Origin of the sequence: Mycobacterium sp. E2733, assembly GCF_001667585.1 — a bacterium.
Classification (GTDB): domain Bacteria; phylum Actinomycetota; class Actinomycetes; order Mycobacteriales; family Mycobacteriaceae; genus Mycobacterium.
Genome location: NZ_LZJZ01000123.1, coordinates 1 through 56828, shown reverse-complemented (window position 1 = coordinate 56828; position 56828 = coordinate 1). Strand labels below are relative to the sequence as shown.

The following is a 56828-nucleotide window of genomic DNA, read 5'->3' as shown; positions in this document are numbered from 1 at the left end:
GGGTGTCCGAGGAGATCGACGCGGTCGAATGCATGGCGGTGCACTCGGTGTCCTATTTGGTGTCGACCCGGCTGATCGCCGGCCTCATCGCCATCATTCCGCTGTATTCGCTGTCGGTCCTGGCCGCGTTCTTCGCCGCCCGCTTCACCACGGTGTACATCAACGGGCAGTCCAAGGGTCTCTACGACCACTACTTCAATACGTTCCTCATCCCGTCGGACCTGCTGTGGTCGTTCCTGCAGGCGATCGTGATGTCGATCGCGGTGATGCTCGTACATACCTATTACGGCTACAACGCCAGCGGCGGCCCGGTCGGCGTCGGCATCGCGGTCGGCCAGGCCGTGCGTACCTCGCTGATCGTCGTCGTCGTCATCACGCTGTTCATCTCACTCGCGGTTTACGGCGCGTCCGGTAACTTCAACCTCTCCGGGTAAGAGGACCGCTTAAAGGAACATGGCAGACACACGAACGCGACTTACCTCTGTCCGGCTGGCAGCCGCGGTGCTGGCCAGCCTGATAGTGGCATTCGCCGTCGTCACTTACCTTTCCTACACAGCGGCTTTCGCCTCGATTGACAACGTCACGGTCTCGGCTCCGCGGGCCGGGCTGGTGATGGAGAAGGGCGCCAAGGTCAAATACCGGGGCATCCAGATCGGCAAGGTCGAGGCCATCGACTATTCCGGTGACCAGGCGCGACTGACGCTGGGCATCAACAGCAACGACATGCACTTCATCCCCTCCAACGCGACGGTGCATATCGGCGGCAACACCATATTCGGCGCCAAGTCGGTGGAATTCCTTCCGCCGCAGAATCCTTCGCCGACCTCGCTGCGCCCGGACGCGCACGTCACGGCCTCTGCGGTGCAGCTGGAAGTCAACACCTTGTTCCAGTCGCTGATGGACCTGCTGCACAAAGTCGACCCCGTCGAGCTCAACGGGACCCTGAGCGCGCTGTCCGAAGGTTTGCGCGGCCACGGCGACGACCTGGGCGGTATCTTGTCGGGCCTGAACACGTTGACGCGCCAGGCAAACCCGAAGCTGCCTGCGCTGCAGGAGGATTTCCGCAAGGCGGCGGTCGTCACAAACATCTACGCCGACGCTGCTCCGAACCTGAACACCGTCTTCGACAACCTGCCGACGATCAACAAGACGGTCGTCGATCAGCAGAACAACCTCAACGACACGCTGTTGGCGACGATCGGCCTGGCCAACAACGCCTATGAGACGCTGGAGCCGGCCGAGCAGAACTTCATCGATGCCATCAACCGGCTGCGGGCCCCGCTGAAGGTGGCCGCCGACTACTCACCGGAATTCGGCTGCCTGTTCGCCGGCATCGAGCGCGGCATCAAGGAATTCGCGCCGTTGATCGGTGTCCGCAAGGCGGGCCTGTTCACGTCCTCAAGCTTCGTACTGGGCGCGCCGTCGTACACGTACCCCGAGTCCCTGCCGATCGTCAACGCCTCCGGCGGCCCGAACTGCCGCGGCCTGCCCGACATTCCGACCAAGCAGACCGGCGGGTCGTTCTACCGCGCCCCGTTCCTGGTGACCGACAACGCGAACATCCCCTACGAGCCGTTCACGGAACTGCAGTTCGACGCGCCCTCGACGCTGCAGTTCCTGTTCCACGGCGCCTTCGCGGAACGGGACGACTTCTGATGGCCGCGGGGGAAATGCCGACGCACCGGTCGATGATGATCAAGGTCAGCATCTTCGCGGTGGCCATGCTGCTCGTATCCGCGGGACTGGTGGTGATCTTCGGCGACTTCCGATTCGGTCCCGAAAGCACTTACCACGCAACGTTTACCAACGTCTCACGGTTGAAGGCGGGCCAGAAGGTGCGCATCGCCGGTGTGCCGGTCGGTGCGGTGTCCGGCGTGAAGCTCAACCAGGACAACACCATCGACGTGTCGTTCGGACTCGACAAGCGCTACACGCTCTATTCCTCCACCCGCGCGGTAATCCGCTACGAAAACCTGGTCGGTGACCGGTATTTGGAGATCACCTCGGGACCGGGAGAGCTGCGGAAGCTACCGCCGGGCAGCACCATCAACGCCCAACACACCCAGCCCGCACTGGATCTCGACGCGCTGCTGGGCGGCCTTCGTCCGGTGCTCAAGGGTCTGGACGCGGACAAGGTAAACACGATCAGCAGCGCCGTCATCGAGTTGCTGCAGGGCCAGGGCGGCGCGTTGTCCAACGTGCTGGCCGACACCAGCGCGTTCTCATCGGCGTTGGGCCAGCGGGACCAGCTCATCGGCGACGTGATCAACAACCTCAACACCGTGCTCAAGACCGTCGACCAGCGCAGCGCCCAGTTCTCCACCAGCGTCGACCAGTTGCAGCAACTGATCAGCGGGCTGGCCAAGAACAAGGACGACATCGCGGGGGCCATCCCGCCGTTGGCCTCCACGACCACGGATCTGACTGAGCTGCTGCAGAATTCGCGCCGCCCGCTGCAGGGCATACTGGAAAACACCCGCCCGCTGGCGACCGAGCTGGACAACCGGAAGGCCGAGGTCAACAACGACATCGAGCAGCTGGGTGAGGACTACCTGCGGCTGGCGGCGCTCGGCGCCTACGGCTCGTTCTTCAACATTTACTTCTGTTCCGTGACGATCAAGATCAACGGGCCGGCCGGCAGCGACATCCTGCTGCCGCTCGGCGGCCAGGTCGATCCCAGCAAGGGGAGGTGCGCTTTTGTCAAGTAACGCAAAGCGTGAGCGCGACCCGCTGCGCACCGGCGTCTTCGGCGTGGTGCTGGTGGTGTGCGTCGTGCTCATCGCATTCGGTTACGCGGCCTTGCCGTTCTTCCCGCAGGGCAAGATCTACGACGCCTATTTCTCTGACGCCGGCGGCATCAATCCGGGTAACGCCGTCTACGTATCGGGTTTCAAGGTCGGCAAGGTGACCTCAGTCGGGCTGGCCGGAGACAGCGCCAAGATCAGCTTCAGCGTGGACCGCCATGTCGCCGTCGGTGACCAGTCGCTCGCGTCCATCCGCACCGACACCATCCTCGGTGAGCGCTCCATCTCGGTGACGCCGGCCGGCAGCGGCAGATCAACCACGATCCCGCTCAGCCGCACGACCACGCCGTACACGCTCGCCGGCGCGCTGGAGGACCTGGGGCAGAACGCCAACAACCTGAACAAGCCTCAATTCGAGCAGGCGTTGAACGTGTTGACCGACACGCTGCACGACGCGACCCCCGAGCTACGTGGTGCGCTCGACGGTGTCACGTCGCTGTCGCGCACGCTGAACCGCCGTGACGAAGCGCTGCAAAGCCTGCTGGCACATGCGAAGTCAGTGACCGGTGTGTTGTCCCAGCGCGCCGAACAAGTCAATAAGCTGGTCGACGATGGCAACGAGTTGTTCGCCGCGCTCGACGAGCGGCGCGCGGCCCTGGGGCAACTGATCTCCGGGATTCAGGGCCTCTCGGCGCAGATCTCCGGCTTCGTCGCCGACAACCGCAAGGAATTCGGCCCGGCGCTGAGCAAGCTCAACGACGTGCTGAGCAATCTCAACGAGCGCCGCGACTACATCACCGAGGCCCTCAAACGGCTACCGACCTACGCGACCGAGCTGGGCGAGGTCGTGGGGTCCGGACCGGGATTCAACGTCAACGTCTATGGGGTGATCCCGGCGCCGCTGCTCGCGACGATGTTCGACTTCTTCTACCAACCCGGCAAGATGCCGGCCAGCCTCGCCGACTACCTGCGCGGGCTGATCCAGGAGCGCTGGATCATTAGGCCGAAGTCGCCATGATGCAGCGGATCGCCGGCAGCCGGGGGCTGCGCTACACCACCGCCATCGCGCTCATCGCGGTGTTGGTGGGTGGCGTATATGTGCTGTCGTCGACCGGCAACACGCGCAGCATCGTCGGCTACTTCACGTCCGCCGTCGGGCTCTACCCCGGCGACCAGGTCCGCGTCCTCGGCGTTCCGGTGGGTCGGGTCGACACGATCGAGCCGCGGCCCTCCGACGTCAAGATCACCATGTCGGTGTCCAAGGACGTGAAGATCCCGAAGGACGCCAAGGCCATCATCATGTCGCCGAACCTGGTGGCGGCGCGGTTCATTCAGCTAACGCCGGCGTACACCGGTGGGCAGGTGCTGCCCGACGGCGGGAGCATCCCCCTCGGGCGCACTGGCGTCCCGGTGGAGTGGGATGAGGTCAAAGAGTCGCTGACGCAGCTGGCCGTCCAGCTCGGTCCCACCACGGGGTCGATGCAGGGGCCGTTGGGGCGGGCGATCAACCAGGCCGCGGACACGTTCAACGGCAACGGCGATTCGTTCCACAACGCGTTGCGCGAACTCTCCCAAGCCGCTGGGCGGCTGGGGGATTCACGCAGTGACATCTTCGGCACGGTCAAAAATCTCCAGGTTCTGGTCAACGCGCTATCGGCCAGCAACGAACAGATCGTGCAGTTCGCCGGCAACGTCGCCTCGGTCTCCCAGGTGCTCGCCGACAGTTCCCGGCACCTCGACAACACTTTGGGCACGCTGAACAAGGCGCTCTCCGACATCCGGGGTTTCCTGCACGAGAACAACTCGACCATCATCGATACGGTCAACAATCTCAACGACTTCGCCAAAACGCTGAGCGACCAGAGCGACAACATCGAGCAGGTGCTGCACGTGGCGGGCCCCGGCATCGCGAACTTCTACAACATCTATGACCCGGCGCAGGGCACGCTGAACGGCCTGTTGTCGATTCCGGAATTCGCCAACCCCGTGCAGTTCATCTGCGGTGGGTCCTTCGAAACGGCGGGCGGACCGCGCGCGCCCGACTACTTCCGGCGCGCTGAGTTGTGCCGTGAGCGGCTGGGGCCGGTCCTGCGCAGGCTCACGGCGAACTACCCGCCGATCATGTTCCACCCGCTCAACACGATCACCGCCTACAAGGGTCAGATCATCTACGACACCCCGGAAACCCAGGCCAAATCGGCGACGCCGGTTCCCGATCTGACTTGGATCCCGGCCAACGGTGCGAAGACGCCGCCCGCCGCCCAGAACCCGGCGGACCTCCAGGCGTTGCTGGTTCCTCCGGCCCCGCAGACCGGCCCGGCCCCGCAGACCGGCCCAGCCCCGGGCCCGGCGCCGGCCTTGGGTAACGCAGCTCCGGCCCCCGGTCCCGCCTCGGGGAGCGCTTTCGGGCCGCTTCCCGGGCCCGCGCCCGGCCAGGCGCCGCCGCCGGCCGACCAAGGGGGCGGCTAAGTGAACCGAATGTGGTTGCGCGGTGGCGCTTTAGCGGCGGGCAGCGCCCTGCTGGCCGGCTGCCAGTTCAACGGTCTGAACTCGCTGGCGATGCCCGGCACCGCCGGTCATGGCGGCGGCGCCTACTCGATCACCGTCGATCTGCCCGACGTGGCGACCCTGCCGCAGAACTCTCCGGTCATGGTGGACGACGTCACCGTTGGCAGCGTCTCCGGAATTCAAGCCATGCAGCGGTCCGATGGATCGTTTTATGCGGCAGTGAAATTGTCGCTGGACAAGAATGCGGTGCTGCCCGCCAACGCGACGGCGACGGTCGCGCAGACGTCGCTGTTGGGTTCGATGCACATCGACCTGGCCCGGCCCAAGGGCAAGCCGGCCGTCGGCAAACTGACCGACGGGTCCAAAATCTCGGAGTCCAACACCGGACGCTATCCCACCACCGAGGAGGTGCTGTCGGCCCTCGGTGTCGTGGTGAACAAGGGCAACGTCGGTGCCCTGGAAGAGATCACCGACGAGACCTATCAGGCCGTCGCCGGCCGGCAAGACCAGTTCGTCGACCTGGTCCCCCGGCTGGCGGAGCTGACGGCCGGACTCAACCGGCAGGTCAATGACATCATCGATGCGGTCGACGGATTGAACCGATTTTCGGCGAGCCTGGCCCGTGATAAGGACAACCTGGGCCGGGCGCTGGACACGCTGCCCGACGCGATCCGGGTGCTGAACAAGAACCGCGACCACATCGTCGAGGCCTTCAGCGCGCTGCACAAGTTGGCGAATGTCACCTCGCACATCCTGGCGAAGACGAAGGTGGATTTCGCGGCCGACCTCAAGGATCTGTATTCGGTCGTCAAGGCCCTCAACGACAATCGGAAGAACTTCGTCACCTCGCTGCAACTGCTGCTGACATTTCCGTTCCCCAACTTCGGCATCAAGCAGGCGGTGCGGGGCGACTACCTGAACGTGTTCACCACCTTCGACCTCACGTTGCGCCGGCTCGGCGAGACGTTCTTCACCACGTCGTACGCGCTTGATCCGAACATGATGCACATGAGCGAGGTCCTCAACCCTCCGGACTTCCTGACCGGCGAAATGGCCAACCTGTCCGGACAGGCGGCCGATCCGTTCAAGATTCCGCCCGGCACGGCTTCAGGACAGTAGGGGGCGGGCGCAGATGCACGACAGACTGACCAGGATCCAGCTATGGATCTTCGCGGCGATCACCGCCATCACGCTGACCGTGATGGCAATCTTCTACCTGCGGCTGCCCGCGACGTTCGGCCTCGGAACCTACGCCGGGACGGCGGATTTCGTCGCCGGGGGCGGCTTGTACAAGAACGCCAACGTCACCTACCGCGGCGTCGCCGTCGGCCGGGTGGAATCGGTGGGGCTCAATCCCAATGGCGTCACCGCGGGGATGCGGCTCAACAGCGGCACAGCCATCCCGTCGAACGTCACCGCCACCGTCAAGAGCGTGTCGGCCGTCGGTGAGCAATACATCGACCTGGTGCCACCGAGCGCACCGGCGGGGACCAAGCTGCGCAACGGGTTTCGGATCGAGCGGCAGAACACCCGGATCGGTCAGGACGTCGCCGAGCTGTTGAAACGCGCGGAGGCACTGACCAACAGCCTGGGCGACACCCGCTTGCGCGAGGTGCTGCACGAGACGTTCATCGCGACCAACGGGTCGGGACCCGAGCTGGCCCGGCTGTTCGAGTCCGCGCGTTTGCTGGTGGACGAGGCCAACGCCAACTACCCGCAGGTCTCCCAGCTGATCGACCAGGCCGGCCCGTTCCTGGAATCCCAGATCCGCGCCGGCGCCGACATCAAGTCGCTGTCCGATGGGCTGGCGCGGTTCACCTCCGAGGTGCGCCAGGCAGACCCGCAGCTGCGCGACACGCTGGCCACCGCCCCGGGCGCCACCGACGAGGCCAGCACGGCGTTCTCCGGCATCCGCCCGTCCTTCCCGGCGCTGGCGGCCAGCCTGGCCAACCTGGGCCGGGTGGGCGTCATCTACCACAAATCGATCGAGCAGCTGCTGGTGGTGCTGCCGGCGCTGTTCGCCGCGATCACCACGGCCGCCGGCGGCACGCCCCAGGACGAGGGCGCCAAGCTCGACTTCAAGCTCGACCTCAATGACCCGCCGCCGTGCGCCGTCGGCTTCCTCCCTCCGCCGCTGATGCGCACCCCGGCCGACGAGACCGTGCGCGAGCTGCCGAGGGACATGTACTGCAAGGTGGCCCAGAACGATCCGAGCACCGTGCGCGGCGCCCGCAACTATCCGTGCCAGGAGTTCCCGGGCAAACGGGCGCCGACGATTCAGCTCTGCCGCGACCCGAAAGGCTATGTGCCCGTTGGCCGTAACCCGTGGCGAGGCCCGCCGGTGCCCTACGACACCCCGGTCACCAACGGGCTGAACACCCTGCCGCCCAACAAGTTCCCGTACATCCCTCCGGGTGCCGATCCCGATCCGGGTGTTCCGATCGTCGGGCCGCCGCCCCCGGGTGTCGTCCCCGGGCCGGGACCGGCGCCGCACCAGCCGGCGTACGACCCGCCGCCGCCGAACGACAGGCCGCCGCCGCCCGGCAACCCGTCGTGGATGCCGCCGGGCGTGCCTCCGGTGCCGCCCCAGCTTCCGTACCCGAAGTGGCTGCCGCCGCCGGCACCGCCGGAGGGGATCAACCCACCGCCGGCGGGCCCGGGACCGGAGAAGCCGTGGGGACCGCCGCCGGGGGCTTCGCAGCCGCAGGCCAGCGGACCGGCTTACGCCACCTATGACGAGAAGACCGGCGCGTTCAAAGACCCGGCCGGCGGCACTGGTATTTTCGCGGCCGGTGCTAGCGGCGCGTCCAGCGCCGAGAATTGGGTGGACCTGATGCTTGATCCGAGGCCGATGTAGTGGCAGCCGAGCCAACGACCAATCCGCGCGTTCGTCGCCGGGCATCGCGCGCTGCCGGACCGGCCAAAGCCGAGGCCGAGCCGGCGGCGACGGTGCAGGTGGAGATGGAAGGCGCGCAGTCGGCGAAGCCCGTCACCACGCTCAAGTCCGTCAAGCCGCCACCGCGGCGGCGGCCGCACCGCGCCCTGGTGGCCTGGACCTCGTTTGCGGCCGGGCTATTGGCCGTCGGCGCGTTGGCCGGTTGCGTGGCGTTGCTGATCGTGCAGCAGCGGCACGCGAACGCTCAGCAAGCGCGAGACCAGCGCTTCGTCGACACCGCCACGCAAACGGTGGTCAACATGTTCAGCTACAAGCAGGACAACATCGACGAGAGCGTGAACCGGTTCTACAACGGCACCAGCGGACCGCTGCGCGGAATGCTCGGCGCCAACAACAACATCGAAAACCTCAAGGCCCTGTTCCGCACCACCAATGCGACATCGGAAGCCGTCATCAACGGCGCAGCCTTCGAGGGGTTCGACTCGGTCACCGACAATGCCTCCGTGCTGGTTTCGGTGCGCGTCACGGTCGCCGACATCGATGGGGTCAATAAGCCCTCCATGCCCTATCGGCTGCGGGTCATCGTGCACCAGGACGAGCAAGGGAAGATGACGGGCTACGACCTGAAGTATCCCAACGGGGGCAATTGATGCGGTGGCGGCGGTGGCTGCTCGTCGTCGCGGGCTGCGCGCTGGCCGTGGCGTTCGTCGGATTGTCCGCGGCGGCCGGCTGGTTCTACTGGGGGCGGGTGGAGACTCGAGGCGAGCAAGCGGCGCGGGCGGTGCTACCGGGCTTGGCTACCAAGGAGATTCCCGAGGTGTTCGCCTACGACTATCAGACGGTGGAACGCAGCCTGAGCGAGGCGTATCCGCTTCTGACCCCCGACTATCGCCAGGAGTTCCGGAAAAGCGCCAACGCGCAGATCATTCCGGAGGCGAAGAAGCGCGAGGTGGTCGTCCAGGCCAGCGTGGTGGGCGTGGGAGTGATGTCCGCCAAACGTGATTCCGCATCGGTGATGGTCTACATGAACCGCACGGTGACCGATAAGTCACGCCAACCGCTCTACGACGGAAGCCGGCTGCGAGTGGACTTCAAGAAGATCGGCAAGCAGTGGCTGATCAACTACATCACACCGATCTAGCCGAAGCGGGTATCAGAAGCAGATCGCGATCTCGTTGCATCGCAACGGGTAACGCTGCACCGGGCTGGGCGGGGGTCCGTTGAGCGTCAGCGAGAACGGCTGCTTCTTCATGTCGGGCTGCAGCCCGCAGACGGCGCCGTGCAGGATCGTGTGGGTGCCGGTGAGTGTTTCGTCGCTGAATGCGTAGGTCTCGGTGGTCGGCGCGGTGCCGCCGCCGGGACATGACACGCCGTTCGCCTTATCCACCTTGAAGGTCCACAGCATGCTGGACATCCGGGCCCGGCCGCTGAAGTTCTGCAACTTGTCCGCGGCGCTGATCTGTTCGTTCGTAGAGCTCACGATGTTCAGGGCGCAGTTCATCGCCCACACGATCGGGTCTGAGTAGTCGTTCATGTTCCGGGTTCCGTTCGGCTGGTCGCACAGCGCCGAGATGGTCCAAGTCACGCCAGACGCACCAGCCTCGTTCAAGTTGTAGTTGCCGTCCGGCGGCGGTCCGATCGCGTGCGCGGGGTCACCCGAGTCCAGCGCGATTCCGATGGCGACTGCCGAGAAGATGCCTGCGCCGGCGGCTAACGCGCGACGGAGCTTCACCGTGCCCTCCCTTTCCGGACTTCCCCTGCACCGATCCACCGAGTATCACAGCGTTTGGGCCGCAACACCATGGGTTCGGGCGGCCTACTTGGCGTCCTGCGCCTGCGGCTCCGCCAGCGCCTCCAGGAACGACCGCGCCCAGCGGTCGACGTCGTGGGCGAGGACCTGTCGCCGCATCGACCGCATCCGGCGCCGGCCCTCCTCGACGGGCTGGTTCAGCGCCGCTTCGATCGCGTCCTTGACGCCCTCCAGATCGTGCGGGTTGACCAGATATGCCTGCCGGAGTTCGGCGGCAGCGCCGGTGAATTCGGACAGGACCAGCGCACCGCCGAGGTCGCTGCGGCAGGCGACGTACTCCTTGGCGACCAGGTTCATTCCGTCACGCAGTGGGGTGACCAGCATGACGTCGGCGGCCACGAAGAAGGCGATCAACTCGTTGCGCGGGACCGGACGGTGCAAGTAGTGCACCACCGGATGGCCGACCTCCCCGTATTCGCCGTTGATGTGGCCCACTTCGCGCTCGATGTCGTTGCGCAGGATCTGGTAGCTCTCCACGCGTTCGCGGCTCGGCGTTGCGAGCTGCACCAGCACGGTGTCGTCGCGCTTCGCGCGTCCTTCCGCGAGCAGTTCCGAGAAGGCCTTCAGCCGCACATCGATGCCCTTGGTGTAGTCCAGCCGGTCGACGCCGAGCAGCACTTTGCGGGGGTTGCCTAGCTCCGCCCGGATCTCCCGGGCGCGCCGCCTGACGTCGCGGTCGCGGGCGGCATGATCGAGCGAGCCGGAGTCGATCGAGATGGGAAAGGCGCCCACCCGGACGACGCGCGACCCGAGATCGACCTCGCCGTACCGCGTCCGCACTCCGACCGATCCGCGGGATGTGTTGACGCCGATCAATCGCCGGGACAGGAACAGGAAATTCTGGGCGCCCCCGGTCAGGTGGAAGCCCACCAGGTCGGCGCCGAGCAGGCCCTCGATGATCTCGGTGCGCCAGGGCAGCTGCATGAACAGTTCCACCGGCGGGAAGGGGATGTGCAGAAAGAACCCGATGGTCAGGTCGGGACGCAGTTCCCGCAGCATCTTGGGGACCAGCTGAAGCTGGTAGTCCTGCACCCACACGGTCGCGCCCTCGGCGGCGGCGCGGGAGGTGGCCGCGGCGAAGCGCCGATTGACCTCGACGTAGCGGTCCCACCATTGGCGGTGGTAGATCGGTTTGACGATGACGTCGTGGTATAGCGGCCACAGCGTGGCGTTGGAGAACCCCTCGTAGTACTGAGCGATGTCGTCGGCGCTCAGCCGCACCGGGCGCAGCTCCAGGTCTTCCTGGACGATGGGCTCGTCTTCGGAATCGGTTTCCTCCTCGGCGACGCCCGCCCAGCCGACCCATGCGCCCCGCTGGCGGCGCAGCAACGGCTCCAACGCCGTCACCAGGCCGCCGGGGCTGCGCTTCCACGCCGTGGTGCCGTCGGGAAGCCGTTCCTGGTCTACCGGCAGCCGGTTGGCGACCACCACAAAGTCGGAATTCCCGAAGGCCGGTGTCTTCGAGTCGTGCCCGTCCCCGGGTGCCATTTACGCGTCGAGTTTTGCGGGCCCAATACCGAGCATGGACAAGAAGACGCGGCATTCGTCGGCGTCGTTCGCATAGGCCGCGACGACTCGCCTGGCCTGGCTCGCGGTGCTGTCGGCAACCGGTTCGACGTCGCCGATCTCGCCAGGGTCAGATTTCGTAGCCATGACATAACTGTAGGTGATGCAGGATGAGCAGGTGGGTGAGGACTTGATGTTCGAGTTCCTCGACGTGGTCGTAGAGCGGCAAGGAGTGCGGGCGCTGGACGGCCTGACGGCCGCGATCCCGGGTCGGGGCGTGACGGCGGTGTTCGGACCGTCGGGCTCGGGCAAATCCACCCTGCTTCGGCTGTGTAACCGGCTCGAGGTGCCGACGAGCGGCACGGTGTCGTTCTGCGGCGAGGACGTCGCCGGCATCGATCCCCTCTGGTTGCGGCGCCGGGTGGGCATGTGTTTCCAGCGTCCGACGCCGTTTCCCGGGACGGTCGCCGACAACCTGCGGGCAGCCCGCCCTGACGCTTCCGACGAACGGATGCGGGACACCCTGTCCCGCGTCGGTCTGACCGGATCCTGGCTGGACCGCGACGCCACGGCCCTGTCCGGCGGGGAGGCGCAGCGCATGTGCCTGGCCCGCACGCTGATGGCGCAACCGCAGGTGTTGCTCCTCGACGAACCCACCTCTGCCGTCGACGCCGACGCCGCTACGGTGATCGAGCGTGCCGTGCGTGACCTGGCGGCCGACGGGATTCCCGCCCTGTGGGTCACCCACGATTCGGCGCAGGTCGAGCGCGCCGCGGACCGGGTCCTGCACATCGAGCGGGGCCGCAGCCTCGGGCTCGGCCCGGTCGGGTCGGTGGCGTGATGAGCGGCCAGGTTGGCTGGATCGGCCTGGCGGCATCGCTGATTCTGGTGGCCTTTGCGGCGGGGATTTCGCTCTGGCAGCGGTTGGGACTGCAGGGGCAACTGGTGTGGGCGGCGGCCCGCGCCCTGGCGCAGCTACTGCTCGTCGGCGGCGCGCTGACCTTGCTGTTCGAGCCGGGCCGTTCCCTGTGGTGGTCATGGGCGTGGGTGGCCGGCATGGTGGCCTACGCCGGGGATCTCGCCCGGCGCCGGGCGCCTGAGGTGCCGCGACTCGGGCCGCTGACGATCGCGGCGTTCGCCGCCGCGGCCGTCATCACGCTCGGGGTGATTTTCGGGCTGCGGGTGTTTCCCCTGCAGGCGCGGACCTTGGTGCCGGTCGCCGGGATGATGATCGGCAACTCGATGACCGCCACGGTGTTGGTGGCCCGGCGGTTGGTCGATGAGCTGCGCGACAAGCGCGACGAGGTCGAAGCCAGGCTCGCGCTCGGGCAACCCTCTCGTCAGGCCGCCTCCCCATACCTGCGGACCGCGTTGCGGTCGGCGATATCGCCGCAGATCGAAACCACGAAAGCCACCGGACTGGTGTTCCTCCCGGGCGCCATGACGGGGCTCATCCTCGCCGGCGTACACCCGGTGCAGGCCGTGCTGGTCCAGGCCGTCGTGATGTTCTTGATCCTGGGCTCGGTGGCGGCCACCACCGTCGTCGTCGCACTCGGACTCGTCCGCCTGGCGTTCACCCGCGACCACCGCCTGCTGCCGCTCGGCATGCGGCCGGTCGGCTCGCCCACCCACCGGTGACCCACTTACACACTGGCCGTAATGTGTAAAGACGTCGGACCTACAACAAGGGAGGTGGGCCGCATGACACTCTCCGAGCAAGCCGGTGCTCAGACGGGCAACGCCGACGCTGACGAGCTGGTCAGCTACGAGACTCTCGACGAGGGTCGCATTGCGCGGATCTGGCTCAACCGGCCGGACGCCCACAACGCGCAAAGCCGCGGCCTGCTGGTGCAACTCGACGAGGCGTTTCTGCGCGCCGAGGCCGACGACACCGTGCGAGTGGTGATCCTGGCGGCGCGGGGCCGTAACTTCTCCGCCGGCCACGACCTGGGCTCAGAGCTGGCGATCGCCGAGCGCAGCCAGCTTCCGAGCTTCCGCATGAACGGTGGGACCCGCGATCCGATCGCGGAGAAGATCTACCTGCAGGAGTGGCACTACTTCTTCCAAAACACCTGCCGCTGGCGCGATTTGCGGAAAATCACCATCGCCCAGGTGCAGGGCAACGCGATCTCCGCGGGTCTGATGCTGATTTGGGCGTGCGATCTCATCGTGGCCGCCGACAATGCCAAGTTCAGCGACGTGGTCGCCGTCCGCTTGGGGATGCCGGGCGTCGAATATTACGCCCACCCTTGGGAATTCGGTCCCCGCAAGGCCAAAGAGCTGCTGCTGACCGGAGATGCGCTCGACGCCGACGAGGCGTATCGCCTGGGCATGGTGTCGAAGGTGTTCCCGGTCGACGAGCTGGCCGAAAAGACACTGGAATTCGCCCGGCGAATCGCCGACCGGCCCACGATGGCGGCGCTGCTCGTCAAGGACTCGGTCAACGCCGCTTCGGACGCAATGGGATTCACCGAGGCCTTGCGGCACGCGTTCCACATCCACGAGTTGGGGCATGCGCACTGGGCGGCCCACAACGAGAACAGGTACGCGGTCGGATTGCCGCCCGACGTCGAGGACTGGCGCAACGCGAAGCCGACGCAGGTCGCCCGCCGCGACACGCCGTAGCGCTCGCCGGTCGCATGCGGCTACCCGTTGCCGCGGCGAGTTTTATGCGTGGTTCGATATCTAGAACCTGTTTCAGTTTGAGAGGGCGTCGCGTGCAGCTTTCTTTCGAGAACCGGACGTATCTGGTCACCGGCGGTGGCAGCGGGATCGGCAAGGGCGTGGCCGCCGGGCTGGTCGCGGCAGGCGCCTCGGTCATGATCGTGGGCCGCAACCCCGACCGGCTGGCGGGGGCCGTCAGCGAGATCGAAGCGCTTCCGGGCGGCGGGTCCGTTCGCTACGAGCCGACCGACGTCACCAATGAGGAGGAGGCCGCCCGCGCGGTGGACGCCGCCACGGCCTGGCACGGTCAGCTCCACGGGGTGGTGCATTGCGCCGGTGGCTCGGAGACGATCGGGCCGATCACCCAGATCGACTCGGAAGGCTGGCGACGCACCGTCGACCTGAACGTCAACGGCACCATGTACGTGCTCAAGCACGCCGCGCGGGAACTGGTCCGCGGCGGCGGGGGTTCGTTCGTGGGCATCTCGTCGATCGCGGCCAGCAACACCCACCGGTGGTTCGGCGCCTACGGGGTCAGCAAGTCGGCCGTCGACCACATGATGCAGCTGGCCGCCGACGAGCTCGGGCCGTCCTGGGTGCGCGTCAACAGCATCCGGCCGGGCCTGATCCGCACGGATCTGGTCGCCCCGGTCTTCGCTGTGCCGGAGGTCAGCGAAGACTACCGGGAGTGCACGCCGCTGCCTAGGCCCGGCGAGGTCGAGGACGTGGCCAACCTGGCGATGTTCCTACTCAGCGACGCGGCGTCCTACATCACCGGGCAGATCATCAACGTCGACGGTGGGCTCATGCTGCGGCGCGGCCCGGACTACTCCGCGATGCTGGAACCCGCGTTCGGTGCCGACGGGCTACGCGGAGTCGTCTGACACCAGGCCGGCGTCTCGATCGGCGAGTGTGGCGAGCGCCGACCAGTCCAGGTGCCCGCCGCCCGTGGCCACCAGGGTGAGGAAGCGGTCGCGCAGCAGGCTTGCCACCGGCAGTGGCACCTGCAACTGCTCGGCGGCGGCGAGCGCCAGGCGAACGTCTTTGAGGCCCAGCTGGGCGGCGAACCCGGCCGGCTCGAATTCCCGGCGCGCGATCAGTCCTCCATATGTCTGATAGACGGGCGCCGCAAACAACGTCGAGGTGAGGATGTCGACGTACTGCTGCCTGTCCACCCCCGCCTTGGCGACCAGCGCGACGGCCTCACTGACGCTCTCGATCACCGACGCGATGAGGAAGTTGCCGCTCAGCTTGACCAGGTTGGCGGTGTGCGGCTGCTCGGACACCACGAAGGTCCGCTGGCCGATCGCGTCGAACAGTGGGGAGAGTGCCTGCAGCACCGGCGGCTCGCCGGCTGCGACGACGAAAAGCTCTGCGGCAGTTGCCGCTTCGGGTCTGCCGAATACCGGCGCTGCGGCGTACCGCTGACCCGCCTCAGCGTGCGCGCCGGCCAGCCGGTCCGAGAGGGCGACGCTGACGGTGCTCGACGAGACGTGTGTGGCGTCCGGCGCCAGCGCCGCCAGGATCCCGTGTTCGCCGAATGCGACGGCCTCGACGGCGTGGTCGTCGGCCAGCATTGTGAACACCACCTCGCCGGTGCACGCCTCGGCGACGGTTGAGGCGGCGATGGCGCCCCGCTTGACCAGGGCGTCCGCCTTGCCGGGGGAGCGGTTGTAGACGGTGACCCGATGACCCGCCCCGATCAGATTGGCGGCCATTCCCCGGCCCATGTTGCCCAAGCCGATAAATCCGATGTCCATGCATCCACTCTGCCTTGTTGGGGGCCGTCCTTTGCGATGATGAGCGCCTAGTGACGCGACGAGCACGGGAGCAGCAATGAATCGACTCGAGGGCAAGCGAATTCTGGTCACAGGCGCCGCGTCGGGGATCGGGCAGGCGACCGCGCTGCGGCTCCTCGACGAGGGCGCCGACGTGGTCGCCTCGGACGTCGCCGAGGGCGGTCTGGACACCACCAGGGCCCGCGCGGCCGGGGCCGCGACCGCCGGCCGCCTCACCACCGTGCCGATGGACGTGGGCAACGAGGACTCGGTGATCGACGGCGTGTGCCTGGCCGTCGAAAAGCTCGGCGGCCTGGATTCATTGGTCAATGCCGCCGGCATCCTGCGCGCCGCGCACACCCACCAGACCAGCCTGGAAATGTGGAACCAGATCGTCGGGGTCAACCTGACCGGGACGTTTCTCGTTGTGCGCGAAGCGCTCCCGGCGCTACTGGAGAATTCGCGCAGCGCGATCGTCAACTTCAGTTCGACCTCGGCTTCGTTCGCCCACCCATACATGGCGGCGTACGCGGCGAGCAAAGGCGGCATCCAGGCCTTCACCCATTCGCTGGCGCTGGAGTACGCGCGCGACGGCCTGCGCGCAGTCTGTGTGGCACCCGGCAGCATCAAGTCCGGAATCACCGACGCGACCGGGGGATATATCCCGAAAGACGCTGACTGGTCGCTGTTTTCGAGGCTTATGCCTATCCTGCCGACCACCGTGGAGTCCAGCGGCACCGGGATGGCGGACCCGTCGGTGGTTGCCGGGGTGATCGCCATGCTGGTCTCCGATGACGGTGCGTTCATCACCGGGACCGAGATCCGCATCGACGGCGGGACGCACGCTTAGCCCGATGGCGGCGACCCGCCGCGCCCGGCTTCGCCGCGCTTGCGATCGCCGCTAGTTGACGCAGGGCACGCCGCCGCCGTCGATCGGCTTGCCCTGATCCGGCGTCGGGTAGGTCGTGGTGGTGCCGTTGTAGTAGTACGCCTTGGCCTTGGTCGACGTTGTGGTGCTCGTCATTTCGTCCGAAGTGCCGTCGTCAACCATCGACACCGAGAAATTGGTATCCACGGTGACCCTGATATGTCCGGGCTGGACGCTGGGATCGGGCTGACTGGGCGCGTCGAGGCCCAGGAGTTTGGCCACGTTGCTGGCGTCGGTTTCCACCCCTGCACCGTACGCGACCGTGCTCGCCGTGGGCTCACCCGTATTGCGATCCCGGGTCTGCCCTGTGGTGTAGCCGTGGTTCTGCAGCGCGTGCGACACCTCGGTCGCGAGTCCGCTCGTGCTGCCGGCATTGATTACGTCGACGACGGTCGATGGACTCGGTTTGGCAGCCGTGGTGGCGGGCGTCGTACTCGGGGGCGAGCCGCCGATCGCCGTGGCCACCTCCGCCTTGATCGCGGCCGGGTCGATGATGTTGACGTCCTGGCCGTCGATGTTGTCGTAGCGCACCACCGGCAGCGTTCGGAACTCGACGCGGCCGCTGGAGGCCAGCGAACCCAGCCGCTGGATCATTTCCTCATCCCAACCGGACGACAGCACTACATCTTTACGCGCGACCGCCATGAGGCCCTTGAGCTTGTCGAGGTTGGTGAAGGTTCCCGCCGCCTGCAACTCCTGCATGACCGACGAAATGAACGCCTGCTGCCGGTGGGTCCGGTCCAGGTCCCCGTTTTCCAGGCCGTGGCGCTGACGTACGAAGGACAACGCCTGGGAGGCGTCCAGCGTCTGTCGCCCTGCCGGGAAGTCGGCACCGGAGTAGGAGTCGTAGACGGGATGGTTGAGGCAGACCTCGACTCCGCCCAGGGTCTGCGCCAGGTCAAAGAACCCGGCCAGATTGACCTCGGCGAAATAGTCGATCGGAACGCCGGTCAGGTTGCGCACCGCGCGCAGGGTCGCCGCCCGGCCGGCTTCGCGCCCTTTCGTCTCGAGTTCTTTCTGGCTGCTGGCGCCCTGGTTTGCCAGCTTGTTCGCGACGTACTGTTTGGTGAGCCCGTATGCCTCTTTGATCTTGATGTGGTTGTATCCGGGGACCCCGGTGAAGGGCACCCAGTCGTCGCGTGGGATCGAGAAGGCGACAACTTTGTTGTCGGCGCTGACGTGCACCAGGATCAGCGTGTTGGTGTTGTAGCCGCCGTCGTCCGAATCGCCGGCGTGCAGATGCTTCAGGATCGACCAGGGCAGGTCGTTGCCGTCCTGATCTTTCCGCGAGTCCAGCCCGATCAGCAGGATGTTCATGTCGTCGCCGCTGGACCGCGGATCGTCGGGCTGCAGGGCGTTCGAAACGGTGATGCCGCCCAATGCGCCGTGAGCCACGTAGTAACCCGCCCCGGTCAGCCCCACCGCCGCCACCGAGACCAGCGCGCCCAAGGTACGCGTCAGCCCTTTACGGAAACGTGAGGGTTGGCGGACCGCTCGATGACGGCGATGGGCACCGCCCGAGCGGGCCATCACAAACCTCTGCCCACGCCCAGCGCATCACCAGGGACCGCAACGGCGGTTTGCGGCGATGTCGCTTCAAGCATGATGTCAAGTATGCGTTAGCTTGCTGTGAAGCCCCCAATCGAGAACGCTTCCCAAGTCGTCGCCTTCCGGCCGGCCGCGCGCGCGCCAGCGGCTGCGATCTGGGCCTGACCAGCGCGTTCGGACGAGGACGTCGCGCCGTCGTCTCGACTAGGTCACACTGCCGACGAGACCGACGTGAACTCGTTATCGGGCCGAGACGCCGGCTAACGCGGCTTTGACGAGGTCCTCGCCCGAATCGTAGAAAACGGTGATGTTCGAGCCGGTGATGATCTCGGCGAGGTAGACACCGAGCGGCTCGACCTCGTAGTAGTAATGAACGTTGCCCTGCCCACGAGGACGATCGAGCACCACGCCGGTGAAGGCCAGCAAGCAGCCGGTGTCCTGACCGGGGGTCGGAGTTCAAGGCCGCAGGCGTTTCGATCCCCGGGGTCGGCGGGTAGGCAACCCGGAGCCGATCGGAGGGCTAACGATGGACACCAGCGAGCCGCCGGAGCGGGGAACTCCAAGCGAGACGCCCGAGCGGCTGACGCCGACGGAAACACCCGAACGGCCCGCGCCGGCAGATCCGCCGGAGCGTTTGACGCCGTCGGAACCGTCCGAGCGTTAAGCGAACGCAAGCAAGCTGAGCACCGGAGGTCAAGGATGCGCGCTGAAGAAGGCGACGAAACGGTCAAGGACTATGCCGCGGAGGGGAAGCAGACTCTCGGCAGGATCAAGGCCTCGCAACGAGCGGGGTATCGGCTCGGCGACGTGGCCCGGCGGTTCGCCAGGTTATGGCGAGGCGATCACGCGCCGGGGGACAGGCCCGGGTCCCCCGGTTAGTCAGGCGGGCGCCGGATACCGGTGCGCCCAGGGGTGGACTTCTTCGAGCTGGGCTGCAAGCTGGAGGAGATCGCCGTCGGCGCCCAGCCGCCCCACCAACTGCACACCGAGCGGAAGTCCGGCCTCCGTCCAATGCAGGGGCACGCTGATCGCGGGGCGGCCGGTGATGTTGGCGAGTTGCGTGTAAGGCACCCAGCCCAGGCTTTCCTGAATCAGCTGATCGAGAATCCCGCTGTGCGCCATGACTTTTCCCGCGCGCAACTTGCTCGCGACGCGGGCCACCTGTTGTAGCGGACGCGGTGTCGCCGTGGCGCCCACGCGAAGAGGCGGCGTGGCCAGGGTCGGGGTCAGCAGGCAATCGAAGGTCTCGTGGAACGTCGCCAGGGAACGAATGTGATTGTTTCTGCTCTCCAAGGCGAGAATCGGCGCCAACACGCCGGTGGCCCGGGCGAGTTCACTCACGGCCAAGGTGTCGGCCTCGAAATCGCGGTCGCCGGCACCGGTGCGCTCTCTGGCGTCGGCAACGTGTTGATAGAGCTGCGCGAACCAGATGGTGAGAAAGTCGCGCGCCAGGGCGGCGTCGTCGTACGGGGGTGGAACCTCCTCGACCCGGTGACCCAAATCGCTGAGGAGCGTCACCGTCCGTTCCACCGCGGCGACGGCTTCCCGATCGGGATGTGCGTTGATCGCGGAGGACCACGAGTATCCGATTCGCAGCGCGCCCGGGCGACGCTTGATGTGGTCGGCGAAAGTGCCTCGCGGAAGGGCGACTTCGTAGGCGGCGTGCGGATCGCGGCCGATTATCGCGTCGCACAGCGCGGCGCTGTCGCGCACGGTGCGTGACACGACGCCCTGCGTCACCATTCCGAACATCGGCTCGCCCGTCTGCGGGCCATAAGGCGACAGACCACGGCTTAACTTGAGGCCGACCAATCCGTTGCAGGCGGCGGGGATGCGGATCGATCCGCCACCGTCGTTCGCCCCGGCGGCCGCGACGATCCCGGCCGCGACCGCCGCTCCGGATCCACCCGATGAGCCGCCGGGAGTGTGCTCGGTCTTCCACGGGTTGCGAGCCGGGCCCCAGTAATCCGATTCCGTCACGCCCTTGGCCCCGAATTCGGGGGTGTTCGTCATTGCGAAGATCATCAGTCCCGCGTCCAGGAACCGCTGAGTCACCAGGGCGTGCCGATCGGCCACGTCGTTGGCCAGCGAACGGGAACCGCTCGACGTCGGAAAGCCGCGATACTCCTGGGCAAGGTCTTTGATTACGAAGGGCACACCGGCAAACGGTCCGCGCAGGTTCGGGTCGGCGGCCTGCCGGTCCGCCACGTCGCCGAGGCGGCGGACGATCGCGTTCAACCGCGGATTGACTGCGTCCGCTCGCTGCCGAGCCAATGCGAGAAGTTCGGCCGGCGTGACCTGCTTGCGCTCGACCAGTTCGGCCAACGCGGTCGCATCCAAGGACATGTACTCGTCAAGCTGCATCGGTTTCTCCTCTGGACGCCCCGCTGCATCGTAATTGGAGGCGCTTCGACGCCGGGTCGGCGCCGAAGCGGCTTAGTATCACCTGATGCCCATGGCAGTGGAACCGTTTTCGATCCAGGGACCCGGCGGCGTGCGGATCGTCGCTGACCGACTCGGCGATCCTCAGGCGCGGGCCGTGGTGTTCCTGCACGGCGGCGGGCAGACCCGCCGCTCCTGGGGCAAGGCCGCCACAGCCGTCGCCCAGCGTGGCTGGCAAGCCGTCACCGTCGACCTGCGCGGCCACGGCGAATCCGACTGGTCCGACGAAGGCGACTACCGCGTCGCCAGCTTCGCCGGCGATGTCCAGGAGGTGCTGGCCACGCTGCCCCCGCGGCCGGTGCTGGTTGGCGCCTCTCTGGGCGGGTTCACCTCGATGCTGCTCGCGGGTGAGATTTCCCCGGGGATCGCCAGCGCGATCGTGTTGGTCGACATCGTGCCGAACATGGACCAGTCCGGCGCCAATCGGATACACGCCTTCATGTCCGATCGGGTGGAATCGGGTTTCGCCTCACTTGACGAGGTTGCGGACGCGATCGCCGAATACAATCCGCACCGGCCGCGGCCAACCGACTTGGACGGCCTGACCACGAATCTGCGCCGCCGGGGCGACCGCTGGTACTGGCACTGGGATCCCCAGTTCATCAGCGGGACCGCCGCGTTTCCCCCTTTCGAGGTCACCGACCCCGACCGCATGCACGCGGCCGTCGAGGCGATTTTGCGCGGTGGGGTGCCGATGCTTTTGGTTCGGGGCCAGATGAGCGACCTCGTCAGCCAGGAGCGCGCGGACGAATTCCTGGCCCGCTTTCCGCAGGTCGAGTTCACCGATGTACGCGGTGCGGGACACATGGTCGCCGGCGATCGCAACGACATCTTCGCCGACGCCGTGCTGGGGTTCCTTGCACGGCATCTCGGCGATTGATCAGTTCGCAAGCGTCCACGTCGGAAGCTGTTGTCCAGCAGGTCATTCGATAAAAGTTGCGCTCAGCCGGTCGCCATACCTGGCGCCCAAGCAGCCGAAACCCGCTCGCGCTGTTAGCATGCTGCCGACATATGAAGAGAGGCGGCGTGGCCATGCGGTGGTTGCGAGGGTTGGGCTTGGTCGGTGCTTTGGTCGTCGCCGCGACGACGCTGGCCAACCCGGCGCGGGCTGATGCGGGCGTTACGCCGGGGATCAAAGTCGAGGACGAAAAAACCTCGTGCACAGCAGGTTTCGCCGCCCAAGGCAATGACGGCAGCTACTACCTGATGACCAGCGGCCACTGCGACGCCCACGACGGTTCACAGTGGACACACGACAGTGACGTCCCGCTCGGGAAGATCGCCGCCAGCGAGAAGGAGGGCGACGCGAGGGACGCCGCGATCATCCTCCTCGACCCGAGCGTGGGCGCGCCTCTCGGCGCTGTCGGCGGACGGTACATGGTCCGGGATGTGTTGAACGTCAACCAAATTCGGGAAGGCATGCCTTTCTGCAAATTGGGCGCGGTCACCGGTGAGACCTGTGGTCACGTCAGGCACGTAGACGGTGACGTTGTCGAAGCCAGCGTTTTCAGCCTCAATGGCGACAGCGGCAGTCCGGGATTCGTGAAGAACCCTGACGGCACCGTAAGCGCGGTGGGCCTGTTGATGTCCTCACCCGACGGCGACGACTACACGACTTACTTCACGCTCATCGATCCGCTATTGGGCAGGTGGGGATTGCACGTTCTGCCTTGAGCGGCCATGCGTAACACAGAGTTTGCAATTGCCGGGTACCGGGTATCCGCGCCCCGCGGCTTTGGCCAGTGCTCGCTACTTTGACGAGGCCAACGAGTTCGGTAGTGCGACACCAGCGACACGAAGGGGAGCAGTAGTGAAGCGTGGGATCGTCGTCGGCGTGGCGGGCGTGGCCGTAGTGGTCGCGGCGTGCGCCGGCTGTTCGAGCAAAAAGTCAAACACGGGATCGTCGGGTTCGTCGTCGCCGTCAGCGGCCGGCCCGCAGGTCATCGTCGACGGTCAGGCTCAGAACGTCAGCGGCCAGGTCACGTGCACGCCGGCGGGCGACAACACCAACATCGGCATCGGGGACCCGACAGCCGGGGTCGGTGCCGTGGTCAGCAATGCCAACCCGCCCATCGTGCACTCGGTTGGACTCGGCAGCGTCAACGGCATCACGCTCGGCTTTTCTGACGCGGCCCCCAATCAAGGGGGCAACGCGGGGGCTGCGGTCAACGGAAAGGCCTACGCAATCAAGGGCACCGCAACCGGGCTCGACATGAGCAACCCGCAGCAACCGCAGCAGGTGACCAAATCATTCGAGTTGGACGTGACGTGCCCGTAGTGCGGGCGATCGATACCCAAGATGGGACGCAGCTATGTCTATGAAACGTGTCGTCAGCGCGGCGGCCGTCGCGGCGGGTCTGAGCCTCTCCGCGGTCACATTGAACGTGGGCTCGGTCTTCGCGGCTCCGCTCGACCCTACTCCGCCGTGCCCCGGCTGCCATGGCGGTGGCGGGGGCGGGGGCAACCCCGGTGGTGGCGGCGGCCCACAGGGCGGGCCCGGCGGGCAACAAAGCGGGCCCGGCGACGCGCCGGGTGGCCAAAGCAATCCGCCCCAGGGCGGGCACGGGCAGAGCCCACCGCAGGGCGGGCAGAACAACCCGCCGCAGGGCGCCCAGAACGGGCCCGCGCCCAACGACCATGGGCAGTACCCGCAGCAGGGCGGCACGGACAACCAGCCGGGTGACCACGGTCAGAACGGGCCGGGTGGACAACCCAACGCCCCCGCGAACGAGCACACGCCGCCGCCGCAGGGCAGGCAGGCCCTCAACCCGCCGAGTACCCAACCACCACATGAGCCTTACGTTCCGCGTGGCACCTACGCCAGCGGTAACGCGCAAGTCGGCGGGCCCAGTGATGCGCGGGCAGGCTTCAGCGTCGTGGACCACGGGGCACCCCCGCCGCCCCCGCCGCGGGGTCACGGCTGGAACGACGGTCCGGCCCCCGGCCATCCGCCGCCGCATTGGGTGGGTGCGCCGCCTCCCGGGGGTTGGGACGGTCCGCCGCCTCCGGGCGGCTGGAACCGGCCGTGGTCCGGGCCGCCGCGTGACGTCGCCGCCGCGCAGGTCGATTTCGGGCCGTTCCAGTACGACTCCTATACCGCCATCCCGGTTTTCAACTGGCAGTTCGGCGGTTGGGGCTTCTGGTACATGGGAGTCTGGGTCCCTCTGTACTGACGCTCGGGCCCGGAGTCAATCGTCGAACCGAGCCGCCGACGGGCGTCGCCGGCCCAGCCGGTTCGCCCGTTGGCGGGCGGTAATCGAGCCGTCGTGGCAGGCTCCGGGAATGGATGTGCGCGAGAACGTCCGCAGAGCCATCGACGTGATGACCGCTTGGACGTCCGACAGCGGCAACGAATTCGCGTGGAACCGGCTCGTCGAGAACGTGATCGATGAGCCCGATGGGGAAATCATGCTGTTGATGGGCTTCGTCAACCTTGCGGGCGAGCTGGGGATCAAGCTGGAGAGGGCGACCGGCCAAAAGATGTGCGCTCACCTCCAGGACATCGCTCTGAAGTACCTATGAGGGGTGCGTGAACGCGATGGAGAAGCGGTTCGTCCGGGTCGGTGGTGACGGCGGCGTACTCACCATCGAGCTGACCAATTCAAAACGGCTCAACATCGTCGGCACGTGCGCCGTGGAGGAATTGACACAGGCATTCCGCGCCGTCGACGGCGATGGTGACGTCGGGGTGGTCGTGCTGCGCGGGGCGGGAGACGCGGCTTTCATCGGTGGCGCCGACATCAACGAGATGATCAACCTGGACCGATCGAGCGCCGAGGCGTTCATACGTCGGCTCGCAGCTCTGTGCGAGTCGATCCGCGAATGTCCCGTCCCCGTCATCGCCCGGCTGGCCGGGTACTGCCTCGGCGGTGGGCTCGAGGTCGCGATGTGCTGCGATCTGCGGATCGCCGAATCCGGGGCGATATTCGGCATGCCGGAAGTGGCGGTCGGAATCCCCTCGGTGATCCATTCGGCCTTGATGCCCGCGCTGATCGGGGCGTCGCATGCGGCCTGGCTCCTGATGACCGGTGAGACAATCGACGCAGGCACGGCCGTCGCGTGGGGTTTGGCGCACGAGGTGGTTGCCGCCGACGCACTCGACTCTCGTATCGCCGAACTCACTGCGAAGCTCGCCGGATTCGGCCCGCACGCGGTCCGGCAGCAAAAGCGCCTGCTCAACAAGTGGTTCGACATGACGGTGCACGGGGCGATCGAGGACAGCATCGAGCAGTTCGGTCTGGCGTTCTTGACCGGAGAGCCCCAACACCACATGCGAGCGTTTTTAGCCCGCAAGAAGGACCGAGCGTAGGGCGGCCGTACACGCGAATTTTGTGCACGAATCCCTTGCTGCGCTTAAGCATCACCCGTGGGCACGGCGCCTTACTGCGGGTGCGTCGCGAGGTAGTCCCCCACCGGGATCGGTGACGGCGCTGCGTAACCGACGGGGAGCAACACGTCGCCGGCGGTGGTCACGTAATAGACGTCCCACCGGTAGTAGGTGGGGAACGCGGCCGGATCGGCTGCGATCAGTGCGGCGTATTGGTCGACCGCCCGAACGTATTCATGTGCGTGGTTGTAGCCGTAGATGGCGTGCGCGGGGTCGTTGCCGAAGCCGTTCGCGGCGAGGAAGCGGCCCGCCGCCACGATGCTGTCGCGGGGCGAGTTGATATCGCCGCCCTGGCCGTAGGTGGCGAAGGTTGACGGCAAGAATTGCATGGGACCCTGCGCGCCGGCGGTGCTCACGCCGTTGATGCTGCCGAAGCGGGTCTCGACCAGATTGATCGCGGCCAGGTAGTTCCAGCCGACGCCGGTCTCCGCTTCCGCCGCGTGGTAGTCATTCATCAGCTCGTCGGCGGGCACGGGAGGTTCGATCCGCCAGGCGGGCAGCGTGTCTTTGGCGGGTGTCATCGCCTGAAGCTGGCGACGCGCATCGAGGTTGCGGTCGTAGACGTCGACCAGTTCCGGCGGGATCCGTGGGCGGGTGATCGAGTCCCATTCGGGGTGCCGCTCGATCGAGCGGTACGCGGCCTGCTCGCGGTGCGCGGCCGCGGTCAGTGCCGGCTCCGCCGTCGACGGGTCGCGCAGCGCGCGCTCGTCGGCGACCAGGTCGTCGGCCAACTGGGCCGGGTCCGACGCCAGTTGGGGCTGCGCTCCTTGGGGTGGTTGAGGCGCTGCGGCAAGGGTTCTCGACGCGAGCGGTGTGGCGGGCGCCGTCGCTGCGGTTGAAGAGGCCACCGCTGACGCGTTCGGCTTCGCCGCCGTGGCCGAACAGCCGACGACTGAGAAGATGATGGCGCCGAGAAACGCCGGCGCGGTCGCAGCGAATGTACTGTTACGGCTCACTCTGGTCACTTCCGTCGGTTGCCTTGGATAGTCTTTCGTATCCGGCCGCCTGACAGCAATGCCGTGGCCCATATCGGCCGAGGCAAATCCCGCTAGGGCGTCGCCTTGCAGCGGCGGACGTGCGAATCCCTGCACCTGACAGGGTAATTCACGCGGCGTGGCGGGTACCGATAGATGGCGGGCCACCCCTTCGGGTTGCGGGCGGACACGGCTTATTTCAGACTCGGGAATCGGCTTCCCAGCAGAGTGAAAAAGTTACATGCCTGACGCCACGGCTGAACGAATCGCGAGGCCATCCCTCCCTCGCCTCCTTCGTCCCGCGATGCTTGCCGCAATGACCACGGTGCTCATCGCTGCGCCCACCACGCTCCCCCTGCTGCCACCGGGTTGTGCGATCGGTTGGACGATGGTCGGGGGCGTGCTCATTTATGTGCCCGATTGCACGCATCGGTCACCGGCTCCATCGCCCCCGCCGGACGGACCGCCGCCCAGTCCGGCCCCGTCACCGGCTGATTAGGAGGCCGAGAGGGGGCGACGGCGGTGCGAACGGGCTGTAGTGGTCATCGCGGGGTGTCGATGAACATCAAACCAGCTGTGGCAGATGGTGACTCACGAATATAGGGGCATCGCATCCCCGTCATGCCAGCCTACGACGGAGTCGCAGCGGCGGAATCTTTGTCGGGGCGGTCCGAGAAGGTCGGAAGTTGCACCGGTTCGGCATCACGACCGGCAGGTGAAACGACCTCGGGCTCGTAGCGATGCGAAAACAAATCGGACGATGTCATGGAGCGGGTCCTCAAGTTAGTTGGCTTCAACCCAAACGTGCTTGGCTGGGGCGAAGGGCGATCGATTCGTAGATCTGCTCATCTGAACAAATTGGCTAAGGGGCAGTGCAAAAACAAACTGCTGCCACCAATCTACACGCCAGCGTCAGCGAAGACGTCGCGCCGAGCGACTGGCGTTCATCGACGCCCGAAACCGCGCTCCTGGTACGCCCTGGCGGAGGTCGGCCGGGACCCCCTCAACGTGCTGTGGGCTGGTGGGAAGTCACCCACCAGCCCACGCGGTAGAACTCGACCTAGACGGCGGTTACCCCGACTGCCTGCGGGCCCTTGGCCCCCTGCTCGACGTTGAACTCAACTCGCTGATTTTCCTCCAGCGACCTGTAGCCGTTGCCCTGTATTTCCGAGTAGTGGACGAACACATCTGCTGCGCCGCCGTCCGGAGCGATAAAACCGAAGCCTTTTTCGCTGTTAAACCATTTCACAGTTCCCTGTGTCATACCTTCAACTTCTCTCATTCTGAATGGATGCCGACGGCATCCCGGGCCAGCGTAGCATGCGCGGCACCCATGAACTCTAATCGACTGGGGCAGAGAGTTTTTCATGCCAGCCCATGGACGATGGGAGGCCAACGGATCCTAAGTCTCGAACACCGTTGCGGCAGAGCATTGTTCACCGCATTTGCGGCCCGCGCATGCATCCGTGCTCATGCTCGCCCGGGGCGATTCGGATGCGATCCACGATGCTCGGAATGGCGCCCTCACGGCGGGCCCGGCGAGGGGCCCAGCCCGCAGCTGTGGCAGCCGGCGTACAGTCAGGCTTCCGGCGAGCGTCCGGGTTGTTTGCGGCAGCGTCGACGGTGTTGTCGGTCAGCTGGACCGGTCTTGCCCGAGTCCGCAGCCATCGGCCGGTGCGCACCGGGGCTTGTGACGTTGTCCTGACGCGCTCAAACTGGTTGATATGCGCGACCGCGAGACCATCGATGCCGAATTGCGGCGCATCGCTCTCCGGCGCCGAGCGGGCCGAGAGCACGGTGGTCAGACGCCGTCTCGCGAGGTCGACGACCTGCTCGACGAGCTCCTGGCCCAGAGCACGGGCGTGGTGTTCCCGGATACGGCGAGAACCTGCGAAACCGAGGTTGTCGCCGACACCCGTTCGCGGGGCAGAAGCGGCATCACGCCTCGCCGGCGCAAGGGCATGCCGCAGCATGTGGGTTTTCTCGCAGCATTGCCGCTGTCTCTGATGGCGATCGTCGCCGTGGTGCTGGTGATGTTTGCGGTTCACCACCAGGATCCGTCGGCGAAGCCGGAGGAACCACCGCCGTCGGCCGCGCCGGCACCGAAGCGCATGGCGCCGCACGCACCCGCTCCGCGGATTGAGGTTGCCGACGCGGCGTTCATCGCCGCCTTGAAGCACGAAGGCGTACCAGTTCCCAGCCAGGACTACGCGATGGCCCAAGGGCACGCGGTCTGCGACTTCCTGGCGCACCAACCCAATTTCGCGGATGCGGTCGAATTCGTGCAGCGATCGTCGATATGGGACGCGAATCAAAGTGCCGAAGTCACCGCGGGTGCCATCGTCTCGTACTGCCCGCAGTCTCAACCTGCCACCGCGACCGATTTGTCGCCGGCCTATCAGAATGCTCTCTCCGATCTGCAGGCCATCGAGGGAAAGCTGCAAGGTATCGAAGGGGATTTGCATGGCTTGCAGGGCGATCTGGATCGCATCCCGGGGCCGCCGTAATCGGCACAGCAGCTTCGAGGACGTCGTGACGGGTCGGCCGGTTCAGCGGCGTCGTATCCAGACGGTGACGCCGACGACAGCTGCCAGGACCGCCAAGGCGACGGGAACGACACCGCCTGAGAGCAGTGCATCTGTCGCCCGGACGAAGCGGTTCGACTGCTGTGACGAGCTCTCGATGCTGTGAGCCGAGGGCTCGTTCGCTTCTTGTCTCTTCGGCCGTTCAAGAAGGGTGCGGCCTGAACCCGGAACGTCGACCGGCGTCGTGGTCGACCCCGGCCGGCTTGCCTGTCCGCGCACAGCCGGACGTTGGGACGGGGATTCGTGGTCCCCGATTTCCTGTGCGCGCGCCGGTGCCGCCGCGGGTGGTGGCCCTTGGTTCGCCGGCGAGGCCGCGCCCGGGAGTGCAGCCCCCGGCCCGGGGACGGCGCCGGAGGCCCCGGCCCGCGGATCGCGCTCGCGTCCCCGGCGCCGCACCCAAGCCTCGTCTCCCAACTCGTCGGGAATGAGCCACATCAGCAGGGCGAAGTTGACCACCCCGAGTAGACCGTGCAGGACGATGTCAGCTGCGTGGAACCCCAGGGGCGTCGGTACCGTGCGCGCGGTGGCGACACTGCTGAAAAACAACAACAGCAGGTAGGCCACCGCACTCAGCGCGGTGACAGTCACTGCCGCGCGGCGATTGCCGGCGGCGGCGATGGCCAGCACCCCAAGCGCCAGCAGTATCGCGCTGTGTGCAGGAGTCGATGCCAGCCCGAGAATTGGGGTGCCGGTGGGCCCGGCATGGCGGTGCAGGACAGCCGAAACCAGCCCGGCAGTGCCGAAAGCGCTCACCAGCGCGCCCTCGCCGAGCAGCAACCAACGTCCGCTCCGGAAACGCCCAGGGTCCATCGGCGCCCTGCGCAAATCCGAAGTCATCCCGGGAACAGGCCCCGCCGTGACCGGCATCGCGACCTCCAACCTGAAGAGCACGTCCTGCCTGATCGACTACCCATTACGGCCGGTACTACTCCAGTGGTCGTTGCGCCGGCTTTGGGGGACCGACCGGCGCTCACGTAAGGCGGAGCGAGGCTTCTGGGCCCACCGGCTGCGGGAAGGTTGGTCCAATTTCTTGACTTCCACTGGTGGCGCTCGATACTGCCGGCCACCCGCATTCTGGGCGATCACGACTAGCTGAAATTCGAGTAGCCCCTACTCTATGCCGCCGCGTCTGCTCCGCGACAGAATTTTCGTTACCGATCGGTAACACCAGCGGAAACGTCAGGAAAACGACGTCTAACCCGGTCATACGGAAGCTCCTGTAATTAGCGAAGCTGCGGGCATCAGTGGAGGGGATCGTCATGTCTAACCGTGTTGCGCCCATGGAGACGCTTGTCGAGTACCTGGGAATGTGGGAAGCGCGAAGGCCAGACCAGACCCTCTACCAGTTCGTCAATGCTGAGGGCGGGCAACTCGAGCATTACACCTACGGGAGCTTCGCCGAGCGGACTCGGGAGCTGGCCGCCTACTTGTATCTCGAGGCCGGGCTGAGGCGGGGAGATCGGGCGCTACTGGTCTACCCGCCAGGTCTGGCGATGGTCGCAGCGTTCTATGCCTGCGCGCGCATCGGGGTGATCGCTGTACCCGTCAGCCCCCCGCTGCCCATGGCGTTCGAAGCGGGGCTGACCAAGCTCAGCTTCATCGCGCGCGACTGTCAGGCCAAGGCGGTGCTTTCCACACAGGAGTATGAGTACGGCTTCCGCCTGATGCTCAGCCGCGAACAAGGCGCACCCTTGCGGGCTGACGCGCTGTCCCCGGAGCTGCCCTGGTTCACAACGGATGGTCCGCAGGGGTTTGGTGGCGCCTCGGTGGCGGACACGCCTGGCCCGGTGCTCTTCCTGCAATACACATCGGGCTCCACCAGCGATCCCAAGGGCGTGGTCGTAAGCCACGCCAACGTCATCGCCAACCGCTCGGCGTTCACCGACGGCGTGGTGGCGGTCAGTTGGCTCCCGCAGCACCACGACATGGGTTTGATCTCCGCATACTTGTTCGTGCTACTGCTCGGCGGGACCACGCATGGGATGTCCCCGGAGGAATTTCTCAAGCGCCCGTCGGCCTGGCTTCGGCTCGTCAGTGAGACGCACGCCAGCCACACGCCCGCACCGAACTTCGCCCTCGAGTACTGCCTGCGCGAGGACAAGCTCCCCGACTCGGAGCTCGAGAGCATCGATCTGAGCGGCCTCGAGTCAATGCTCATCGGAGCAGAGCCGCTGCGGGCCAAGACCTTCGCACGCTTCCGGCAGCGCTTCGCTCCCTACGGTCTGAAGCCTGAGGCGCTGTGCGGCGCTTACGGCTTGGCAGAAAACACCTTGATCGTGTCCCTTCGGGGGCGCCAGACCCTGGCGCTGAACAAGCGCGCACTGGAGAAGAACCTTGTGCGGGTCGAGAAGGCCCTGCCCGAGAACAGCAACCAGGCACCGGTGGTGAGCTGCGGCAAGCCTCTCCCCGGAAACCTGGTGCGCATCGTGGACCCGGAATCCCTGCAGGCGCTGGGCGAGGGCCGGGTCGGCGAGATTTGGGTCGACGGGGCCTCGAAGGGAGGCGGCTACTGGTGCCGCCCGGAGCTCACCGCCGACGTTTTCGGAGCCCGCATCGCCGGCGACGACGGGCACACCTATCTGCGGACGGGCGATCTCGGCTTCTTGTACGAGGGCGAGCTGTTCGTGTGCGGCCGGACCAAGGACCTGATCATTGTCCGCGGCGTCAACTGCTATCCCTCCGACATCGAGGCCATCGTGGAGCGGTCGGCCGCACAGGTTCGGCACGGCTGCGTCGCCGCCTTCTCGGTCGAGCGCGAAGAGCAGGAAGCGCTCGTTGTGGTCGCCGAGGTACGCGACGAAAGTGCCCTGCCGGACGCCAAGGCGCTGGCGCGATCGGTTCGCAGGAACGCCCACGTCGATCCGTACACCATCGCGTTTGTGCCGCCGCGCAGCATTCCCAAGACCACCTCGGGAAAGATCCGACGCGCTCAAAACCGCCAACTCTGGTTGGACGCCAAGCTGCCCGTGCTGGCGAGCTACGCCCACGAGACGCACGAGGGGCCGGGCGCGGACGCGGGTCCACTGGAACGCTTCCGCCATCTCATGGAGAGCTATGACCTCACGGGAGAGGAGGAGTCCTCCTTCGCGGATCTCGGTATCGACTCCGTCTCGCTGGCCGAGCTCCGCAACGACCTGCAGGCCTTGCTTGAACAACATGGCGCCGGAGAACTCGCCGACGACGTCGACACGCGCCTACTCCAGCGCCTGACCGTCGCCGAATTCTTCCGACTCGTAAGCCAATTCGGCGATCGCAACCGTCAACCGCTCGACGCCGTACGGCAGGCGCTGGCCGAGATCAGCGCCGAGTATCAGGCATACGAGAGCACACAGATGCGCGCCGACGCGCGGCTGCCCCTGCCGGCGTTGCCGCCGGCGCGACCGAGCGTGTCAGGCGACATCCTGCTGACCGGGGCGACCGGTTTTCTGGGACCGTTTTTGGTGCGGAGCCTGCTCGAACAGACTTCCTCCACCCTTCACGCGCTGATGCGCGCCACGGATGCGGAACACGGCCTGGATCGGGTCATCGCATCGCTGCACCGGGCCCATCTGTGGTCCCGGGAGCTGGAAGCCGAGGTAAGGGCCCGGGTGCGCGTGATCTGCGGGGACCTGGCCAAGCCGGACCTGGGAATCGGTGAGCCCGCGTTCCAGCGACTGGCCGACAGCATCGACGCCATCGTCCACAATGGCGCCCTGGTCAATTACGTCCGGACCTACGACGCCCTGCGGCCCGCCAACGTGCTGGGTACGCACGAGCTGTTGCGCCTGGCGATGACCGCGCACCGCAAGCGATTCCACCTCGTCTCCAGCACCTTCATCTACGGCTGGACCCCCAAGGTGGTAGTCCGGGAGTCCGACGCAAACACGGAGATGAGTGGCCTGGACTTCGGCTACTCGCAGACCAAATGGGTCGCCGAGCAGCTGGTGCTGGCGGCGCAGCGGCAAGGACTCGACGTGCACGTCTACCGCCCCGTCCTCATCTCCCCCACCAACGCGGGCTTTGGCAGCCAGGACGACATATTCGTTCGCTTCACTGCGTTCATGATCGAGCACGGCCTGGCCGTTCAGGCGGACAACCAGGTCAGCCTCCTGCCGGCGGACCTGATCGCCGATCACATCGTCGCGCTGATGGACCTCCCGGCCGAGGCGGGCACCGTGTTCAACATGACGGCGGATGACTACTACAACATCGTGGACATCACACGGCTGTTGTCCGAACGCTACGGCTATCGCTTTACGTACCATGACATTCCGTCCTTCGTCGAGCAGGTGAATCGCCGGTGCACGCCACGTGATCCGCTGTATCCGCTGGTCGATTTCCTCACCCGCTCCGCGGACAAGATCGCGATGGAGCAGGACAAGCGCTACGACAACACCCACTACCGGCGGGCGCGCGCAATGGCCAAACGCCGCCTGCGCGAGCCGGCGCTGACCGACACGGTCGACGATCTCGTCCAGTTCCTGCGGAGCGAGCGTCTGATCAGCCAGGCGCAGACCGAGTCCCGATGCAGTGCCTAGCGACTCCGGTTTCACTGCTGCGAGACGCTTCTCCTTGGTTGGCCTCGCCGCCATTTAGGCGCGCGCTGGTGATGTCGCGATGTATATAGCAGTCCTCGTCAATCCGTTCGCACGCAAGAACCGCGCTGGAACGGGTGACCGCATCGCCCACCTCCGTCGCATCGTCGGGCCCGAGCCTCCACCGGATCAACCCATGCCGAGGTCGCTGCGCTGGCCGTGGCGCCGACCGGCCGGGACGACCATCGCCTCACCTGGAACAGGAGGCGCATTCCGGTGGCTGGGTGACTCTGTGGTGCGCTGGCCGCTGGTCATCATCGGAGCATGGATGTTGCTGGCGGCCGCCTTGTTTCTGATTTTCCCGCCGCTGGAGCAGATCGTCCGGGAACATCAGGCGCCAATGGTGCCGGCCAATTCCCCGGCAATGGTCACAGCCCAACAGATGACCAAGGCGTTTCACGAATCGGGGTCAGACAATGTCCTTCTGGCGGTCTTAACCAACGAGAACGGGCTGGGACCCGGCGACGAAGCCGTCTACCGCACGCTCGTCGCCACCCTGCGCCAAGACACTCAAGACGTCGTGATGCTGCAGGATTTCCTAGCCACGCCCGAGTTGCGCGAGGCCATGAGCAGCAAGGATCACCATGCCTGGCTGCTGCCGATCGGGCTGGCCGGCGGGTTGGGCACACCACAGTCCCACGAGGCATACACGCGGGTGGCGGACGTCATCAAACAGACCGCCGCGGGATCCACCCTGACCGCGAATTTGGCCGGACCGGCGGCCACCATCGCCGACCGCGATGAGGCCGCTACCCGGGATATGCATCGAATAGAACTCGCGACGGCGATCATGGTGCTCGCCATCCTGCTCATTATCTACCGAAACCCGTTCACCATGATGCTGCCGTTGGTAATGATTGCCGTATCCCTGGTGACTGCACACGGGATTGTTGCCGGACTGTCGCAACTCGGCCTCGGTGTTTCTGATGAAACCATCATATTCATGACCGTAATAATGGCGGGCGCGGGAACGGATTACGCCGTGTTCCTCATCAGCCGCTACCACGAACACTTAAGGCGCGGTGCGGATTCGGATCACGCGATTATGAGGGCATTGGTGTCGATTGGCAAGGTAATCGCCGCGTCCGCGGCCACCGTCGCCGTCACCTTCTTCGGAATGTCCTTCACCCGATTGAAATTCTTATCGACAATCGGGCCGGCGTTGGCGATTTCCATCGCTGTGGCGTTTCTTGCCGCCATAACTTTCTTGCCGGCCATCCTCGTGCTCGCCGGACGACGTAGTTGGGTCACACCGAGGCGCGATCTCACCTCTCGTTTCTGGCGGCGTTCCGGGATACGCATCGTGCGTCGGCCTACGGCCCATCTATTAATTAGTGTGATTGTGCTGGCTGTGCTGGCTGGCTGCGGATGCTTCGTCCGGTTCAATTGGGACGAGAGCAAGACCCTGCCGGGTTCGGTGGAAAGTAGCCGCGGATATGCCGTCCTGGGCCGCCATTTCCCGTTGAACGAGACCATCCCGCAATATTTGTTGATTCAGTCGCCGCACGACTTGCGAACCCCCAAAGCGCTCGCCGACTTGGAACAGATGGCACGGCGGGTAAGCCAGATACCGAACATTGCAAAGATTCGGGGCATCACCCGACCGACGGGGGAACCCCTGGAGCAGGCCAGGTTGAGCTACCAGGCAGGAGAGGTCGGCGATCGCCTTCGGGCGGCGTCTGACCTGATTACCGGTAAGACTCTTGACCTTGACCGGTTGACCGACGGGGCGCGCGAGTTGGCAAACTACCTCGCCAGCATCCGGGGCGAAGTCAATCAGGCGGCCTCCAGCATCAACGGCGTGGTCGGCGCCTTCTCCGATTCCCGCATCCAAATCGCCCGCAGCCAGTTACAGCGCCTGGCCCACGACGGCACTCTTGACAGGATCGCCACGGCGGCTCGAGAGGTGCTGCCGGCGCAGGACGCAAAGTCCCTTGAGTCCGCGGTGTACGGCTTGCGCGGAGAAATTGAAGGCGCCGCAAGCAACCTGTCGTCGTTGGGCTTAGATCCTGGCGCCGTATCGGCCCGACTGGCCACCTTGCAACACGGCGCCGATGCCCTCGCTGACGGGAGCCGACGAGTGGCCGACGGCGTACAACTGCTCGTCGACCAAGTGAAACAGATGGGCGCAGGGCTCAGCGATGCGTCGACGTTTCTGTTGGCAATGAAACGCGACGCGTCAGGGCCGGCGATGGCAGGGTTTTACATTCCCATGCAGGCGCTTTCCGACAACGAGTTCAAGAAAGCCGCCGAAGTTTTCGTCTCACCGGATGGGCACGCGGTGCGGTATTTAATACAAACCCAACTCAATCCGTTCAGCACCGATGCCATGGATCAGGTCAATTCGATCACCGACACATCACGGGGAGCTCAACTGAACACGACCTTGGCGGACGCCTCAATATCGATGACGGGCTACCCCGCCTCCAACCGAGACCTGCGCGACTATTACAACCACGACCTCAGATTCATGGTTATCACCACGGTATTAGTGGTGCTGCTGATCTTGATCGTCTTGCTGCGCGCACTCGTCGCACCGCTACACCTCATCGGTTCCGTGGTGATCTCGTACCTGTCGGCCCTCGGGGTCGGCGTCATCGCGTTTCAATTCATCCTCGGCCAGCAATTATCTTGGAGTGTTCCGGGAATGGCCTTCATCGTGCTGGTCGCGGTGGGCGCGGACTACAATATGCTGCTCATTTCCCGGGTCCGCGACGAGTCTCCACACGGCGTGCGCTCCGGCGTCATCCGCACCGTCGGCTCGACCGGCGGGGTGATCACCTCGGCCGGTGTCATCTTCGCCGCCTCGATGTTCGGCCTGCTCTTCGGCACCCTCACAGGCATGGTCCAGGTGGGTTTCATCATCGGAGTCGGACTATTGCTGGACACCTTCGTGGTGCGCACCATCACGGTGCCCGCAATGGCCGTGCTGTGCGGCCGAGGGAACTGGTGGCCCACACTATGGGGCCGCCGTCTGAATTGGCCAATCATGCGAACGCAACGCATGCGCACGGCTGAACGTAAATGAAACCGAGGTCACCCCATGTCGAATGCGGATATGTCCGCGTTTCTCGCACTGTGCGCCGCGCTGGCATTCGCGATCGGAAATGTGATCCGTCAGCGGTCCGCGCAGGAGGTCACTGACAAACCGGTCGGCCACTTAACGTTGTTCGGCATGTTGTTGCGCGACACCCGCTGGTGGCTGGGCGGTGCGGCGGACATCGCCAGTTACGGCCTAATTGCCGCGGCCCTCGCCAGGGGCTCGGTGATATTGGTTACGGCGCTGCAGGTGACGGGGCTGCTCTTCGCATTACCCATCTACGCGCGGTTGGCCCGTCATCGGATAACCCGCCGGGAGTGGATGTGGGCGCTAATGCTGGCCGGGGCGTTGGCGGTCGTCGTCACGGTCGGGCATCCGACGGCCGGCCACTCCCGGGGCTCGCTGGAAGCCTGGGTCTTGGTCGCCGCCGTGATGGGTCCGCCGTTGGGGTTGTGTTTGCTAGGCGCCCGGATATGGTCGAATCGTCCAGCCGCAGCGGTGCTGCTGGCGGCGGTGGCCGGTTCGTTGTTGGCGCTGTTCGCAGTCCTGACCAAAAGTATTGTCGACGTGGTCGGACATGGCGCTGGCCACCTGCTGCACACACCCGAGCTGTATGTCTGGCTACCCGCCGGGCTGGCCGGGATGGTCTTCTGTCAATCAGCGTATCGAGCCGGTGCGCTAACCGTCTCAATGCCAATGATTATCGTCGCAAAGCCTGTAATGGGCGCGGTGTTGGGGGTCACGGTACTCAAGGAGACGTTGGAAGCCGGTGGCGCGGAATGGTTTCTGCTGATGGCGGCAGCGGTGATGGTGATCGTCGCGACCGTGGCCCTGGCTCGGGGTGAGGCCGCCACCGTGGCGGCTGGACCCGGCCGCGACGTGAAAATCATTGACCATCCCGGATCGTCCGTCGAGCCCTGTCTACCCGAATGGAGGCAATGAGATGGCCGAACTGCCGCGGTCCGTCGATGAACTCACTCCCGCATGGTTGACCGAGGTTCTCCGTCGCCGATTTCCCGAAACAAGAGTTGAAGGAATGGAGATCATTGAAGTGATCCGGGGAGTGGGGACCAAGGTCCGGATCCACGCGAAGTACGCGGACGAGGCGGTTGAGAGCTGCCTGCCATGCGATCTGTGTGTCAAGGGCGCACTCGACTCGCGCTGGCGCGCCAAGTACATCAAGACCATCTCCAAGTGTCTGGGCGCCGATCCGGCGGCACCATTTCTCCTGGAAGCGCGGTTCTATGAGCACATGACCGCGAATGCCGCCATACCCCTTCCCCGCTGTTTCTTCGCCGGTGCCGATGGAGCAGGACAGGGAATCGTTGTGTTGGATGACCTCGTTGCCGCGGAGGTGTCGTTCGGTGACCCGACCCGTCCGTGGCCGACCGATCGCGTGGCCTCGGCGCTCGGTGTCCTCGCGGCATTGCACGCCGCGACGTGGGGCGGCTCGCTCCGCGATTATCCCTGGCTGCCTCGGTCTACGGTCCTCGGAGACTTTGTGCCCGTGCTGCTGAGTGCGCCGCACTGGAAGACGCACTTCTTGTTTTCAGGATCCCCGACTGTGCCGGCCGAGCTAGACGATCGACGCCGTATCCTCTCGGCGATGAAGGCTCTGGTCCGCCAACACCAAAATGAAGCGGTGTGTGTGACCCACGGCGATGCACATATCGCTAACACCTACATAGACCGCGACGGTTCTCCGCTGTTCCTTGACTGGCAAACGGTATGTCTGGGAGCGCCAATGGATGACGTTGCATACTTCATGACAGGGGCGCTCAGCATTTCTGATAGACGTGCACACGAACGCGATCTGATTTCGCACTATCTCGACGCGCTCGCCCGCCGAGGTGCGCCTGCCCCAGAAGCCGACGTGGCGTGGAATGCGTACCGTCGCTACGCTTTGCATGGGTTCGGTTGGGTGATGTGGACACCGCCGATGCAACCCTGGCGGAATGTTCGCGCGATGTCCGAACGTCACATCGCCGCCATTCTGGATCTTGACAGCATCCAGGCCGTCAACGAATGGCGGGGCTAGACCAAGCGTTCTGTCGCGAATGAGCAATGCCAAATCGTTTGGCCCATAACCTGATTAAGCCGAGAGCAGGTATTAACGGACAGATCATTGCCAGCAGCGAGGGTTGCAAGACGAAGGCTGCGCTGGTCAACGGCATCAAATCGGTGCAGAAGGGGAGATGTTCAACATGAACAGCAATATCACCGCGAACCAAGCGATGCCCGCCGCCCCGCATGAGGATGTGCGTCCGGGTGAATGTCCGCTGCCGCCGGACTGCGATCCGTTCTATCAGCCGCCGCCGGGCTATCAGCAGGTTCAGCCGGGAACCGTAGTGCGCTCACGCGACGTGGAGCTGGGCTTCCTCGGTGTGATCCCGCAGGGGTTTACGGCCACCCAGCTGCTGTACCGCAGCACCAATTTGCACGGCAAACCCGAGGCGGCGGTTACCACCGTGCTGGTCCCTGAGCAGCGCGACCCCGAAGTGGTGTGCCCGGTGCTGTCCTATCAGTGCGCGATCGACGCGGTGGCCTCGCGCTGCTTCCCCTCATATGCGCTGCGCCACCGTGCCAGGCCCATTGGCGCGTTCGTGCAATCGGAGTTTCTGCTCATCGCCGCGGCACTGGCCGAAGGCTGGGCGGTATCGGTGCCCGACCACGAAGGCCCTCACGGCATGTGGGGAGCGCCCCGGGAACCGGGATACCGGATCCTCGACGGAGTGCGCGCCGCACTGCGCTGCGAGCGCCTTGCGCTCTCGCCGTCGGCTCCGGTCGGTCTGTGGGGCTATTCCGGCGGTGGTCTGGCCTCCGCGTGGGCCGCCGAACTCTGCGCCGGCTACGCCCCCGAACTTAATGTGGCCGGGGCGGTTTTGGGTTCACCTGTGGCCGACCCCGGCAGCGTCGCGCGCCGGCTCAACCACTCCTTCTTTGCCGGACTCGCGGCGTTGATGATCGCGGCATTGACCGACGTCTTCCCCGGAGCCCGTCGAATCGTCGACCAACACGCCACTGACGAAGGCAAAGCGTTGCTCGACACGTTACGGACAATGACCACCGCCGGTGCAGTCTGGCGACTGCGCAAGACCGACATCGGTTCCTACGTCGACATGACTGCCGACCAGCTATGGGATCTGCCCGAGGTTCGCCAGATCTTTGACGAAACCAGGCTCGGAAAGTCAGCGCCCCAGCCGCCCGTGCTGGTGGTGCAGGCGGTGCACGACAGGATCATCAGTGTCGACGACATTGACGATCTCGTCCACACCTATCTGCGAGACGGTGCGGCGGTCACCTATCACCGAGACCGGTTCTGCGGCCATCTGCTGCTGCACCCGCTGTCGGCGCCCATGACGCTGCGATGGCTGCGCGACCGGTTCACCAGCAGGCCCCTCAGCGAGCACCATGTCCGCACCGTCTGGCCGACATTGTTCAACCCGCAGACCTACCTCGGCATGACCAAACTCGCCTTCATCACCACGAAAGTGATCCTCGGCCGGCCCGTCGAACGGCGCCCACTATCGAAAAGCGCCACATAAAGATGGCACTGCCCGGGCGGCAAAACATCACCGCTTACGCGCAGATTGCCGCCTTTCTATGACCCCTCACACGCGCAGCTCTACGAGCTGACCCGGTGCGGCGTTCGGCCGGTCTAGCCCGACGGGCCGTTACGGTGGATCGCGATGCAGGTCTTGACCGCTCCCGCCGGTTTGGGTCACTCGGACTGCGAGCGCGTCGTAGTCGGCGCGCTGGCGCAGCCCGTCCTGGCCATCACCAGCTTGGCCTACGTCGCCGCCGGACTTGCCGTACTGTCCTGGGCGGTGCGGGTCAGGGCACCGCTGGCTGGGGCTGCTGGAGTTGCGCTGGTGGCGGTCGGGGCCGGTAGTTTCGCCTACCACGGGCCTCAGCCGTCATGGGCCAAGCTCGCCCACGACTGCCCCATCGTCGCCACGGGCGCGGTGTACGCCGTCGGCTTGGCCAGGAGTCCGCGCTGGCAGCGGTGGAAAGCGTGGACGACACCGGCGGGGGTCTTCGCGTTGGGGCTGGCAGCCTACGCCGCGGGACGCTCCGGGTCGCCGCTGTGCCGCCCCGAAAGCCTGTGGCAGTACCACGGCGCCTGGCACGTCCTATCTGCCGCTGCCGCCGGATGGGCCGCCCGGGCCATGGCGCCGGGCTCGCCCGCGAACCGGTGGCAGTGAGTTGTGGTCCATATCGAGAGGAAAGCGACTTGTAATACGCCGCAGCCGTCCTCGCACCCAGCGAAGGTTTCAACCGCAACGTCCGTGGGCCCCAGTCGCGTCCCCCTGGGCACCCTCAACCAAGGTCGCGCGCCTCCGAACATGGGCGAACGGCAAGCGCGCTATCCGGCACGGTGCCCTTCGGAGAAGGCCGGGCTGCTGTTGGTCCGCTTCGTGGACCGGTAGCCGCACGTGGTGAACGCGAACTGCACGGCGTCGGCGCTGCAACGGGTGAAGAACAGTCGGAGCCCCCTGTCAGGATTGAACTGACGACCGCTCGCTTACAAGGCGAGTGCTCTACCACTGAGCTAAGGAGGCGGGATCAAACCGGTCCAAGCCTAATCGGTCACTCGCCGCTGTCGATGATGCGCGTGGAGCGCACCGCCCGGGACGACGGACGCCGCCGGCCCGGTAGCGGGATGCGGTCGGCGATGTTGCTCAGCGGGTTGACCACCATGGTGAGTGCCACGACCGCGTCTTGCAGCGTGGCGATCGCCGGCTCCAGCGCTTCCATTCCGGGCGTGAGCCGCGCAAGGGTGTCGGCGACGTCGGCGAGCTGGTCCAGGGGCCCGTTCTTCGCCGTCAGCTTGTCGACCAGGCCACCCTCGCTGAGCAGCCGGTCGGCCAGCCCGTCCTCGGCCAGCAGCCGCTCGATCAATCCATCCTCGGAGACGAGCTGATCGGCCAGGCCGCCGGGCTGCAGCGTGCGGTGCAGACCGCCACCCTCCGCGGTAAGGCGGTCCAGCAGACCGCCGTCCGACGTCAGCATGTCGACCACGCCGCCCGGGCGCAGCAGCCGGTCGATCGGCCCGTCCGGTGCCACGGCCCGTCCCAATGGCGCGTCGTCGTCCAGCAGCCGGGCGAGCCGGTTGGCGCGAACGATCGCGTCGTCGATTCCCAGCATGGAGGTCATGGCGTTCGTTCCGCCGGTCCCGCCCTCGCCCAACGCCCGTTTCGCCACACCCACCGCCGCGGTTGCGACGGTCAGGCCGGCGTCCGCGGCGGCAAGCCCGACACGTGCCGGGGCGGTTGCGGCCAAGACGATCCGTGCGGCGAGGTTCATCCCACGAGTTTATTCGCGACGCGACCACGTCAACCCGCGCACGTGCGCGCCGTTGCGATGATTCCTGGCAGACTACTATCAGAGTGTTGGCATTGAGCTTTCAGCAACCACACAATCTTCACATAGGAAACGTCCAACAAGAGGCAGAAGAACCTGATGACCGCGGCAACCCCAACTGAAACGAAACCGGAGGCTCGTGTCCTCGTGGTCGATGACGAGGCCAACATAGTCGAGCTGCTCTCGGTGAGCCTCAAGTTCCAGGGGTTCGAGGTCTACACCGCGACCAACGGGGCCCAAGCCCTGGATCGGGCCCGCGAGGCCCGGCCGGACGCGGTGATCCTGGACGTGATGATGCCAGGCATGGACGGGTTCGGGGTGCTGCGGCGACTGCGGGCCGACGGCATCGACGCTCCGGCGTTGTTCCTGACGGCCCGGGATTCGCTGCAGGACAAGATTGCCGGCCTGACCCTGGGCGGCGACGACTACGTGACCAAGCCGTTCAGCCTGGAGGAAGTCGTCGCCCGTCTGCGGGTCATCCTCCGGCGCGCCGGCAAGGGCGGAGCGGAGCCCCGCAGCGCCCGACTGACCTTCGCCGACATCGAACTCGACGAGGAGACCCACGAGGTGTGGAAGGCCGGCGAACCGGTCTCCCTGTCGCCCACCGAGTTCACGCTGCTGCGTTACTTTGTGATCAACGCGGGCACGGTCTTGAGTAAGCCCAAGATCCTCGACCACGTGTGGCGATATGACTTCGGAGGTGACGTCAATGTCGTCGAGTCCTACGTGTCGTACCTGCGTCGCAAGATCGACACCGGGGAGAAGCGGCTGCTGCACACCCTGCGCGGGGTGGGTTATGTGTTGCGGGAACCGCGCTGAGCCCGCGTTCGGTCACCGGCGTTAGCGAAGAATCATGGCCATACAGCATCGACGCGGATTGCCGCTCCGAGTAGGACTCGTCGCCGCCACCCTGGTGCTGGTGGCATGTGGGCTGGCCGTCTCGGGTATCGCGGTCACCTCAATCTTGCGGCACAGCCTGATCACGCGGATCGACCAGACGCTGCTCGACGCGTCGCGCGGCTGGGCGCAGAACCCGCGGCGACAGTCGCCGCCGCCCTACGAGGGCCCCGACCCCGGCCGGCCGCCGTCGAAGTTCTACGTGCGGGGCGTCAGCATCGACGGCACCCCGTTCACCGCCATCAACGACCGCAACTCTGAACCGGCGTTGCCGCCCAGCAACGACGTGGGCCCCAATCCGACGACCCTGCCGTCGGTTAACGGGTCCGACATTCTGTGGCGCGCGGTGTCGGTGCGCGGCCCGCACGGCCTGACGACCGTGGCGATCGACCTGTCCGATGTCCAACACACCGTCAGCTCCCTGGTCTGGTTGCAGATCGGCATCGGGGTGGCGGTGCTGGTCGTGGTCGGCATCGCCGGCTTCGCGGTCGTGCAGCGCAGTCTGCGGCCGCTGTCCGAGGTCGAACAGACCGCCGCGGCCATCGCCGCCGGGCAGCTGGATCGTCGTGTCCCGGAACGTGATCCGCGCACCGAGGTCGGCCGGCTGTCCCTCGCCCTCAACGGAATGCTTGCGCAGATCCAGGAAGCGCTTGCCTCGTCGGAGTCGTCGGCCGAGAAGGCCCGCGGTTCCGAGGAGCGGATGCGGCGGTTCATCACCGACGCCAGCCATGAGCTGCGCACCCCGCTGACGACCATTCGGGGCTTCGCGGAGTTGTACCGGCAGGGCGCCGCTCGCGACGTCGCCATGCTGTTGTCGCGCATCGAAAGCGAAGCCAGCCGGATGGGTCTGCTGGTCGACGACCTGTTGCTGTTGGCCCGCCTGGATGTGCAACGACCGCTCGAACACAACCGGGTCGACCTGCTGGCGCTGGCCAGCGACGCCGTGCACGACGCGCAGGCGATGGACCCCAAACGCACCATCGCCATGGAAGTGCTGGACGGCCCAGGCACCCCGGAGGTCCTCGGAGACGAACCGCGGATCCGACAGGTGCTGAGCAACCTGGTCGCCAATGCCTTGCAGCACTCCCCGGAGAGTGCCGACGTCACAGTCCGGGTCGGCACCGAGGGGGAGGACGCCGTGCTCGAAGTGGCCGACAAGGGTCCCGGCATGACCGAGCAGGACGCGTCGCGCGTGTTCGAACGCTTCTACCGCACCGACTCGTCGCGGGCGCGCGCCAGCGGCGGCACCGGATTGGGGCTATCGATCGTCGACTCGTTGGTGCGCGCGCACGGCGGCGCGGTGAAGGTGACGACCGCCCCCGGGGAGGGCTGTTGTTTCCGCGTCACGTTGCCGCGCGTCAGCGAGGTGCCGGCGCAGGAGCCGGTTCACGCCAATTGAGCCAGGGCCGCCTTGATTTTGGCCTGAGCCTCATCCAGAGAGTCCGGCGACGGGTTGCGGTCGACGTTGGCGAAACCGAAGTCGCTCAGGCGGCGGGTGGGGAACACATGGACGTGCAGATGGGGCACCTCCAGCCCGGCGATGATCACTCCCGCCCGCTCGGTTTTGAAGGCCTTGCACACGGCCTTGCCGATGAGCTGACTCACGTCCATGATCCGGGCGAACGCCGCGCCATCGACGTCCTGCCACTGATCGATTTCGGCCCGCGGCACCACGAGCGTGTGCCCTTGAGTCATGGGCTCGATCGTCAAGAACGCGACGACGTCGTCGTCCTCGTAGACGAAGCGGCCCGGAAGTTCACGGTTGATGATCTTGGTGAAGATCGACGCCATGGCCCCAGCATAGGGGCGCCGGCTGGGAAAGCCCGCGTCAGTCCTCCTGGCCGAACTCCATGACGTCGAGGTTCCAGTACCCGCGCATGTTGGTGATCAGCCCCGCTTCGTTGACCTTATAGGTGAACACCCCGCGCACCTTGCTGGTTATGCCGCCCTCAAACTTGCTCTGCAGCACCAGAATATGAGCGATCTCGTCGGGTGAGCTCGACGGGAAAGTCTCTTCGCACGTGATGGTCAGCTGATTCTTGGCGATGTTGTTGTCGAAGAACTCGCCGACGGCCGCCTTGCCGCGCACGCCGGTGCCGTCGGGGTTGGTGACGGATTTGCCGATTGGGTCTTCGATGACGACATCGTCCGTCATCAGCGCCAGCCAGCCGTCCCGGTCTTTGCTTTGCGCGCAGCGCCATGACGACTGCGACGCGGTCAGTGCCGGGGATTGCGCGGTTTGGGTCATTGTTATCTCTCCTGTCAGTAGATTGCGCACGCGGCGCGCGCGCCTTCCTCGGTGGCTTTGCGGATCAGCCCGAGCCCGGTGCAGTCACCGGCGGCATGCACCTGAGCGCCGGGCAGAGCGGCGACCAGCGTGTCGAACATGGTGGTGTCGGGTTCGACCGTGCCGGCCAGCACGACGCTGTCGGCCTGGAGCCGCCGGGTGGTCCCGCCCGCGGGGGCGAACACCACCGCTTCGGTGGTGATCCGTTCCACGGTGGCGCGCACGTGCACGGTGACGCCCAGCCGATCGAGACGATCCATGTGTTCAGTCTTGCGTTTGTTGCCCACCTCCGGGGCTATGTTTTTGCCCGATTCGAGAATCGACACCAGCCGGCCCCGGCCCGCCAGGAATTCGGCCAGTTCCAGGGCGACCAGGTCACCGCCGATGATGGCGACTCGCCGCCCGACCGGCATCCAGGCGCGGCTGGCCAACCGGACCGCGGCAGGCCGCACCAGCCGCTGCCGCCAGCCGCCCAGCGCGGAAGCTCCTAGCCGCTGCCAGGCCGGTGCGCCGGATTCGGCTCGACCGTCTAGCAATTCGCGCAACTCGGGCCCGGTGTGCACGTGCGGCAGGTTGGATCCGGGGATCGCCGGCACGGTGACCCGGCCGCCGGTGGCCACAACCACCGCATCGGGGTCGGTATCGACGACGTCTTGAGCCGAAATCGATTGGCCTAGAAAGATGTCTGCGCTGCAGCGTTTGATCTCGTCACGCAGATAGCGCAGGAAAGGCTGGTTCTCCGGATGCAGCACGGACGCCCAGCGCAGCGCGCCGCCCAGCACGGCGCTGCGCTCGAAAAGCCTGACACGGTGGCCCCGTTCGGCGGCTACCCGGGCCGCCTCCAGCCCGGCGGGTCCGCCGCCGATCACCACCACGCGCTTGCTGCGCGCGGCGCGAGGCGCCGACATCTCGCGCTCCTTGCCGGTGCGTGGATTGACGGCGCAGTCGACAGAGAAGCGCTGTTCCATTGCGTCGATGCAGTTTTCACAGGAGATGCACTTGCGAATCCGGTGCGCCTGCCCGTCGCGAAGTTTGCGCGGCAACTCTGGATCGGCGAGCAGCGGACGGCCCATCGCGACGAAGTCGGCGCGCCCGTCGGCCAGGACCCGTTCGGCGCGGACGGGGTCGTGGATGCGGCCGACGGCGATCACCGGCACGTCGACCACCTGCTTGACCGCGGCCGCCGCCCCGACGTTGAGTTCGTCGCCGTCGTCGGCGCCATTGACCATCCCGGTCACCAGCCGGTCGATCACACCGCCGCTGACATGGAACGCGTTGACGCCCGCGGCCACGAATTCCGGTGCCAGCTGCGCGGTCTCGAAGATCGGCCGGCCGCCCGCAACCCGTTCGTAGCCGGAGATGCGCAGCGTGATCGGCAGGGTGTCACCGATCTCGGAACGGATCGCGGCCAGCGCATCGAGCACCGCCCGTGCCCGGCCACGCGCCGAATCACCGCGATAGTCGTCGGTGCGCCGATTGCGTTGTGGCGCAAGGAAGGAGCCCAGCAGCATGTAGCCGTGCGCGGCGTGCAGCTCGATGCCGTCGTACCCGGCCTCGACGGCGCGGCGCGCCGCGGCCTTGAACAAATCGAACACCCCGCACAGCTGTTGCTTGCTGATCTCGACCGACGGGCGTCCGGTGAGGTAGGAGGGAATCACCGACGGGCCCAATGACGTGACCCCGAAGATCTCGGGCCCCAGGCCGTCGGGACCGGCATGCACGATTTGGGGCTGAATCTTGGCGCCGTGCTCGTGCACCACCTCCACGAGCGCCCGATGCGCGCCGACCGACTCGTCGGTGGCCAGGTGCAACCCGCCGGGAGTCTCGGGGTGCTGGTTGTCGACCCCCGTGGCGCCCAACGTGATCAGGCCGACGCCGCCCTTGGCGCGGGCGGCGAAGTAGTCACGGGTGCGCTCGGACGGCAGCCCATCAGACGTGCCGTACATGGTCTCCATCGGAGACATGACCATGCGGTTGCGCACCGTCATGGCGCCGATCTGCCCCGGCGCCAGCAGATGCCCGAACCCCGTCACTCGGGACCCAGTCTGTTGGGGCGGCTGCTACCTGTCGGCGTCCGTGTACCGGATGACGCCACGAATGTTCTTGCCCTCCAGCATGTCCTGGTAGCCCTCGTTGATCTGCTCCAGGCGGTACTGGGTGGTGACCATGTCGTCCAGGTTCAGCTTGCCGGCCTTATACATCGACAGCAGCTGTGGGATGTCGTACTGCGGGTTGCCGCCGCCGAAGATGGTGCCCTGCAAGTTCTTCTGCATCAGCGTCAGCATCGCCAGGTTCAGGTTGACGTTGGTGTCCAGCAGGCTGCCGATGGCGGTCAGCACGCAGGTGCCGCCCTTCTGGGTGATGTTGAGGTAGTTGTCGACATCGGCGCCGTGCAGCTCACCGACGGTGACCACCACCTTGTGGGCCATCAGCCCGTAGGTGACCTCCATGATGCCCATCAGCGCCGCGTCGATGTCGGGATAGACATGGGTCGCACCGAATTTCAGCGCCTGGTCACGCTTCCACTCGACCGGGTCGATCGCGAAGATGTAGCGGGCGCCGGCGTTGACGGCGCCCTGCAGCGCTGCCATGCCGACCCCGCCGACGCCGACGATGGCGACGTCTTGACCCGGTCGGATGTCGGCGGTGCGGACCGCCGAGCCGTAGCCGGTGGTGACGCCGCAGCCGACCAGGGCGGCCACCTCGAACGGGACCGACGGGTCGATCTTCACCACCGAGGCGCGGTGCACCACCATGTACGGCGAGAAGGTGCCCAGCAGCGTCATGGGGAAGACGTTCTGCCCGCGGGCCTGGATGCGGAACGTGCCGTCGGAGACCGCCTGGCCGCCTAGCAGGCCGGCACCCAGGTCACAGAGGTTTCGCATGCCCGCCTGACACGTTGGGCATTGCCCGCAGGACGGGATGAAGGACAGCACCACGTGGTCGCCCGGGGCGAGGTCTTCCACGCCCGGACCGACCTCGGTGACAATGCCGGCACCCTCATGACCACCCAGCACCGGGAAGCCCGCCATCGGGATCCCGCCGGTGACGAGGTGATGATCGGAGTGGCACATGCCCGCCGCTTCCATCTGGATCTTGACCTCGTGCGCTTGCGGGTCGCCGATCTCGATTTCCTCGATGGACCAGGGCTGGTTGAACTCCCAGATCAGTGCGCCTTTTGTCTTCACGATGGTCCTGACCCCATTTCGCCTTTGAATCGATCAGAGCTGGCCGGCCCCTTCATGCCGGACAACTTGGTGACGGGCGCCACAGGCACCCTTGTCGCGTCAGCATAGCGCGTGCAACGAATCAAATGCTTGGTTGGTCCCGTCACCAGATGGGGACGGGCGCTTGGCCGAGCGGGTAGTAACCCGGCAGCTTCTCGCCGGCGATGCTGCGCTCGATCCGCTTCTGCATGCCGGAGCTGAGGTCACCGGATTCGATGAGCTTGCCGAACATGTACGCGACATGACCGAAGTCGAAGAAGTCGCGCTGCCACTCGATGAGGTTGTCGGCGTCGAGGCGGAACCAACTGCCGCCGATGCCGTAGATCTCGTCCTGGGTGCCGTCGGTTTTGTTGACGATCTGTTTCCAGAAGCCGACGATCTCGCCCTGCTTCTCGTCGATGAGCACCTTCTGGTACTCGTACACCCAGTTTTCCAGGCCCTCCATCTCCAGCCCGAGGGCGATGTCGCGGATCTCGTCGACGCCTACGCACATCACGTCTTCCTTGGGGCCGATGTTCCAGCCGTAGGTGGCGTCCCGGGTGTAGAAGTCTGCCAACGGCCGCCAGTCACCCGCCTTCTCGCAGTCCTTGTTGGCCTGCAGCCAGCGGTCGACCCATGCCTCGAGTTCCTCGCGTGACGCCATTATCCGTCTTCTTTCTCTTTGATGAACAGTGCTTGCGTGGGGCACATATCGACCGCGCGTTCGACCTCATCGCGGGCGTCTTCGGGCGGTTCGGGGTCGACAATCTCCACCTTGCCCCGCTTGGGTACCCGGAAGTAGTCCGGCGCCTCCAGTTCGCACATCGCGTGGCCCTGACACAAGTCGAGATCGACCCCGATCCGAAAACCCATGATGCATCAGGCTTTCCGCTTGCGGTAGCGGACCTTCGCCGGCCGGGCGAGCTGAACGACCATCTTGGAGTGGTCATTGTGATAGCTCTCCGGCGGCTGTGCCATTTCGAAGTCGTACTCGCGCAAGAGAACCGAGAAGATCGCCTTGATCTGCATCTGGGCGAAAGCGGCGCCGACGCACCGGTGCCGCCCCGCACCGAACGGAATCCAGGTCCACCGGTTGACGACGTCGGCCTGCTCGGGTTTGTTGTAGCGGTCGGGCTTGAAGGCATCCGGATCGGGGAAGTCCTCGGGGATCCGGTTGCTGATCGCCGGGGAAGCGGCGACGTAGTCGCCCTTGTGGATCGGAAAGCCCTCGACCTCGAACTCGCCCTGGGCCACCCGCATCAGGATGATCAGCGGCGGGTGCAGCCGCAGGGTCTCCTTGACCACGTTGTCCAGCTTCGGAATCGACCGCAGCGCATGGAAACTCACCTCTTGGCCGTCGGCATACAGCTCGTCGAGCTCGGCCAGTACCTCCGCGTACACATCGGAGTGGCGGATCAACTCGATCAATGTCCACGCCGAGGTCCCCGAGCTGGTGTGGTGCCCCGCGAACATCAGCGAGATAAACATCCCGGTGACCTCGTCCGCGGTGAACCGGGGATTGCCCTCTTCGTCCTTGATCGAGACCAGCACGTCGAGCATGTCTCGGCCGGCCTTGTCCTTCGGCGGATTGGCCAGCCGCTGGTCCATGATCTCCGCTACCAGCGCAACGAGTTTGACGCGCGCCTCATCGCGTCGTTTAAAACTCTCGATCGGCAGGTAGGGATCGACGTAGCACAGCGGGTCGGTGCCGCGTTCCAGCTCGTGGTAGTACTCCGCGAAGCGGTGGTCGAGTTGCTCACGGAATTTCAGCCCGATCAGGCAGGCGGTTGAAGTGTAAATGGTCAGCTCCGCGAAGAAGTCGAGTAGCTCGATCTCGCCCTCGTCGCCCCAGTTGGCGATCATCTTCTTGACTTCACCCTCAATGGTGGCGGCGTGGCCCTTCATCTGCTCGCCACGCAACGCCGAGTTGTGCAGCATCTCCTTGCGCCGCTCGGGGCTGGCGTCGAAAACGACGCCCTTCCCGAAGATCGGTGTCATGAACGGGTACGCCTCGGCCTGGTCAAGATCCTCGTCCGCGGAGCGGAAGAAAAATTCGTTGGCGTCCGCACCGGATAAAAGAATCACGTGCTTGTCGACCAGCTGGAACCATCCGACGTCGCCGCACTCCTCCCGGACTCGCTTCATCAGACCGATTGGGTCGGTGCGGAATTCCTCGAGATGACCGTGTTCTTCCTCGCCGCCGGAAACCCGCGGTACGATTGCGGTGCTTGTCATGACGGCATCCCCTCTTCGCCGAGTGCTAGCTGCTGTCGCTCTTTCTTGTCGGCCAACGGAGCTTCGGGCTGAAGCTCCATGTTCGCGATGAACCCACCGCGCGGTGTCTCGGCGACGAACGTGATGGCGCGCGCCAGGTCGGCCGCGCGCAGGAAGTAGTCGTGGCGAGCCTGGCCCCACTTGGCCCAGTCCTCTAGTGCGGGACCAATCTTCTCGGCCGGCAGGCTCCACCCCATCGACGTCTTCGTCGGGCCGGGGTGCACGATCGAGGCCCGCACGCCGGTGCCCTCGAGTTCCATTTGGAAGTTGGTGACCATCGCGACGAGCGCGGCCTTGGCGGCGCCGTAGGCGCCCATGTGCGGCCGCTGGCGCAGGGCAACGTCGGAGCCGACGAAGATCAAATCGCCACGCTGCCGTTCGAGCATGCCGGGCAGCACCGCGGCGGCCAGCCGGTTGGCGCCGACGAGGTGGATCTGCAGCTGCGACTCGAACTCGTCGGTGGTGATCTCGGCTAGCTTGCCGAAGTAGGTGTCGCCGGCGCCGGCCACCAGCACCTCGATGTCGCCGAGCGCGTCGACAGCCTGCGCGACAAAAGTTTTCACCGAGTTCGGGTCAGTGACGTCCAGGTGGAATCCGACCGCCTCGCCGCCCTCGGCGTTGATCTTGCCGACGATGTCGTTGAGCTTCTCGACCCGGCGGGCGCCGAGGGCGACCGGGAAGCCGTGCGCCGCGAGTTCGATGGCGGTGGCCTCTCCGATGCCGGAGGAGGCGCCGGCCACGATCGCCGGTCGGCGTCCGGGCAGGGGTTCGAAGCGGGGCATTCAGCGGACCTCCACGGTCATGGGTAGGTGAGCGAATCCGCGGACATTGCTGGAGTGGACGCGGACGGCGTTGGCCTCGTCCACCTCATATCCGCGGATTCGCTTGAACAACTCGGTGAGCGCGACCCGGGCTTCCATCCGCGCCAGATGCGCGCCGAGGCAGAAGTGTGCGCCGCTACCGAAACTCAGGAGCTTGGGCCCGATTTCGCGCCCGATCAGATAGTCGTCGGGGTTGTCGAATACCCGCTCGTCGCGATGACCCGAACCAGGCAACAGCAGCAAGACGTCGCCCTCGGGAATGGTGGTGTCGTAGAGGGTGAGTTCGCCGGAGACGGTGCGGGCCAAGATCTGGCTGGAGGTGTCGTAGCGCAGGGTTTCCTCGACCCACAGCGGCACCCGGGACAGGTCAGCGTAGACCGGCGTCAGCTGATCCGGATTCTTGTGACCCCAAAACGCGGCATTGGCAAGGAGTTTGGTGGTCGTCTCGTTACCGGCGATCACCATCAGGAACATGAAGCCGAGGACTTCCTCGTCGCTGAGCCGGTCGCCGTCGATCTCGGCCTCCAGCAGCGCCGACGTGAGATCGCCGGTCAGCTTCTTGCGCCGTTCGGCGACCATCCCCTGGTAGTACACGATCAGGTTGATGGACGCCTCGACCGCCTCCGGCGGTACGTCGGTGACGCCCTCGTCGCGGTGCATCACACCGTCGGCCCAGGCCCGAACCTGAACCCGGTCCGCCTCGGGGACGCCCATCAGCTCGGAGATGACGTCCATGGGCAGCTTGCCGGCGAACTCGTCGACATAGTCGACGGTGCCGTCGTTTGCCTTCGCCAGCATTGTGTCGAGGTGCTGCGTGGCGATCTCGGTGACGCGAGGCTCGAGTTCGCGAATCCTTCTGGGTGTGAACCCTTTTGACACCAGCGTCCGCAACCGGAGATGGGCGGGATCGTCCATCGCCAGAAACGACATGGTCTTGGACGCGTGCGGGCCGCGCGATGCCGGATCCAGCGAGACACCGTACTTGTTGGATAGCGTGGTGCTGTTGCGGAACCCGTGCAGCACATCTTGATGCCGCGACAAAGCCCAGAACTTCAACTCCTCGTTGCGATACAGCGGGGCTTCGTCGCGGAGGCGCTTGTAGTACGGATACGGATCTTCGTGGAAGTCGTAGTCGTATGGATCGAGGACCAGCTCGTGGTCGCCAGCGTGAACGGTCATTCGGTGCTCGTCTCCTGGCTCGTTTCTCCCGCGCCGGTGAGGATCAGCCGCACCACATAGGCCAGCCGGTCGGCGATCTCACGGTAGGTGAATTCACCGCTGCCGGCCTGAACGAGTGCTCCGAAGAACGACATCTCGAGCGCGGACACGGCGGTGGGGTCGGCGTTGGGGCCCATGGCGGACGTGATGCGGCGGTGAATCTCCGCGCCGATCCGGTCGCGCGCGGCGGTGACCGCGGGCTCGGCGCCGCCGCTGAGCAACGCCGTCGTGCATGCGGCGCTTACCTCGGGTTCGTCGGCGACCACCAGAGCCAGGTGGCGCAACGCCTGTTCCACCCGGTTGGGCATCGGGTCGTTGACGTCGGTGAAGTAGGGCACCTGCCGCACCAGGTCCAGGTACACCTCGGCGATCAGGTGGTTCTTCGACGAGAAGTAGGTGTAAGCCGTGGCCGGGGCGACCTTGGCGCGGGCTGCCACCGCGCGCACCGTCAGGTCCGCGTACGACTTCTCGCGCAGCGTCTCGATGCCCGCCGCGAGCACCTTGCGGAAGGTCTCCTCCTGGCGGCGGTTCCGCGCCGGCCGACCGGTTTGGTGCTCGGCCTGAGACGTGATCGAAACCAGTGCATCGCTGGACACGTGTCCAAGCTATCGGACCGATTCGGCCGGAAGCAAGCGCAATTATTAAACATGGCGTTTAATGTGCTGTTTGCCGTCGAGTGGCCGGCTTGAGCGAGAACGGCCCTTGCACCGCCGACAGCCTGGCGGCTATGGTTCCATCGAATAATATCGGACAACTGTCCACTGAAATTTCTGAGATTCGCGTGCTCGATTTGGTCCGCACAGACGGGAGCGGGAGATGGCCTTGCTGGCCGACGGCGTGAGTGCACTCTTCATTGACGGCAAGATGTCGCCCGGTAGCGCAGGCACCTTCCCGACGATCAACCCGGCGACCGAGGAAGTGCTCGGGGTCGCCGCCGACGCCGACGCCGCCGACATGGGCCGCGCCATCAACGCCGCGCGGCGCGCGTTCGACGAGACGGACTGGTCGCGCAACACCGAGTTGCGGGTGCGGTGCGTGCGTCAGCTGCGCGAGGCGATGCAGCAGAACCTCGAAGAGCTGCGTGACCTGACCATCGCCGAAGTCGGCGCGCCGCGGATGCTCACCAGCATTGCCCAGCTCGAAGTCCCGGTCAACGACCTGGCCTTCGCGGCCGACACCGCCGAATCCTACGAATACAACCAGGATCTCGGCCTCGCGTCACCGATGGGAATCCCCACCCGGCGCACCATCGCCCGCGAGGCCGTCGGTGTCGTGGGGGCGATCACGCCGTGGAACTTCCCGCACCAGATCAACCTCGCCAAGATCGGGCCCGCGCTGGCCGCCGGAAACACCGTCGTCCTGAAGCCCGCCCCCGACACCCCCTGGTGTGCCGCCGTGCTGGGCGAACTCATTGCCGAGCGCACCGACTTCCCTCCCGGTGTCGTCAACATCGTCACCTCCAGCGACCACAGCGTGGGTGCCCTGTTGGCCAAAGACCCACGGGTGGACATGGTTTCGTTCACCGGGTCGACCGCCACCGGTCGCAGCGTGATGGCCGACGGCGCCGCCACCATCAAGAAGGTCTTTCTCGAGCTGGGTGGGAAGTCGGCGTTCATCGTCCTCGACGACGCCGACTTGGGCGGCGCCGTGGGCGTGGCCGGCTTCTCGGTATGCATGCACGCCGGACAGGGATGCGCGATCACCACCCGGCTGGTGGTGCCCCGCGCGAAGTATGACGAGGCCGTCGCCATCGCGGCCGCAACGATGGGCGGCATCAAGGCGGGTGACCCCACCGACCCCGGAACCGTTTGCGGGCCGGTCATTTCTGCGCGCCAGCGGGACCGGATCCAGGGCTACCTCGACTCGGCCATCGCCGAAGGCGGGACGTTTGCCTGCGGTGGCGGGCGGCCGGCCGACCGTGACGTCGGTTTCTTCATCGAGCCCACGCTGATCGCGGGGCTGGGCAACGATGCGCGCTGCGCGCGCGAGGAGATCTTCGGCCCGGTCCTGACGGTGATTCCGCACGACGGCGACGACGACGCCGTCCGCATTGCGAACGACTCGCCATACGGGCTGTCCGGCACAGTGTTCGGCGCCGACCCGAATCGGGCGGCGAGGGTCGCCGCGCTTGTCCGCGCGGGCACCATCAATGTCAATGGCGGCGTGTGGTATTCGGCCGACGCGCCATTCGGCGGCTACAAGCAGTCCGGAAATGGCCGAGAGATGGGTTTGGCCGGTTTCGAGGAGTACCTGGAGATCAAGACCATTGCGACAGCGGTTAACTAGAGGAGCTTGAGAGCATGCGGTTTGAGAACAAGGTCGCCATCGTCACCGGATCCGGTGGTGGGATCGGTCAGGCGTATGCCGAGGCACTGGCCCGGGAGGGCGCCGCGGTTGTGGTGGCAGACATCAAGGCCGAGGCCGCCGACGCGGTGGCCAAACAGATCGTCGCCGACGGCGGCACCGCCATGGCCGTCCCGGTCGACGTGTCCGACCCGGCGTCGGCGAAGGCGATGGCCGACCGCGCGCTGGCCGAATTCGACGGCATCGACTACCTGGTCAACAACGCCGCGATCTTCGGCGGCATGAAGCTGGACTTCCTGCTCACTATCGACCCCGAGTACTACAAGAAGTTCATGAGCGTCAACCTCGACGGAGCCTTGTGGTGCACCCGCGCCGTCTATAAGAAGATGGCCAAGCGCGGCGGTGGGGCGATCGTCAACCAGTCGTCCACGGCGGCGTGGTTGTACTCGAACTACTACGGGCTGGCCAAGGTCGGGGTGAACGGCCTGACCCAGCAGCTCTCGCGCGAGCTTGGCGGCCAGAACATCCGAATCAACGCGATCGCGCCCGGGCCCATCGACACCGAGGCCAACCGGACCACCACGCCGCAGGAGATGGTCGCCGACATCGTCAAGGGGCTTCCCTTGTCGCGCATGGGGACTCCCGAGGACCTCGTAGGCATGTGCCTGTTCCTGCTCTCCGACGAGGCGTCCTGGATCACCGGGCAGATCTTCAACGTTGACGGCGGACAGATCATCCGATCATGACCACCTCGTTGAAACTGGGATACATCGGCCTGGGTAACATGGGCGCCCCGATGGCCAAGAAGATGTCCGAATGGCCAGGCGGTTTGACGGTTTACGACGTTCGAGCCGAAGCGATGGCGCCATTCGCTGACCGGGGCGCCCGCCTCGCCGATAGCGTGGCCGATGTCGCCGGCGCCGACATCATCAGCGTGACCGTCCTGAACGACGAGCAAGTGCGCGAAGTGGTGCACCAGCTGGCAACAACCGCCAAGCCCGGCACGATCATCGCGATTCACTCGACGATCAGCGACACCACCGCCGAAGAGTTGGCACGCGAGCTGGAAATGCAGGACGTTCATGTCATCGATGCGCCGGTTAGCGGTGGCGGTCGGGCCGCACGCTTCGGTCAACTGGCGACCATGGTGGGGGCGAGCGATGACGTATTCGCCCGTGTCAAGGAGCCGTTCGAGCATTGGGCGGAGTTGGTGGTGCATGCCGGGCCGCCTGGCGCGGGCACGCGGATGAAGTTGGCTCGCAACATGCTTACCTTCACTACCTACGCGGCGGTGGGAGAGGCGTGGAAGCTGGCTGAAGCCGCCGGCCTGAATCTGCAGGACCTCGGCAACGTCGTGCGTCACACGGACAAGCTGACCGGCGGAGCAGGGTCGATCATGTTCCGCGACGACACGAAAGACCTTGAGCCTGGCCACTTCCTCTACGACGGGTTTACCCATACTCGTGGTCTCGGCGAGAAGGACCTGAGCCTGGCGCTCGCTCTGGCCGAATCGGTCTCGGTCGATCTGCCGCTGGCTAAGCTGGCCCTCGAACGACTGGCGCCTGGCCTCGGGGTACCGCACACAGAGAAAGAGGCGTGATGGACGAACTTCGCCGCAAGGGCCTCGAGAAGATGAACGAGGTCTACGGCTGGGAAATGCCCAACATCGAGGGCGACGCGTACTTCGACCTGACCGTCGACCACTTGTTCGGCAGCATCTGGACGCGACCGGGATTGTCGATGCGCGACAAACGCATCATGACGTTGACGGCGGTGACCGCGGTCGGGAACCGCGACCTGGCCGAGATTCAGATCAACGCCGCGTTGCTCAACGGGGAGCTCACCGAGACGGAGCTGAAGGAGATGGCCGTCTTCCTCACCCACTATCTCGGCTTCCCGCTCGGTTCGGCGCTCAACGGTGCCGTCGACGCCGTCGTTGCGAAGCGGAAGAAGGCCGCGGCGAAGGGTGCCGGTGAGGACAAGAAGGCCAACGTGGACGCGGCGTTGAAGATGCACTCCGGGGACAAGGCCTGACCGGTTGTCAGTATGGCCGGCCTGCCTCGGACGGTTGGC

At 65.9% G+C, this 56828-nt stretch carries 55 protein-coding genes, 1 tRNA gene and 1 pseudogene (1 of these 57 running past the window's edge); 35 read left to right on the top strand and 22 right to left on the bottom strand.

Features of this window, described 5'->3' with window-relative positions; translation table 11 throughout:
* The 9 genes in view from A5678_RS22910 to A5678_RS22870 are tightly spaced (at most 19 nt apart) and all read left to right on the top strand, a layout consistent with a single transcriptional unit that may run on beyond the window.
* A protein-coding gene (locus A5678_RS22910; RefSeq protein WP_068047308.1) for an ABC transporter permease crosses the window boundary here: on the top strand, positions 1 to 434 show its 3' portion. 409 nt of this gene lie to the left of the window's left edge; 434 of the gene's 843 nt are visible here — the last part of the coding sequence; its start codon lies off the left edge, out of view; the stop codon is at positions 432 to 434.
* Positions 435 to 453: 19 nt separating this feature from the next.
* The gene (locus tag A5678_RS22905) at positions 454 to 1656 is read left to right on the top strand and encodes an MCE family protein (protein ID WP_068047307.1); all 1203 of its coding nucleotides are present in this window, start codon (positions 454 to 456) and stop codon (positions 1654 to 1656) included.
* Entirely contained in the window at positions 1656 to 2708 is a 1053-nt protein-coding gene (locus tag A5678_RS22900) for a virulence factor Mce family protein (protein ID WP_068047306.1), read from the top strand. Before A5678_RS22905 ends, A5678_RS22900 begins: the two co-directional genes overlap by 1 nt.
* Entirely contained in the window at positions 2698 to 3762 is a 1065-nt protein-coding gene (locus tag A5678_RS22895) for a virulence factor Mce family protein (protein ID WP_068047303.1), read from the top strand. Before A5678_RS22900 ends, A5678_RS22895 begins: the two co-directional genes overlap by 11 nt.
* Positions 3759 to 5213, top strand: coding sequence for a virulence factor Mce family protein (locus tag A5678_RS22890; protein ID WP_068047300.1), 1455 nt, complete (start codon positions 3759 to 3761; stop codon positions 5211 to 5213). The genes A5678_RS22895 and A5678_RS22890 overlap by 4 nt, the downstream gene beginning before the upstream one ends.
* Positions 5214 to 6371, top strand: coding sequence for a virulence factor Mce family protein (locus A5678_RS22885; RefSeq protein WP_068047298.1), 1158 nt, complete (start codon positions 5214 to 5216; stop codon positions 6369 to 6371).
* 13 nt (positions 6372 to 6384) lie between these two features.
* Positions 6385 to 8109 (top strand): virulence factor Mce family protein, encoded by a 1725-nt coding sequence (locus A5678_RS22880; protein WP_068047295.1) that lies wholly within the window; start codon positions 6385 to 6387, stop codon positions 8107 to 8109.
* Positions 8109 to 8798 (top strand): mammalian cell entry protein, encoded by a 690-nt coding sequence (locus A5678_RS22875; RefSeq protein ID WP_197502228.1) that lies wholly within the window; start codon positions 8109 to 8111, stop codon positions 8796 to 8798. The genes A5678_RS22880 and A5678_RS22875 overlap by 1 nt, the downstream gene beginning before the upstream one ends.
* Positions 8798 to 9289, top strand: a complete 492-nt coding sequence (locus A5678_RS22870) for a mammalian cell entry protein (RefSeq protein WP_068047293.1) — start codon at positions 8798 to 8800, stop codon at positions 9287 to 9289. The genes A5678_RS22875 and A5678_RS22870 overlap by 1 nt, the downstream gene beginning before the upstream one ends.
* A 12-nt stretch (positions 9290 to 9301) precedes the next feature.
* Here the strand turns inward: A5678_RS22870 and A5678_RS22865 are convergent, their stop codons facing one another.
* The 3 genes from A5678_RS22865 to A5678_RS27330 form a co-directional block, all read right to left on the bottom strand.
* Positions 9302 to 9880, bottom strand: a complete 579-nt coding sequence (locus tag A5678_RS22865; RefSeq protein WP_068047291.1) for a hypothetical protein — start codon at positions 9878 to 9880, stop codon at positions 9302 to 9304.
* 84 nt (positions 9881 to 9964) lie between these two features.
* A complete protein-coding gene (locus A5678_RS22860) occupies positions 9965 to 11446 on the bottom strand; it encodes a trehalose-6-phosphate synthase (RefSeq protein WP_068047288.1) in 1482 nt (493 codons plus the stop codon).
* The gene (locus tag A5678_RS27330; RefSeq protein WP_102419489.1) at positions 11447 to 11611 is read right to left on the bottom strand and encodes a hypothetical protein; all 165 of its coding nucleotides are present in this window, start codon (positions 11609 to 11611) and stop codon (positions 11447 to 11449) included.
* 16 nt (positions 11612 to 11627) lie between these two features.
* Here A5678_RS27330 and A5678_RS22855 point away from each other — a divergent pair, with 16 nt between their 5' ends.
* The 4 genes from A5678_RS22855 (at position 11628) to A5678_RS22840 (ending at position 15012) form a co-directional block, all read left to right on the top strand.
* Positions 11628 to 12305 (top strand): phosphate ABC transporter ATP-binding protein, encoded by a 678-nt coding sequence (locus A5678_RS22855; RefSeq protein WP_197502227.1) that lies wholly within the window; start codon positions 11628 to 11630, stop codon positions 12303 to 12305.
* Positions 12305 to 13102 (top strand): iron export ABC transporter permease subunit FetB, encoded by a 798-nt coding sequence (gene fetB / locus A5678_RS22850; RefSeq protein WP_068047285.1) that lies wholly within the window; start codon positions 12305 to 12307, stop codon positions 13100 to 13102. Before A5678_RS22855 ends, fetB begins: the two co-directional genes overlap by 1 nt.
* Positions 13103 to 13165: 63 nt before the next feature.
* Complete coding sequence (locus tag A5678_RS22845; protein WP_068047283.1) at positions 13166 to 14089, top strand: enoyl-CoA hydratase; 924 nt, start codon at positions 13166 to 13168, stop codon at positions 14087 to 14089.
* Between the two features lie 92 nt (positions 14090 to 14181).
* Complete coding sequence (locus tag A5678_RS22840; RefSeq protein WP_068047281.1) at positions 14182 to 15012, top strand: SDR family oxidoreductase; 831 nt, start codon at positions 14182 to 14184, stop codon at positions 15010 to 15012.
* On the opposite strand, the gene A5678_RS22835 is transcribed toward A5678_RS22840, so the two are convergent.
* Positions 14995 to 15888 carry an NAD(P)-dependent oxidoreductase gene (locus tag A5678_RS22835; RefSeq protein ID WP_068047272.1) on the bottom strand — a complete coding sequence of 298 codons (894 nt, stop codon included), beginning with the start codon at positions 15886 to 15888 and terminating at the stop codon, positions 14995 to 14997. The two genes, A5678_RS22840 and A5678_RS22835, sit on opposite strands and share 18 nt — an antisense overlap.
* Before the next feature lie 76 nt (positions 15889 to 15964).
* Between A5678_RS22835 and A5678_RS22830 the strand changes: the two genes are divergently transcribed.
* Positions 15965 to 16756, top strand: a complete 792-nt coding sequence (locus A5678_RS22830) for an SDR family NAD(P)-dependent oxidoreductase (RefSeq protein WP_068047254.1) — start codon at positions 15965 to 15967, stop codon at positions 16754 to 16756.
* Between the two features lie 51 nt (positions 16757 to 16807).
* Here A5678_RS22830 and A5678_RS22825 read toward each other — a convergent pair whose 3' ends face one another.
* Both A5678_RS22825 and A5678_RS22820 read right to left on the bottom strand, forming a co-directional pair.
* A complete protein-coding gene (locus A5678_RS22825) occupies positions 16808 to 18364 on the bottom strand; it encodes an LCP family protein (protein WP_156747045.1) in 1557 nt (518 codons plus the stop codon).
* A gap of 258 nt (positions 18365 to 18622) precedes the next feature.
* Positions 18623 to 18808 (bottom strand): hypothetical protein, encoded by a 186-nt coding sequence (locus A5678_RS22820; RefSeq protein WP_068047250.1) that lies wholly within the window; start codon positions 18806 to 18808, stop codon positions 18623 to 18625.
* Positions 18809 to 19081: 273 nt separating this feature from the next.
* On the opposite strand from A5678_RS22820, the gene A5678_RS28080 reads away from it, so the two are divergent.
* Entirely contained in the window at positions 19082 to 19261 is a 180-nt protein-coding gene (locus tag A5678_RS28080; RefSeq protein ID WP_068047235.1) for a hypothetical protein, read from the top strand.
* On the opposite strand, the gene A5678_RS22810 is transcribed toward A5678_RS28080, so the two are convergent.
* Entirely contained in the window at positions 19262 to 20746 is a 1485-nt protein-coding gene (locus A5678_RS22810) for an amidase (protein WP_068047232.1), read from the bottom strand.
* Between the two features lie 91 nt (positions 20747 to 20837).
* Here A5678_RS22810 and A5678_RS22805 point away from each other — a divergent pair, with 91 nt between their 5' ends.
* The 6 genes from A5678_RS22805 (at position 20838) to A5678_RS22780 (ending at position 25133) form a co-directional block, all read left to right on the top strand.
* Complete coding sequence (locus A5678_RS22805) at positions 20838 to 21704, top strand: alpha/beta fold hydrolase (protein ID WP_197502229.1); 867 nt, start codon at positions 20838 to 20840, stop codon at positions 21702 to 21704.
* A 146-nt stretch (positions 21705 to 21850) separates the two neighbouring features.
* A complete protein-coding gene (locus A5678_RS22800; protein WP_068047352.1) occupies positions 21851 to 22498 on the top strand; it encodes a S1 family peptidase in 648 nt (215 codons plus the stop codon).
* Positions 22499 to 22634: 136 nt separating this feature from the next.
* Positions 22635 to 23102 (top strand): lipoprotein LpqH, encoded by a 468-nt coding sequence (locus A5678_RS22795; RefSeq protein ID WP_068047230.1) that lies wholly within the window; start codon positions 22635 to 22637, stop codon positions 23100 to 23102.
* A 40-nt stretch (positions 23103 to 23142) separates the two neighbouring features.
* On the top strand, positions 23143 to 23997 hold the full coding sequence (locus tag A5678_RS22790) for an MAP_0585 family protein (RefSeq protein ID WP_068047228.1): 855 nt from the start codon (positions 23143 to 23145) through the stop codon (positions 23995 to 23997).
* A 109-nt stretch (positions 23998 to 24106) separates the two neighbouring features.
* Positions 24107 to 24346, top strand: coding sequence for a hypothetical protein (locus A5678_RS22785; protein ID WP_068047223.1), 240 nt, complete (start codon positions 24107 to 24109; stop codon positions 24344 to 24346).
* Between the two features lie 16 nt (positions 24347 to 24362).
* A complete protein-coding gene (locus A5678_RS22780) occupies positions 24363 to 25133 on the top strand; it encodes an enoyl-CoA hydratase (protein WP_068047340.1) in 771 nt (256 codons plus the stop codon).
* Positions 25134 to 25204: 71 nt separating this feature from the next.
* Here A5678_RS22780 and A5678_RS22775 read toward each other — a convergent pair whose 3' ends face one another.
* Both A5678_RS22775 and A5678_RS22770 read right to left on the bottom strand, forming a co-directional pair.
* Positions 25205 to 26167, bottom strand: coding sequence for a lytic transglycosylase domain-containing protein (locus A5678_RS22775; protein WP_068047222.1), 963 nt, complete (start codon positions 26165 to 26167; stop codon positions 25205 to 25207).
* A gap of 1078 nt (positions 26168 to 27245) precedes the next feature.
* Positions 27246 to 27449, bottom strand: coding sequence for a cold-shock protein (locus tag A5678_RS22770; protein WP_007166408.1), 204 nt, complete (start codon positions 27447 to 27449; stop codon positions 27246 to 27248).
* Positions 27450 to 27909: 460 nt separating this feature from the next.
* On the opposite strand from A5678_RS22770, the gene A5678_RS22765 reads away from it, so the two are divergent.
* Positions 27910 to 28692: a DUF732 domain-containing protein gene (locus A5678_RS22765; RefSeq protein WP_068047221.1), complete on the top strand. Its 783-nt coding sequence runs from the start codon at positions 27910 to 27912 to the stop codon at positions 28690 to 28692.
* Positions 28693 to 28734: 42 nt separating this feature from the next.
* Here the strand turns inward: A5678_RS22765 and A5678_RS22760 are convergent, their stop codons facing one another.
* Positions 28735 to 29547 (bottom strand): DUF4383 domain-containing protein, encoded by an 813-nt coding sequence (locus A5678_RS22760; RefSeq protein ID WP_068047218.1) that lies wholly within the window; start codon positions 29545 to 29547, stop codon positions 28735 to 28737.
* 503 nt (positions 29548 to 30050) lie between these two features.
* On the opposite strand from A5678_RS22760, the gene A5678_RS22755 reads away from it, so the two are divergent.
* From A5678_RS22755 to A5678_RS22730, 7 genes are all read left to right on the top strand, one after another.
* On the top strand, positions 30051 to 33287 hold the full coding sequence (locus A5678_RS22755; protein WP_068047216.1) for a fatty acyl-AMP ligase: 3237 nt from the start codon (positions 30051 to 30053) through the stop codon (positions 33285 to 33287).
* A 289-nt stretch (positions 33288 to 33576) separates the two neighbouring features.
* Positions 33577 to 36372 carry an RND family transporter gene (locus tag A5678_RS22750; protein WP_368664902.1) on the top strand — a complete coding sequence of 932 codons (2796 nt, stop codon included), beginning with the start codon at positions 33577 to 33579 and terminating at the stop codon, positions 36370 to 36372.
* A 15-nt stretch (positions 36373 to 36387) separates the two neighbouring features.
* Complete coding sequence (locus A5678_RS22745) at positions 36388 to 37326, top strand: DMT family transporter (RefSeq protein WP_068047214.1); 939 nt, start codon at positions 36388 to 36390, stop codon at positions 37324 to 37326.
* Position 37327: 1 nt separating this feature from the next.
* Positions 37328 to 38422, top strand: coding sequence for a phosphotransferase (locus A5678_RS22740; protein WP_082945696.1), 1095 nt, complete (start codon positions 37328 to 37330; stop codon positions 38420 to 38422).
* 26 nt (positions 38423 to 38448) lie between these two features.
* Positions 38449 to 38592 carry a YegP family protein gene (locus A5678_RS28365; RefSeq protein WP_082945695.1) on the top strand — a complete coding sequence of 48 codons (144 nt, stop codon included), beginning with the start codon at positions 38449 to 38451 and terminating at the stop codon, positions 38590 to 38592.
* The gene (locus A5678_RS22735) at positions 38589 to 39929 is read left to right on the top strand and encodes a lipase family protein (protein ID WP_082945694.1); all 1341 of its coding nucleotides are present in this window, start codon (positions 38589 to 38591) and stop codon (positions 39927 to 39929) included. The genes A5678_RS28365 and A5678_RS22735 overlap by 4 nt, the downstream gene beginning before the upstream one ends.
* A gap of 144 nt (positions 39930 to 40073) precedes the next feature.
* Entirely contained in the window at positions 40074 to 40589 is a 516-nt protein-coding gene (locus tag A5678_RS22730; RefSeq protein ID WP_068047206.1) for a hypothetical protein, read from the top strand.
* A gap of 285 nt (positions 40590 to 40874) precedes the next feature.
* Here the strand turns inward: A5678_RS22730 and A5678_RS22725 are convergent.
* Positions 40875 to 40946 (bottom strand) — tRNA-Thr (locus A5678_RS22725).
* A 28-nt stretch (positions 40947 to 40974) separates the two neighbouring features.
* The gene (locus tag A5678_RS22720) at positions 40975 to 41691 is read right to left on the bottom strand and encodes a hypothetical protein (RefSeq protein WP_068047203.1); all 717 of its coding nucleotides are present in this window, start codon (positions 41689 to 41691) and stop codon (positions 40975 to 40977) included.
* A 156-nt stretch (positions 41692 to 41847) separates the two neighbouring features.
* Here A5678_RS22720 and phoP point away from each other — a divergent pair, with 156 nt between their 5' ends.
* On the top strand, positions 41848 to 42567 hold the full coding sequence (phoP, locus tag A5678_RS22715; RefSeq protein WP_068047199.1) for a two-component system response regulator PhoP: 720 nt from the start codon (positions 41848 to 41850) through the stop codon (positions 42565 to 42567).
* Positions 42568 to 42601: 34 nt separating this feature from the next.
* A pseudogene (locus A5678_RS22710) lies at positions 42602 to 44060 on the top strand (sensor histidine kinase).
* Here A5678_RS22710 and A5678_RS22705 read toward each other — a convergent pair.
* The 10 genes from A5678_RS22705 to A5678_RS22660 all read right to left on the bottom strand — a co-directional run bounded on the left by A5678_RS22705 (position 44032) and on the right by A5678_RS22660 (position 53047).
* On the bottom strand, positions 44032 to 44436 hold the full coding sequence (locus A5678_RS22705) for an HIT family protein (RefSeq protein WP_068047191.1): 405 nt from the start codon (positions 44434 to 44436) through the stop codon (positions 44032 to 44034). The pseudogene A5678_RS22710 and the gene A5678_RS22705 sit on opposite strands and share 29 nt — an antisense overlap.
* Before the next feature lie 37 nt (positions 44437 to 44473).
* Positions 44474 to 44893 (bottom strand): ketosteroid isomerase family protein, encoded by a 420-nt coding sequence (locus A5678_RS22700; protein ID WP_068047189.1) that lies wholly within the window; start codon positions 44891 to 44893, stop codon positions 44474 to 44476.
* Between the two features lie 14 nt (positions 44894 to 44907).
* Positions 44908 to 46965, bottom strand: coding sequence for an FAD-dependent oxidoreductase (locus tag A5678_RS22695; protein WP_068047186.1), 2058 nt, complete (start codon positions 46963 to 46965; stop codon positions 44908 to 44910).
* Between the two features lie 27 nt (positions 46966 to 46992).
* On the bottom strand, positions 46993 to 48120 hold the full coding sequence (locus tag A5678_RS22690) for an NDMA-dependent alcohol dehydrogenase (protein ID WP_068047183.1): 1128 nt from the start codon (positions 48118 to 48120) through the stop codon (positions 46993 to 46995).
* A gap of 142 nt (positions 48121 to 48262) precedes the next feature.
* Positions 48263 to 48802: a hypothetical protein gene (locus A5678_RS22685; protein ID WP_068047179.1), complete on the bottom strand. Its 540-nt coding sequence runs from the start codon at positions 48800 to 48802 to the stop codon at positions 48263 to 48265.
* On the bottom strand, positions 48802 to 49011 hold the full coding sequence (locus A5678_RS22680) for a ferredoxin (RefSeq protein ID WP_156747043.1): 210 nt from the start codon (positions 49009 to 49011) through the stop codon (positions 48802 to 48804). Before A5678_RS22680 ends, A5678_RS22685 begins: the two co-directional genes overlap by 1 nt.
* Positions 49012 to 49017: 6 nt before the next feature.
* The gene (locus A5678_RS22675; RefSeq protein ID WP_068047173.1) at positions 49018 to 50373 is read right to left on the bottom strand and encodes a cytochrome P450; all 1356 of its coding nucleotides are present in this window, start codon (positions 50371 to 50373) and stop codon (positions 49018 to 49020) included.
* Positions 50370 to 51194 carry an SDR family oxidoreductase gene (locus A5678_RS22670; protein ID WP_068047171.1) on the bottom strand — a complete coding sequence of 275 codons (825 nt, stop codon included), beginning with the start codon at positions 51192 to 51194 and terminating at the stop codon, positions 50370 to 50372. The genes A5678_RS22675 and A5678_RS22670 overlap by 4 nt, the downstream gene beginning before the upstream one ends.
* The gene (locus tag A5678_RS22665) at positions 51195 to 52412 is read right to left on the bottom strand and encodes a cytochrome P450 (RefSeq protein WP_068047169.1); all 1218 of its coding nucleotides are present in this window, start codon (positions 52410 to 52412) and stop codon (positions 51195 to 51197) included.
* The gene (locus A5678_RS22660) at positions 52409 to 53047 is read right to left on the bottom strand and encodes a TetR family transcriptional regulator (protein WP_068047166.1); all 639 of its coding nucleotides are present in this window, start codon (positions 53045 to 53047) and stop codon (positions 52409 to 52411) included. The genes A5678_RS22665 and A5678_RS22660 overlap by 4 nt, the downstream gene beginning before the upstream one ends.
* A 220-nt stretch (positions 53048 to 53267) precedes the next feature.
* Here A5678_RS22660 and A5678_RS22655 point away from each other — a divergent pair, with 220 nt between their 5' ends.
* The 4 genes from A5678_RS22655 to A5678_RS22640 are packed head-to-tail and all read left to right on the top strand — an operon-like array spanning position 53268 to position 56789.
* Positions 53268 to 54737: an aldehyde dehydrogenase gene (locus A5678_RS22655; protein ID WP_068047163.1), complete on the top strand. Its 1470-nt coding sequence runs from the start codon at positions 53268 to 53270 to the stop codon at positions 54735 to 54737.
* Between the two features lie 14 nt (positions 54738 to 54751).
* The gene (locus A5678_RS22650; protein ID WP_068047159.1) at positions 54752 to 55501 is read left to right on the top strand and encodes an SDR family oxidoreductase; all 750 of its coding nucleotides are present in this window, start codon (positions 54752 to 54754) and stop codon (positions 55499 to 55501) included.
* Positions 55498 to 56355 carry an NAD(P)-dependent oxidoreductase gene (locus A5678_RS22645; RefSeq protein ID WP_068047150.1) on the top strand — a complete coding sequence of 286 codons (858 nt, stop codon included), beginning with the start codon at positions 55498 to 55500 and terminating at the stop codon, positions 56353 to 56355. The genes A5678_RS22650 and A5678_RS22645 overlap by 4 nt, the downstream gene beginning before the upstream one ends.
* Positions 56355 to 56789: a carboxymuconolactone decarboxylase family protein gene (locus tag A5678_RS22640; protein ID WP_068047149.1), complete on the top strand. Its 435-nt coding sequence runs from the start codon at positions 56355 to 56357 to the stop codon at positions 56787 to 56789. The genes A5678_RS22645 and A5678_RS22640 overlap by 1 nt, the downstream gene beginning before the upstream one ends.
* Positions 56790 to 56828: the final 39 nt, after the last annotated feature.

Bases quoted from the DNA above. Each gene is read 5' to 3' on its own strand.
- A5678_RS22870 (WP_068047293.1), top strand. From the start codon at position 8,798: ATGCGGTGGCGGCGGTGGCTGCTCGTCGTCGCGGGCTGCGCGCTGGCC.
- A5678_RS22805 (WP_197502229.1), top strand. From the start codon at position 20,838: ATGGCAGTGGAACCGTTTTCGATCCAGGGACCCGGCGGCGTGCGGATC.
- A5678_RS22720 (WP_068047203.1), bottom strand. From the start codon at position 41,691: ATGAACCTCGCCGCACGGATCGTCTTGGCCGCAACCGCCCCGGCACGT.
- A5678_RS22640 (WP_068047149.1), top strand. From the start codon at position 56,355: ATGGACGAACTTCGCCGCAAGGGCCTCGAGAAGATGAACGAGGTCTAC.
- A5678_RS22790 (WP_068047228.1), top strand. From the start codon at position 23,143: ATGAAACGTGTCGTCAGCGCGGCGGCCGTCGCGGCGGGTCTGAGCCTC.
- A5678_RS28365 (WP_082945695.1), top strand. From the start codon at position 38,449: ATGCCAAATCGTTTGGCCCATAACCTGATTAAGCCGAGAGCAGGTATT.
- A5678_RS22855 (WP_197502227.1), top strand. From the start codon at position 11,628: ATGCAGGATGAGCAGGTGGGTGAGGACTTGATGTTCGAGTTCCTCGAC.
- A5678_RS22650 (WP_068047159.1), top strand. From the start codon at position 54,752: ATGCGGTTTGAGAACAAGGTCGCCATCGTCACCGGATCCGGTGGTGGG.
- A5678_RS22785 (WP_068047223.1), top strand. From the start codon at position 24,107: ATGGATGTGCGCGAGAACGTCCGCAGAGCCATCGACGTGATGACCGCT.
- A5678_RS22880 (WP_068047295.1), top strand. From the start codon at position 6,385: ATGCACGACAGACTGACCAGGATCCAGCTATGGATCTTCGCGGCGATC.
- A5678_RS22685 (WP_068047179.1), bottom strand. From the start codon at position 48,802: ATGGCGTCACGCGAGGAACTCGAGGCATGGGTCGACCGCTGGCTGCAG.
- A5678_RS22780 (WP_068047340.1), top strand. From the start codon at position 24,363: ATGGAGAAGCGGTTCGTCCGGGTCGGTGGTGACGGCGGCGTACTCACC.
- fetB (WP_068047285.1), top strand. From the start codon at position 12,305: ATGAGCGGCCAGGTTGGCTGGATCGGCCTGGCGGCATCGCTGATTCTG.
- A5678_RS22835 (WP_068047272.1), bottom strand. From the start codon at position 15,888: ATGGACATCGGATTTATCGGCTTGGGCAACATGGGCCGGGGAATGGCC.
- A5678_RS22890 (WP_068047300.1), top strand. From the start codon at position 3,759: ATGATGCAGCGGATCGCCGGCAGCCGGGGGCTGCGCTACACCACCGCC.
- A5678_RS22765 (WP_068047221.1), top strand. From the start codon at position 27,910: ATGCGCGACCGCGAGACCATCGATGCCGAATTGCGGCGCATCGCTCTC.
- A5678_RS22740 (WP_082945696.1), top strand. From the start codon at position 37,328: ATGGCCGAACTGCCGCGGTCCGTCGATGAACTCACTCCCGCATGGTTG.
- A5678_RS22680 (WP_156747043.1), bottom strand. From the start codon at position 49,011: ATGGGTTTTCGGATCGGGGTCGATCTCGACTTGTGTCAGGGCCACGCG.
- A5678_RS22735 (WP_082945694.1), top strand. From the start codon at position 38,589: ATGAACAGCAATATCACCGCGAACCAAGCGATGCCCGCCGCCCCGCAT.
- A5678_RS22670 (WP_068047171.1), bottom strand. From the start codon at position 51,194: ATGCCCCGCTTCGAACCCCTGCCCGGACGCCGACCGGCGATCGTGGCC.
- A5678_RS22905 (WP_068047307.1), top strand. From the start codon at position 454: ATGGCAGACACACGAACGCGACTTACCTCTGTCCGGCTGGCAGCCGCG.
- A5678_RS22810 (WP_068047232.1), bottom strand. From the start codon at position 20,746: ATGCAGCTTGACGAGTACATGTCCTTGGATGCGACCGCGTTGGCCGAA.
- A5678_RS22825 (WP_156747045.1), bottom strand. From the start codon at position 18,364: ATGGCCCGCTCGGGCGGTGCCCATCGCCGTCATCGAGCGGTCCGCCAA.
- A5678_RS22655 (WP_068047163.1), top strand. From the start codon at position 53,268: ATGGCCTTGCTGGCCGACGGCGTGAGTGCACTCTTCATTGACGGCAAG.
- A5678_RS22665 (WP_068047169.1), bottom strand. From the start codon at position 52,412: ATGACCGTTCACGCTGGCGACCACGAGCTGGTCCTCGATCCATACGAC.
- A5678_RS22745 (WP_068047214.1), top strand. From the start codon at position 36,388: ATGTCGAATGCGGATATGTCCGCGTTTCTCGCACTGTGCGCCGCGCTG.
- A5678_RS27330 (WP_102419489.1), bottom strand. From the start codon at position 11,611: ATGGCTACGAAATCTGACCCTGGCGAGATCGGCGACGTCGAACCGGTT.
- A5678_RS28080 (WP_068047235.1), top strand. From the start codon at position 19,082: ATGCGCGCTGAAGAAGGCGACGAAACGGTCAAGGACTATGCCGCGGAG.
- A5678_RS22860 (WP_068047288.1), bottom strand. From the start codon at position 11,446: ATGGCACCCGGGGACGGGCACGACTCGAAGACACCGGCCTTCGGGAAT.
- A5678_RS22700 (WP_068047189.1), bottom strand. From the start codon at position 44,893: ATGACCCAAACCGCGCAATCCCCGGCACTGACCGCGTCGCAGTCGTCA.
- A5678_RS22730 (WP_068047206.1), top strand. From the start codon at position 40,074: ATGCAGGTCTTGACCGCTCCCGCCGGTTTGGGTCACTCGGACTGCGAG.
- A5678_RS22900 (WP_068047306.1), top strand. From the start codon at position 1,656: ATGGCCGCGGGGGAAATGCCGACGCACCGGTCGATGATGATCAAGGTC.
- A5678_RS22645 (WP_068047150.1), top strand. From the start codon at position 55,498: ATGACCACCTCGTTGAAACTGGGATACATCGGCCTGGGTAACATGGGC.
- A5678_RS22830 (WP_068047254.1), top strand. From the start codon at position 15,965: ATGAATCGACTCGAGGGCAAGCGAATTCTGGTCACAGGCGCCGCGTCG.
- A5678_RS22755 (WP_068047216.1), top strand. From the start codon at position 30,051: ATGGAGACGCTTGTCGAGTACCTGGGAATGTGGGAAGCGCGAAGGCCA.
- A5678_RS22675 (WP_068047173.1), bottom strand. From the start codon at position 50,373: ATGACAAGCACCGCAATCGTACCGCGGGTTTCCGGCGGCGAGGAAGAA.
- A5678_RS22705 (WP_068047191.1), bottom strand. From the start codon at position 44,436: ATGGCGTCGATCTTCACCAAGATCATCAACCGTGAACTTCCGGGCCGC.
- A5678_RS22845 (WP_068047283.1), top strand. From the start codon at position 13,166: ATGACACTCTCCGAGCAAGCCGGTGCTCAGACGGGCAACGCCGACGCT.
- A5678_RS22770 (WP_007166408.1), bottom strand. From the start codon at position 27,449: ATGACACAGGGAACTGTGAAATGGTTTAACAGCGAAAAAGGCTTCGGT.
- phoP (WP_068047199.1), top strand. From the start codon at position 41,848: ATGACCGCGGCAACCCCAACTGAAACGAAACCGGAGGCTCGTGTCCTC.